This window comes from Massilia sp. Mn16-1_5, assembly GCF_004798585.1.
Classification (GTDB): Bacteria; Pseudomonadota; Gammaproteobacteria; order Burkholderiales; family Burkholderiaceae_D; genus Telluria.
Genome location: NZ_PPXQ01000001.1, coordinates 341,268 through 397,220, shown reverse-complemented (window position 1 = coordinate 397,220; position 55,953 = coordinate 341,268). Strand labels below are relative to the sequence as shown.

General features: G+C 66.6%; 52 protein-coding genes (2 of these 52 running past the window's edge). 29 read left to right on the top strand and 23 right to left on the bottom strand.

The window, feature by feature from the left end; translation table 11 throughout:
- On the bottom strand, positions 1 to 954 hold the 5' portion of the coding sequence (locus tag C2862_RS01750) for an HPP family protein (RefSeq protein ID WP_136218374.1). It extends 168 nt beyond the left edge of the window; only the first 954 of its 1,122 coding nucleotides appear in the window; it begins with the start codon at positions 952 to 954; its stop codon lies beyond the left edge, outside the window.
- A gap of 229 nt (positions 955 to 1,183) precedes the next feature.
- Here C2862_RS01750 and C2862_RS01745 point away from each other — a divergent pair, with 229 nt between their 5' ends.
- Both C2862_RS01745 and C2862_RS01740 read left to right on the top strand, forming a co-directional pair.
- Complete coding sequence (locus tag C2862_RS01745) at positions 1,184 to 2,224, top strand: alpha/beta hydrolase (RefSeq protein WP_210735837.1); 1,041 nt, start codon at positions 1,184 to 1,186, stop codon at positions 2,222 to 2,224.
- A 172-nt stretch (positions 2,225 to 2,396) separates the two neighbouring features.
- On the top strand, positions 2,397 to 3,335 hold the full coding sequence (locus C2862_RS01740; protein WP_136218373.1) for an MBL fold metallo-hydrolase: 939 nt from the start codon (positions 2,397 to 2,399) through the stop codon (positions 3,333 to 3,335).
- A 142-nt stretch (positions 3,336 to 3,477) separates the two neighbouring features.
- Here C2862_RS01740 and C2862_RS01735 read toward each other — a convergent pair whose 3' ends face one another.
- Both C2862_RS01735 and orn read right to left on the bottom strand, forming a co-directional pair.
- On the bottom strand, positions 3,478 to 5,952 hold the full coding sequence (locus C2862_RS01735) for an ATP-binding protein (RefSeq protein ID WP_210735835.1): 2,475 nt from the start codon (positions 5,950 to 5,952) through the stop codon (positions 3,478 to 3,480).
- A gap of 72 nt (positions 5,953 to 6,024) precedes the next feature.
- Positions 6,025 to 6,609 carry an oligoribonuclease gene (gene orn, locus C2862_RS01730; RefSeq protein WP_229467244.1) on the bottom strand — a complete coding sequence of 195 codons (585 nt, stop codon included), beginning with the start codon at positions 6,607 to 6,609 and terminating at the stop codon, positions 6,025 to 6,027.
- A 47-nt stretch (positions 6,610 to 6,656) separates the two neighbouring features.
- On the opposite strand from orn, the gene C2862_RS01725 reads away from it, so the two are divergent.
- The 6 genes from C2862_RS01725 to C2862_RS01700 all read left to right on the top strand — a co-directional run bounded on the left by C2862_RS01725 (position 6,657) and on the right by C2862_RS01700 (position 11,875).
- Positions 6,657 to 7,919 carry a M48 family metallopeptidase gene (locus C2862_RS01725; RefSeq protein ID WP_136218372.1) on the top strand — a complete coding sequence of 421 codons (1,263 nt, stop codon included), beginning with the start codon at positions 6,657 to 6,659 and terminating at the stop codon, positions 7,917 to 7,919.
- Positions 7,916 to 8,248: a 4a-hydroxytetrahydrobiopterin dehydratase gene (locus tag C2862_RS01720; protein ID WP_136218371.1), complete on the top strand. Its 333-nt coding sequence runs from the start codon at positions 7,916 to 7,918 to the stop codon at positions 8,246 to 8,248. The genes C2862_RS01725 and C2862_RS01720 overlap by 4 nt, the downstream gene beginning before the upstream one ends.
- Complete coding sequence (rsgA, locus tag C2862_RS01715; protein WP_136218370.1) at positions 8,245 to 9,144, top strand: ribosome small subunit-dependent GTPase A; 900 nt, start codon at positions 8,245 to 8,247, stop codon at positions 9,142 to 9,144. The genes C2862_RS01720 and rsgA overlap by 4 nt, the downstream gene beginning before the upstream one ends.
- A gap of 63 nt (positions 9,145 to 9,207) precedes the next feature.
- Positions 9,208 to 10,134 (top strand): ornithine carbamoyltransferase, encoded by a 927-nt coding sequence (argF, locus tag C2862_RS01710; protein WP_136218369.1) that lies wholly within the window; start codon positions 9,208 to 9,210, stop codon positions 10,132 to 10,134.
- 83 nt (positions 10,135 to 10,217) lie between these two features.
- The gene (locus C2862_RS01705; protein ID WP_136218368.1) at positions 10,218 to 11,450 is read left to right on the top strand and encodes an argininosuccinate synthase; all 1,233 of its coding nucleotides are present in this window, start codon (positions 10,218 to 10,220) and stop codon (positions 11,448 to 11,450) included.
- Between the two features lie 113 nt (positions 11,451 to 11,563).
- A complete protein-coding gene (locus tag C2862_RS01700) occupies positions 11,564 to 11,875 on the top strand; it encodes a YkgJ family cysteine cluster protein (RefSeq protein WP_136218367.1) in 312 nt (103 codons plus the stop codon).
- Here the strand turns inward: C2862_RS01700 and C2862_RS01695 are convergent.
- From C2862_RS01695 to C2862_RS01670, 5 genes are all read right to left on the bottom strand, one after another.
- Complete coding sequence (locus tag C2862_RS01695; RefSeq protein ID WP_136218366.1) at positions 11,872 to 12,330, bottom strand: hypothetical protein; 459 nt, start codon at positions 12,328 to 12,330, stop codon at positions 11,872 to 11,874. The genes C2862_RS01700 and C2862_RS01695 overlap by 4 nt on opposite strands.
- Positions 12,331 to 12,362: 32 nt before the next feature.
- Positions 12,363 to 14,249 (bottom strand): multicopper oxidase family protein, encoded by a 1,887-nt coding sequence (locus C2862_RS01690; protein ID WP_229467243.1) that lies wholly within the window; start codon positions 14,247 to 14,249, stop codon positions 12,363 to 12,365.
- An 84-nt stretch (positions 14,250 to 14,333) separates the two neighbouring features.
- On the bottom strand, positions 14,334 to 16,526 hold the full coding sequence (locus C2862_RS01680; RefSeq protein ID WP_136218363.1) for an Ig-like domain-containing protein: 2,193 nt from the start codon (positions 16,524 to 16,526) through the stop codon (positions 14,334 to 14,336).
- A gap of 11 nt (positions 16,527 to 16,537) precedes the next feature.
- Positions 16,538 to 17,131 carry an SCO family protein gene (locus C2862_RS01675; protein ID WP_136218362.1) on the bottom strand — a complete coding sequence of 198 codons (594 nt, stop codon included), beginning with the start codon at positions 17,129 to 17,131 and terminating at the stop codon, positions 16,538 to 16,540.
- 34 nt (positions 17,132 to 17,165) lie between these two features.
- A complete protein-coding gene (locus tag C2862_RS01670; protein ID WP_136218361.1) occupies positions 17,166 to 18,704 on the bottom strand; it encodes a multicopper oxidase family protein in 1,539 nt (512 codons plus the stop codon).
- On the opposite strand from C2862_RS01670, the gene C2862_RS01665 reads away from it, so the two are divergent.
- From C2862_RS01665 to C2862_RS01655, 3 genes are all read left to right on the top strand, one after another.
- Positions 18,618 to 21,017: an ATP-binding protein gene (locus tag C2862_RS01665; RefSeq protein ID WP_136218360.1), complete on the top strand. Its 2,400-nt coding sequence runs from the start codon at positions 18,618 to 18,620 to the stop codon at positions 21,015 to 21,017. The genes C2862_RS01670 and C2862_RS01665 overlap by 87 nt on opposite strands.
- Positions 21,014 to 21,439, top strand: a complete 426-nt coding sequence (locus C2862_RS01660) for an NUDIX hydrolase (protein ID WP_136218359.1) — start codon at positions 21,014 to 21,016, stop codon at positions 21,437 to 21,439. Before C2862_RS01665 ends, C2862_RS01660 begins: the two co-directional genes overlap by 4 nt.
- Positions 21,440 to 21,669: 230 nt before the next feature.
- A complete protein-coding gene (locus C2862_RS01655) occupies positions 21,670 to 22,506 on the top strand; it encodes a phytanoyl-CoA dioxygenase family protein (protein WP_136218358.1) in 837 nt (278 codons plus the stop codon).
- A gap of 49 nt (positions 22,507 to 22,555) precedes the next feature.
- Here C2862_RS01655 and C2862_RS01650 read toward each other — a convergent pair whose 3' ends face one another.
- From C2862_RS01650 to C2862_RS01635, 4 genes are all read right to left on the bottom strand, one after another.
- Positions 22,556 to 22,807 carry a hypothetical protein gene (locus C2862_RS01650; protein ID WP_136218357.1) on the bottom strand — a complete coding sequence of 84 codons (252 nt, stop codon included), beginning with the start codon at positions 22,805 to 22,807 and terminating at the stop codon, positions 22,556 to 22,558.
- A gap of 67 nt (positions 22,808 to 22,874) precedes the next feature.
- Positions 22,875 to 23,153: a DUF5985 family protein gene (locus C2862_RS01645; RefSeq protein ID WP_136218356.1), complete on the bottom strand. Its 279-nt coding sequence runs from the start codon at positions 23,151 to 23,153 to the stop codon at positions 22,875 to 22,877.
- Between the two features lie 2 nt (positions 23,154 to 23,155).
- A complete protein-coding gene (locus C2862_RS01640) occupies positions 23,156 to 23,413 on the bottom strand; it encodes a DUF5985 family protein (RefSeq protein ID WP_136218355.1) in 258 nt (85 codons plus the stop codon).
- Positions 23,413 to 23,766 (bottom strand): hypothetical protein, encoded by a 354-nt coding sequence (locus tag C2862_RS01635; protein WP_229467242.1) that lies wholly within the window; start codon positions 23,764 to 23,766, stop codon positions 23,413 to 23,415. The genes C2862_RS01640 and C2862_RS01635 overlap by 1 nt, the downstream gene beginning before the upstream one ends.
- 219 nt (positions 23,767 to 23,985) lie before the next feature.
- On the opposite strand from C2862_RS01635, the gene C2862_RS01630 reads away from it, so the two are divergent.
- From C2862_RS01630 to C2862_RS25635, 4 genes are all read left to right on the top strand, one after another.
- Positions 23,986 to 24,804: a DNA/RNA non-specific endonuclease gene (locus C2862_RS01630; RefSeq protein ID WP_136218353.1), complete on the top strand. Its 819-nt coding sequence runs from the start codon at positions 23,986 to 23,988 to the stop codon at positions 24,802 to 24,804.
- Between the two features lie 26 nt (positions 24,805 to 24,830).
- Positions 24,831 to 25,091: a hypothetical protein gene (locus tag C2862_RS01625; RefSeq protein WP_136218352.1), complete on the top strand. Its 261-nt coding sequence runs from the start codon at positions 24,831 to 24,833 to the stop codon at positions 25,089 to 25,091.
- A 227-nt stretch (positions 25,092 to 25,318) separates the two neighbouring features.
- Positions 25,319 to 25,744, top strand: a complete 426-nt coding sequence (locus C2862_RS01620) for a DUF2382 domain-containing protein (protein WP_168709979.1) — start codon at positions 25,319 to 25,321, stop codon at positions 25,742 to 25,744.
- A gap of 24 nt (positions 25,745 to 25,768) precedes the next feature.
- On the top strand, positions 25,769 to 27,703 hold the full coding sequence (locus C2862_RS25635) for a YsnF/AvaK domain-containing protein (protein WP_229467241.1): 1,935 nt from the start codon (positions 25,769 to 25,771) through the stop codon (positions 27,701 to 27,703).
- Between the two features lie 105 nt (positions 27,704 to 27,808).
- Here the strand turns inward: C2862_RS25635 and C2862_RS01610 are convergent, their stop codons facing one another.
- The 3 genes from C2862_RS01610 to C2862_RS01600 all read right to left on the bottom strand — a co-directional run bounded on the left by C2862_RS01610 (position 27,809) and on the right by C2862_RS01600 (position 32,874).
- On the bottom strand, positions 27,809 to 30,661 hold the full coding sequence (locus C2862_RS01610; RefSeq protein ID WP_229467240.1) for a pitrilysin family protein: 2,853 nt from the start codon (positions 30,659 to 30,661) through the stop codon (positions 27,809 to 27,811).
- Positions 30,662 to 30,740: 79 nt separating this feature from the next.
- Positions 30,741 to 31,658, bottom strand: coding sequence for a diguanylate cyclase (locus C2862_RS01605; protein ID WP_136218448.1), 918 nt, complete (start codon positions 31,656 to 31,658; stop codon positions 30,741 to 30,743).
- A gap of 265 nt (positions 31,659 to 31,923) precedes the next feature.
- A complete protein-coding gene (locus tag C2862_RS01600) occupies positions 31,924 to 32,874 on the bottom strand; it encodes a sensor histidine kinase (RefSeq protein WP_136218351.1) in 951 nt (316 codons plus the stop codon).
- 191 nt (positions 32,875 to 33,065) lie between these two features.
- Here C2862_RS01600 and queE point away from each other — a divergent pair, with 191 nt between their 5' ends.
- The 8 genes from queE (at position 33,066) to nadC (ending at position 40,414) form a co-directional block, all read left to right on the top strand.
- Complete coding sequence (gene queE, locus C2862_RS01595; RefSeq protein ID WP_136218350.1) at positions 33,066 to 33,701, top strand: 7-carboxy-7-deazaguanine synthase; 636 nt, start codon at positions 33,066 to 33,068, stop codon at positions 33,699 to 33,701.
- A gap of 6 nt (positions 33,702 to 33,707) precedes the next feature.
- A complete protein-coding gene (gene queD / locus C2862_RS01590) occupies positions 33,708 to 34,154 on the top strand; it encodes a 6-carboxytetrahydropterin synthase QueD (RefSeq protein WP_136218349.1) in 447 nt (148 codons plus the stop codon).
- Positions 34,147 to 34,659 (top strand): tRNA adenosine(34) deaminase TadA, encoded by a 513-nt coding sequence (gene tadA / locus C2862_RS01585; protein ID WP_136218348.1) that lies wholly within the window; start codon positions 34,147 to 34,149, stop codon positions 34,657 to 34,659. Before queD ends, tadA begins: the two co-directional genes overlap by 8 nt.
- A gap of 117 nt (positions 34,660 to 34,776) precedes the next feature.
- Positions 34,777 to 35,703, top strand: a complete 927-nt coding sequence (locus C2862_RS01580) for an alpha/beta fold hydrolase (protein WP_136218347.1) — start codon at positions 34,777 to 34,779, stop codon at positions 35,701 to 35,703.
- A gap of 4 nt (positions 35,704 to 35,707) precedes the next feature.
- A complete protein-coding gene (ldcA, locus tag C2862_RS01575) occupies positions 35,708 to 36,625 on the top strand; it encodes a muramoyltetrapeptide carboxypeptidase (RefSeq protein WP_136218346.1) in 918 nt (305 codons plus the stop codon).
- A 95-nt stretch (positions 36,626 to 36,720) separates the two neighbouring features.
- On the top strand, positions 36,721 to 38,322 hold the full coding sequence (locus C2862_RS01570) for an ABC-F family ATPase (protein WP_136218345.1): 1,602 nt from the start codon (positions 36,721 to 36,723) through the stop codon (positions 38,320 to 38,322).
- A 95-nt stretch (positions 38,323 to 38,417) separates the two neighbouring features.
- Positions 38,418 to 39,551 carry a quinolinate synthase NadA gene (gene nadA / locus C2862_RS01565; RefSeq protein ID WP_136218344.1) on the top strand — a complete coding sequence of 378 codons (1,134 nt, stop codon included), beginning with the start codon at positions 38,418 to 38,420 and terminating at the stop codon, positions 39,549 to 39,551.
- Positions 39,548 to 40,414 (top strand): carboxylating nicotinate-nucleotide diphosphorylase, encoded by an 867-nt coding sequence (gene nadC / locus C2862_RS01560; protein ID WP_136218343.1) that lies wholly within the window; start codon positions 39,548 to 39,550, stop codon positions 40,412 to 40,414. The genes nadA and nadC overlap by 4 nt, the downstream gene beginning before the upstream one ends.
- A gap of 123 nt (positions 40,415 to 40,537) precedes the next feature.
- Here nadC and C2862_RS01555 read toward each other — a convergent pair whose 3' ends face one another.
- Both C2862_RS01555 and C2862_RS01550 read right to left on the bottom strand, forming a co-directional pair.
- Complete coding sequence (locus C2862_RS01555) at positions 40,538 to 41,599, bottom strand: alpha/beta fold hydrolase (RefSeq protein WP_229467239.1); 1,062 nt, start codon at positions 41,597 to 41,599, stop codon at positions 40,538 to 40,540.
- The gene (locus C2862_RS01550; RefSeq protein ID WP_136218342.1) at positions 41,596 to 42,489 is read right to left on the bottom strand and encodes an NAD-dependent protein deacetylase; all 894 of its coding nucleotides are present in this window, start codon (positions 42,487 to 42,489) and stop codon (positions 41,596 to 41,598) included. The genes C2862_RS01555 and C2862_RS01550 overlap by 4 nt, the downstream gene beginning before the upstream one ends.
- 144 nt (positions 42,490 to 42,633) lie before the next feature.
- Here C2862_RS01550 and C2862_RS01545 point away from each other — a divergent pair, with 144 nt between their 5' ends.
- Positions 42,634 to 43,161 carry a hypothetical protein gene (locus C2862_RS01545; RefSeq protein WP_136218341.1) on the top strand — a complete coding sequence of 176 codons (528 nt, stop codon included), beginning with the start codon at positions 42,634 to 42,636 and terminating at the stop codon, positions 43,159 to 43,161.
- 1 nt (position 43,162) lies between these two features.
- Here the strand turns inward: C2862_RS01545 and C2862_RS01540 are convergent, their stop codons facing one another.
- The 4 genes from C2862_RS01540 to C2862_RS01525 all read right to left on the bottom strand — a co-directional run bounded on the left by C2862_RS01540 (position 43,163) and on the right by C2862_RS01525 (position 47,401).
- Positions 43,163 to 44,059, bottom strand: a complete 897-nt coding sequence (locus tag C2862_RS01540) for a DMT family transporter (protein ID WP_136218340.1) — start codon at positions 44,057 to 44,059, stop codon at positions 43,163 to 43,165.
- Between the two features lie 15 nt (positions 44,060 to 44,074).
- Positions 44,075 to 45,703, bottom strand: coding sequence for an L-aspartate oxidase (gene nadB, locus C2862_RS01535; protein WP_136218339.1), 1,629 nt, complete (start codon positions 45,701 to 45,703; stop codon positions 44,075 to 44,077).
- Between the two features lie 94 nt (positions 45,704 to 45,797).
- Positions 45,798 to 46,562 carry a hypothetical protein gene (locus tag C2862_RS01530; RefSeq protein ID WP_136218338.1) on the bottom strand — a complete coding sequence of 255 codons (765 nt, stop codon included), beginning with the start codon at positions 46,560 to 46,562 and terminating at the stop codon, positions 45,798 to 45,800.
- Entirely contained in the window at positions 46,559 to 47,401 is an 843-nt protein-coding gene (locus C2862_RS01525) for a hydrolase 2, exosortase A system-associated (protein ID WP_136218337.1), read from the bottom strand. Before C2862_RS01525 ends, C2862_RS01530 begins: the two co-directional genes overlap by 4 nt.
- 236 nt (positions 47,402 to 47,637) lie before the next feature.
- Here C2862_RS01525 and C2862_RS01520 point away from each other — a divergent pair, with 236 nt between their 5' ends.
- Both C2862_RS01520 and C2862_RS01515 read left to right on the top strand, forming a co-directional pair.
- A complete protein-coding gene (locus C2862_RS01520; RefSeq protein WP_136218336.1) occupies positions 47,638 to 49,257 on the top strand; it encodes an AMP-binding protein in 1,620 nt (539 codons plus the stop codon).
- Complete coding sequence (locus C2862_RS01515; protein ID WP_136218335.1) at positions 49,254 to 51,104, top strand: asparagine synthase-related protein; 1,851 nt, start codon at positions 49,254 to 49,256, stop codon at positions 51,102 to 51,104. The genes C2862_RS01520 and C2862_RS01515 overlap by 4 nt, the downstream gene beginning before the upstream one ends.
- Before the next feature lies 1 nt (position 51,105).
- On the opposite strand, the gene C2862_RS01510 is transcribed toward C2862_RS01515, so the two are convergent.
- Positions 51,106 to 52,347 (bottom strand): glycosyltransferase, encoded by a 1,242-nt coding sequence (locus C2862_RS01510; RefSeq protein WP_210735833.1) that lies wholly within the window; start codon positions 52,345 to 52,347, stop codon positions 51,106 to 51,108.
- 477 nt (positions 52,348 to 52,824) lie between these two features.
- Between C2862_RS01510 and C2862_RS01505 the strand changes: the two genes are divergently transcribed.
- The 3 genes from C2862_RS01505 to C2862_RS01495 all read left to right on the top strand — a co-directional run bounded on the left by C2862_RS01505 (position 52,825) and on the right by C2862_RS01495 (position 55,859).
- Entirely contained in the window at positions 52,825 to 53,577 is a 753-nt protein-coding gene (locus tag C2862_RS01505) for a long-chain N-acyl amino acid synthase (RefSeq protein WP_136218334.1), read from the top strand.
- On the top strand, positions 53,574 to 55,244 hold the full coding sequence (locus C2862_RS01500) for an FAD-binding oxidoreductase (protein WP_136218333.1): 1,671 nt from the start codon (positions 53,574 to 53,576) through the stop codon (positions 55,242 to 55,244). The genes C2862_RS01505 and C2862_RS01500 overlap by 4 nt, the downstream gene beginning before the upstream one ends.
- 105 nt (positions 55,245 to 55,349) lie before the next feature.
- The gene (locus C2862_RS01495) at positions 55,350 to 55,859 is read left to right on the top strand and encodes a pyridoxamine 5'-phosphate oxidase family protein (RefSeq protein WP_229467238.1); all 510 of its coding nucleotides are present in this window, start codon (positions 55,350 to 55,352) and stop codon (positions 55,857 to 55,859) included.
- Positions 55,860 to 55,896: 37 nt separating this feature from the next.
- On the opposite strand, the gene C2862_RS01490 is transcribed toward C2862_RS01495, so the two are convergent.
- On the bottom strand, positions 55,897 to 55,953 hold the final stretch of the coding sequence (locus tag C2862_RS01490; protein ID WP_136218332.1) for a hypothetical protein. The gene runs 312 nt beyond the window's last position; the window shows 57 of its 369 coding nt (coding positions 313-369); its start codon lies beyond the right edge, outside the window; the stop codon is at positions 55,897 to 55,899.

Below are 55,953 nucleotides of genomic sequence, written 5' to 3'. Positions count from 1 at the left end.
CTGGCGCATCGCATCCTCCACGTACGGCCCTGCCCCTGGCACCAGCTGGCGCAGGCGCATCCCCCAGCCCACCATGCGCAGCAGGTCGTCCTGGGCGATCACGCCGCGCAGGTGGCGGCTTTCGTCCAGCACCGGCAGCGATTGCAGGCGGTAGCGCAGCAGCAGTTCGCGCGCGTGTTCGAGGGTGTCGCGCGGCGAGACGAAGACGATGTGGGTCGACATCAGCTCGGCGCAGGTGCGCTCGTTGAAGTGGCGGTGCAGCGCCAGCTGGCGGGCGTCGTCGACGATGGCCAGCAAGTCGTCGCGGCTGACGTCCAGCACTTCGCCGTAACGCGCCAGCGCCGCTTCCAGGTCGCTTTCGGTAATACCCAGGCGCGCCCCCGGTGTCGGGTCGCCGGTGGCGTGGACATTCTTGTCCGCCGCGTGCTGGGCGTGCGGGTAGCGGCGGCCGGTCAGGTTGTTGTAGAGGATGGCCGCGATCACGATCAGGGCCGAGTTCAGGGCCACCGGACTGAGGGCGAACAGGAAGCCGGCGTCGTGCACCGCCTGCCCTCCCAGCACCGTGGTCAGGGCGACGGCGCCGCCCGGCGGGTGCAGGCAACGCAGCGCGAACATGATGCCGATCGCCAGTGCGCCGGCCAGCGGCGCGGCCAGCAGCGGATCGGGCACCAGGTGCAGGCAGGCGACGCCGACCAGGGCCGAGATCGTATTCCCGCCCACGACCGACCAGGGTTGTGCGAGCGGACTGGCCGGTACGCAGAACAGCAGCACGGCCGAGGCGCCCATCGGCGCGATCAGCCAGGACGCAAGGCTTGGCTCCAGCACGTGGGTGAGCAGCGCGGTGAGGAAAAGGCCGATGCAGGCGCCGATGCCGGCACGAAGTCGCTCGGTGTTGCCGGCGGGGAGAGGCTGGGGCAGGAAGCCGTGCAGCCATTGGATGAAGGTGGCGCGCATGAAGTCGGACTGCGTGAATCAGGCAAAGACTGCAATTACACCACAAGGATTGCTGCGCTGCAGGAGGCGCACCATTTTCGTGCAAGGTACTTAGCCATCTTTATCATCAATTTCGTCAATGCGCGTGAACGCACGGACGAATTCATTTTCCCCTGCGACCCTGAGCCTCGGTAATCACAGGCGGCGCGCCGTGCTGCGTGATACAAAAATTGACGAAAAGGATACTCCCATGAAAAAAGCATTGCCACTGACGCTGCTCGCCAGCGCCGCCCTGCTCGCCACCAGCGCCTGGGCTGCCGACGCCGCCAAGCCGCCCAAAGCGGAATCGCACATGCAGAAGGTGCTCGACGCCCACGCATCGCTGAACCCGAAACCGATCGAGACCCTGACGCCCGAGGAAGCGCGCAAGCAGCCGACGCCGGCCGACGCCGTCAAGAAAGTCCTGACCGACATGAAGAAATCGACGGCGCCTGAACCCGGCGTGACGATGAAGACCATGACGGTGGGCAGCGGCGACGCCAGCTTCCCGGTCCACATCTACACGCCTGAAGGCAAGGGCCCGTTCCCGATCATGATGTATTACCACGGTGGCGGCTTCGTCATTGCCGACACCAAGGTCTATGACGCCAGCCCGCGCGCCCTCGCGAAAATGGCGAACGCGATCATGGTCGCGGTCGACTACCGCCAGGCGCCGGAGCATCCCTTCCCGGCCGCGCCGAACGACGCGTTCACTGCTTACCAGTGGACCCTGGAGCATGCGAAGGAATTCAACGGCGACCCGACGCGCGTGGCGGTCGGCGGCGAGAGCGCGGGCGGCAACCTGGCGACCGTGGTCTCGATGATGGCGCGCGACAAGAAGGTCGCCCTGCCCGTGCACCAGCTGCTGGTGTATCCGGTCGTGAACGACGACATGAACACGCCTTCGTACCAGAAGAACGCCAACGCCAAGCCGCTCAACAAGGCGATGATGGGCTGGTTCTTCAAGCACTACAAGGGCGACCCGAAGAATCCGTATGCGCTGCCGATGAAGGCCGACTCGCTCAAGGGCCTGCCGCCGGCGACCATCATCGCGGCCGAGATCGATCCGCTGCTGTCCGAGGGTAAAGCCTATGCGGACAAGCTGAAGAAGGATGGCGTGGCGGTGGACTACAAGGAATACAGCGGCGTGACGCACGAGTTCTTCGGCATGGGCGCGGTGGTGCCGAAGGCGAAGGATGCGGAGCAGTATGCGGCGGATGCCTTGAAGAAGGCGTTTGCGGCGAAGAAGTAAGCACCTAAGGTTCTGATGCTGTAACGCGTGGAGTCGAGAGCGGTTCGTCGCCCGCTCCACCCTTCGTAGGGTGGAGTCCCGACTCCACGCGTTTACGGCGCTTGCCTACTACCACCTCCATTGATGTACGATACGCAACGCTGCCATATCGACCACATCCAATGGAGACCCCATGAAACGCACCTCCCTGTGCCTGCTCGCCGCCCTCTTCGCCGCTCCCGCCTTCGCCGCCGCCCCGATGGCCAAAACCCAGGCCCCCGGCTATTACCGCATGATGCTGGGCGACTTCGAAGTCACGCCCCTGTCCGACGGCACCGTCGACCTGCCGGTTGACAAGCTGCTGACCCAGAAGGCCGACAAGACCAATGCGGCGCTGGCCAAGGCCCACCTGAAGGTCCCGCTCGAAACCTCGGACAATGCCTTCCTGATCAATACCGGCAGCAAGCTGATCCTGATCGACACCGGCGCCGGCGTGTTCTTCGGCCCGACCCTGGGCAAGATCCAGGCGAACCTGAAGGCCGCCGGCTACACGCCGGAGCAGGTCGACGAGATCTACCTGACCCACATGCACAGCGACCACCTGGGCGGCCTGAGCGCACAATCGAAAGCCGCCTTCCCGAACGCGGTCGTGCGCGCCGCCAAGCGCGAAGCCGACCATTGGCTGAGCCAGGCGAACATGGACAAGGCGCCCGAAGACGGCAAGGGCAGCTTCAAGAACGCGATGGCCGCGCTCGATCCCTACGTCAAGGCCGGCAAGTTCAAGACCTTCGATGGCGATATCGAGGTCTCGCCCGGCATTCGCGCCCAGGGCGGACATGGCCACACGCCGGGCCACACCACCTTCGTGGTGGAGAGCCGTGGCCAGAAGATGGTCGTGATCGGCGACCTGATCCACGTGGGCGCGGTGCAGTTCGAGGATCCGGCGGTAACGATCGGCTTCGACGGCGACCAGAAGGCGGCGGCTGCCGCGCGCAAGAAGCTGTTCGATGCGGCGGCCAAGGACGGCGCGCTGATCGGCGCGGCCCACCTGCAGTTCCCGGGCATGGGTTACCTGCGCAAGGAGGGCAAGGGTTACCGTTACGTCCCGGTCAACTACACCCGCATGCCGTAAATGTAGGGTGGGCACTCTGTGCCCACGCGGTACGGCGCATGCACGTCGAAACCATTTTTACAAGCGTTTCGACATGCATGCCATGTACCGCGTGGGCGGAGCCCGGTGAACCCGGCATTGCGGCCATTGGCCGCAATGCCCCCTACGCAGCATTCCGAGTGTCTGGCCGCACCGTTGCAAGCACCGCCATCAGATTCTCCAGATCCACCGGCTTGACCAGGTGATGCGCAAAGCCCGCATCCAGCGCCAGCCGGCGGTCCGCTTCCTGCCCATAGCCCGACACGGCGATCAGCACGCTATGTGCCGTCTCCGGCTGCGCGCGCAGGCGCCGTGCCAGTTCGTTGCCGTCGATGTCGGGCAGGCCGATGTCGAGCAGGCAGGCATCGGGCCGGGCACTGCGCGCCAGTTCCAGCGCGCGCAGGGATTCGTGTTCGATGAAGACTTCGTGGCCGCTCGCTTCCAGCAGCATGGCCAGCGTCGTCGCGGCGTCGACGTTGTCGTCCACCACCAGCAGGCGCAGGCCGCCGGCGCGCCTTGACGCGGCCTCCGGCAGCGCCTGGGCTGAAGCCGCGCCCGCCGCCAGCGGCAGGGTCACCGTAAAGGTGCTGCCCTGCCCCAGGCCCGGGCTGGCGCAGGTGACGGTTCCGCCGTGCAGCTCGACCAGGTTGCGCACCAGGGCCAGGCCGAGCCCGAGGCCGCCCTGCGAGCGGTCCGAGCTGCGCTTGGCCTGGGCAAACAGGTCGAAGGCGCGTGCGGTCAGCTCCGGCTCCATGCCGATGCCGTTGTCGCTGACGGCCAGCACCAGCTTGCCGTCGCGGATCTCGGCGCCGATCTCGATCGCGCCGTCTTCAGGCGTGTATTTCACGGCGTTGCCGAGCAGGTTGGCCAGCACCTGCACCAGGCGCGCCCGGTCGCCCTCGACTGTCAAAGGCACGCTGGGCAGGTGCAGCGACAGGCGCTGGCGCCGCGCGCCCAGCTGCGGGCGCACCTGTTCGACGGCTTCGTCGACGATGGCGCGCACGTCGAGCAGGCTGCGATCGAGTTCGATCAGGCCGCGCGTGACGCGCGAGACGTCCAGCAAGTCGTCGACCAGGCGCGTCATGTGGCGCACCTGGCGCCCGATGATGGCGCTGCTGTGGCGCACCCGGGTTTCATTGAGCGAGCCCATGTCGAGCAGCATGGCCGCCGCGCTGATCGGCGCCAGCGGGTTGCGCAGTTCGTGGGCCAGCATGGCGAGGAATTCGTCCTTGCGCTGGTCGGCCACCTTCAATTGTTCCTCGGCCTGCTTGCGGTCGGTGATCTCGCGGAAGAACACGGCGATGCCGCCGTCCTGGGTCGGGAAGGCGCGGATCTCGTTCCAGCCGCCGCGCCCGTCGAGCGGCGGCAGGCGGTACTCGACGGCGCCGGCGACCCGCTGCTCCATCGCCCGGTGCAGCATGTGGCCCGCTTCGCTGCCCTCCACTTCGGGAAACAGCTTCCAATGGTTGCGCCCGACGACCTCCTCGGCCGTCTTGTGGCAGATGCGCAGGCCCTCGGCGTTCATGCGGGTGATGGTCCAGTCGGGGTCCATCAGCGCGAAGCCTTCGACCATGGTGTCGAAGATGTAGCGGCTACGGTCGCGCTCGGCGCGCAGCGCGGCCTGGGCGCGCGCCGTCTCCAGCGCACCCCAGGTACGCTCGGCGGTTCCGCGCGTAAAGCGCACATCGGCATCGGTCCAGCGATAAGGCTGGGCGCGGTTCAGGCTGAGGAAGCCGACCAGGCGGCCAGCGCGCATCAGCGGCACGGTCAGCACGGCGGCCGCTCCTTCCGCGTGGAAGATGGCGCGCGCCTCGGCGCAGCGCGGGTCGGTGTCGACATCGTCGACGACCAGGGTTTCCCCAGCACGCGTGAGCGCGGCCAGCGTCGGACCGAATCCGTCGAGCGGGTAGCTCGCACGCGACAATTCCCGGGCACCGCCGGCATTCCACTGGTGGCGCACGGTGAATGCGCGGCCGGCGTCGTCCACCTCGGCGTAGGTGGCGCGGCTCAGCCCCAGCTCTTCACCCAGCAGCGCGCTGGCCGTGGACAGCACCTCGTCGGGCGTGCCCAACGGGTGCAGCAGGTCGGACAGTTTCAGTTCCAGCGCGGCGCGGCGTTCCGCCTGGACCCGGGCCGTGGTCTCAATCGCGGTGCAGTACATGCCGGCGACCTTGCCGTTGCCATCGTGCAGGGGCGAGTAGGAGAAAGTGAAATAGCCCTGCTCGGGAAAGCCATGGCGCACGACCGTCAGCGGCAGGTCTTCGTAGAACGCGGACTTGTCCGACAGCGCGCGGTCGATGATCGGCACGATGTCCGACCAGATCTCGGCCCAGATCTGCTGGAAGGGCTGGGCCAGCGCGGCCGGGTGCTTGGAGCCGAGGATGATGGCGTAGGCGTCGTTGTAGAGGAAGCGCAGGTCCGGGCCCCAGGCGACGAACATCGGGAAGGCGGAGTCGAGCGACATGCCGACGGCGGTCGTCAGTTCCGGCGGCCAGGTGTCGGGATGGCCGAGCGGACAGGTGCTCCAATCATGCGCGGCGATCAGCGCACGTACGCCGGCCAGGGGGCGGGAAGGATCGGTGGTGAAAAGTCGGCGCATCTTCCGATTGTCCCACAGGCAGGCTATTGCCGGAGCATAAGTTGCTCCGGCTGGCGGCTGCGCGTGCTCCGATTACAACTTGATGAAGTGCTCGCGGTAATACTTGAGTTCTTCGACCGACTCGATGATGTCGGCCAGGGCCGTGTGCTTCTGGTGCTTCTTGAAACCGGAGGCCAGGTCCGGCTTCCAGCGGCGGCACAGTTCCTTCAGCGTCGATACGTCCAGGTTGCGGTAGTGGAAGAAGGCTTCCAGCTTCGGCATGCCGCGCGCCATGAAACGGCGGTCCTGGCAGATGGTGTTGCCGCACATTGGCGACTTGCCGGCCGGAACAAAATTCCTCAGGAAGGCGATCAGGGCCGTTTCGGCGTCCGCTTCGGTCACGGTCGAGGCGCGCACGCGGTCGATCAGGCCGGAACGGCCGTGGGTGCCCTTGTTCCAGTTGTCCATCTTGTCCAGGGTTTCGTCGGACTGGTGGATCGCGAACACGGGGCCTTCGGCCAGCACGTTCAGGTGCATGTCGGTGACGACGACAGCGACTTCGATGATGCGGTCGGTATCCGGGTCGAGGCCCGTCATTTCCATGTCGACCCACACCAGGTTCATGTCGTTGGGACGCTGGACGGTGGTGGAGACTGCGGAATCGGTTGGGTGTGACATAATTCTCTCTTTGCCTAATCAATCCTGCATTTTCTCACAGGCACGGAATGTCTTCACTTGCGTTTTCGGTATTGTTCGTCGTTTTCTTCGTGCTCACGCTGGGCCTGCGCTTCTGGCTGGCCAATCGCCAGATCCGGCATGTGCTGCGCCACCGCGGCAGCGTGCCCCTTGAATTCGCGCACAAGATCCCGCTCGAGACGCACCAGAAAGCGGCCGACTACACGGTCGCCAAGACCCGCTTCGGTATTGCCGCCCTGCTCTGGGGCGGCCTGACCCTGGTCGGCTTCACCCTGCTCGGCGGCCTGCAGGCTTTGTCCACTGCGCTGCTCCATGCGGCCGGTCCCGGCATGCTATACCAGATCGGCCTGATCGCCGCGTTCGCCATCATCTCCGGCCTGCTCGACCTGCCCTTCGACTGGTACCGCCAGTTCGTGCTGGAACAGCGCTTCGGCTTCAACAAGATGAGCGTCAAGCTCTGGCTCACCGACATGGTCAAGGGCGCGCTGGTCGGCGCCGTCATCGGCCTGCCGCTGCTGTGGGTGGTCCTGAAGCTGATGGAATCGACCGGTTCGCTCTGGTGGTTCTGGACCTGGCTGGTCTGGAGCGGTTTCCAGCTGCTGATGATGGTCTTGTATCCGAGCGTGATCGCGCCGATGTTCAACAAATTCACGCCGCTGAGCGACGAAAGCCTGAAAAGCCGTATCGAAGGCCTGATGGCGCGCGTCGGATTTGCCTCGAAGGGCCTGTTCGTGATGGACGGCAGCCGCCGCAGCGCCCACGGCAACGCCTATTTCTCGGGCTTCGGCGCGGCCAAGCGCATCGTCTTCTTCGACACCCTGATCGAGCGCCTGGCCCCGCACGAGATCGAAGCCGTGCTGGCCCACGAACTCGGCCACTTCAAGCTGCGCCACATCGTCAAGCGCATCGTCGTGATGTTCGCACTGTCGCTGGCCTTCCTGGCCCTGCTCGGCTACCTGAAGGAACAAGCCTGGTTCTACACGGGCCTGGGCGTGATGCCGCTGCTGGCCGGCCCGAACGACGCCATGGCCCTGCTGCTGTTCATGCTGGTGCTGCCGATTTTCACCTTCGTCTTCGGGCCTTTGAACGCGATCACCTCGCGCAAGCACGAATTCGAGGCCGATGCTTTCGCGGCGAAACACAGCGACGCGAACCACCTGGTCTCGGCACTGGTGAAAATGTACGAGGACAATGCCTCGACCCTGACGCCAGATCCGCTGCACTCGGCCTTTTATGATTCGCATCCGCCGGCCTCGGTGCGCATCGCCCACCTGAACGCGGCGGCGGTATGAGCCTGGTCCGACAGCACTGCACGCACGGGGCGCCGGCGCTCGATGCGGGCGCCCTCGCCGCGCTCATGGGCGAGGTGCCGCAGTGGCAACTGGAAGGCAGTCGCATCGTGCGTTCCTACGAGTTCAAGGATTACCACGAGACGATCGCCTTCGTGAACGCCCTCGCCTGGATGATCCACGCCCAGGACCACCATCCCGAACTGACGGTGCGCTATCGCCACTGCATCGTCGCCTACACCACCCACTCGGCGGGCAATGCCGTCTCGCTGAACGACCTGATTTGCGCTGCGAAAGCCGACGCACTCTACGAAGAACGGACCCGCGCGTGAATAAAGAAACCAAGCTGACCGGCACCATCATCGCGGCGCACGGCCGCCACTACCTCGCCGATGTGAATGGCGACAAATTCCAGTGCGTCACGCGCGGCAAGAAGACCAACGTGGCCGTGGGCGACGTCGTCCATTTAAAACAGACCTCGAACGACCAGGCCGTGATCGAGGAGATTGCCGAGCGCCAGACCCTGCTCTACCGCTCGGACCAGTACAAATCGAAACTGCTGGCGGCGAACATCTCACGCCTGTTCATCGTCATCGCCACCGAACCGGGTTTCGCCGACGATCTGGTCTCGCGCTCGCTCGTCGCCGCCGAAGCGGCCGGCATCGAGGCCCATATCATCCTCAACAAGACCGACGTCACGGAGCTCTTGCCGCGCGCCCGCGAACGCGCCGCCGTCTATGCAGCGCTCGGCTATCCGGTACACGAAGTTTCGGCCAAGGCCGATCCGGAGCATGCACTGAGCGTGCTGCAGCCGCTGCTGGCGGGCCAGTCCTCGATCTTCATCGGCCAGTCGGGCATGGGCAAGTCCTCGCTCATCAACCTGCTGGTCCCGGACGCCGACATCGCCGTGCGCGAAATCTCGGCCGCGCTCGACACCGGCAAGCACACCACCACGTTTACGCGGCTGTACTGGCTGCCCGACGGCGGCTCCATCATCGATTCGCCGGGCTTCCAGGAATTCGGCCTGTATCACCTCAGCGAAGGCATGCTCGAGCGCGCCTTCGTCGAGTTCAAGCCTTATCTCGGCGGCTGCAAGTACTACAACTGCCGGCACCTCGCCGAGCCGCAGTGCGCGGTGCTGACCGCGCTGGCCGAAGGGAAGATTGCGAAACACCGGCACGAACTCTATGGCCAGCTGCTGCACGAGTCGGCCCAGACGCTTTATTAGCCATACAACCCGAGCGGGCAAAAACCCTTATAATCAAGAGGATATTCTTCCTCCCCAGTTACTATGCCAGGCACCAAAGCGATCAAGCACTTCCTGCAGTTCTCCGATTTTTCGCTCGACGAATTCGAATACGTGATCGAACGCGCGAAGGTCATCAAGCGCAAGTTCAAGGCCTACGAGGTGTACCACCCGCTGGTCGACCGCACGCTGGTGATGGTGTTCGAGAAGAGCTCGACGCGCACGCGCCTCTCCTTCGAGGCCGGCATGCACCAGCTGGGCGGCGCCGCGATCTACCTGAACACCCGCGACAGCCAGCTGGGCCGCGGCGAGCCGGTCGAGGACGCGGGCCAGGTCATGTCGCGCATGTGCGACATCATCATGGTGCGCACCTTTGGCCAGGACATCATCGAGCGCTTCGCCGCCAACTCGCGCGTGCCGGTGATTAACGGCCTGACCAACGAACACCATCCCTGCCAGGTACTGGCCGACGTCTTCACCTTCTACGAGCACCGCGGCCCGATCGCGGGCAAGACGGTGGCCTGGATCGGCGACGCCAACAACATGCTGTATTCCTGGCTGCAGGCGGCCGAAGTCTTCGGCTTCCACCTGAACATCGCGACCCCGAAGGGCTACGAGCTCGACCCGAGCCTGGTATCGACGCAGCGCTACACCCTGTTCGACAATCCATCGGACGCCTGCGAAGGCGCGCACCTGGTCAGCACCGACGTCTGGACCAGCATGGGTTTTGAAAAGGAAAACGCGCAGCGCCTGCAGGACTTCGACGGCTTTATCGTCGACGGCGCCAAGATGGCGCGCGCCAATCCCGACGCCGTCTTCATGCACTGCCTGCCCGCCCACCGCGGCGAGGAAGTCGCGGCCGAGGTCATCGACGGTCCGCAGTCGGTCGTCTGGGACGAAGCGGAGAATCGCCTGCACGTTCAAAAAGCGCTGATCGAGTACCTGCTGCTCGGTAAAATCGAAGATAACTAATTTTTCACCCACCTTTGTTTGATCGTCGGTCCGCAAGGACCGGCTGACCTTCAATCCCTCCTCCTCTCCACACTGGAACCTCCATGAGCGACATCAAAAAAGTAGTTCTCGCCTACTCCGGCGGCCTCGACACCTCCGTCATCCTGAAATGGCTGCAAGACCATTACAACTGCGAGATCGTCACCTTCACGGCCGACCTCGGCCAGGGCGAAGAACTCGAGCCGGCCCGCGCCAAGGCCATCAAGTTCGGCATCAAGCCTGAAAACATCTACATCGACGACGTGCGCGAAGAATTCGTGCGCGACTTCGTGTTCCCGATGTTCCGCGCGAACACCGTCTACGAAGGCGAATACCTGCTGGGCACCTCGATCGCGCGTCCGCTGATCGCCAAGCGCCTGATCGAAATCGCCAACGAGACCGGCGCCGACGCCATCTCGCACGGTGCGACCGGCAAGGGCAACGACCAGGTCCGCTTCGAGCTGGGCGCCTATGCGCTGAAACCCGACGTCAAGATCATCGCTCCATGGCGCGAGTGGGACCTGCTGTCGCGCGAAAAACTGCTGAAGTACGCGGAAGACGCTGGCATCGAGATCGACATGAAGCACAAAAACGGCGGCGCGCCCTACTCGATGGACGCCAACCTGCTGCACATCTCCTTCGAAGGCCGCCACCTGGAAAACCCGAGCGCGGAAGCCGAGGAATCGATGTGGCGCTGGACGGTCAGCCCTGAACAGGCGCCGAACGAAGCCGAGTACCTCGACATCGAATACGAAAAGGGCGACATCGTGGCCCTGAACGGCAAGCGCATGTCGCCGGCCGAAGTGCTGACGGAACTGAACCGCCTGGGCGGCAAGCACGGTATCGGCCGCCTGGATCTGGTCGAGAACCGCTACGTCGGCATGAAGTCGCGCGGCTGCTACGAGACGCCGGGCGGCACCATCATGCTGCGCGCCCACCGCGCGATCGAGTCGATCACCCTGGACCGCGAAGTGGCGCACCTGAAGGACGACCTGATGCCGCGCTACGCTTCGCTGATCTATAACGGCTACTGGTGGGCTCCGGAACGCGTCGCCCTGCAGACCCTGATCGACCACACCCAGGCTACCGTGAACGGCTGGGTGCGCGTCAAGCTGTACAAGGGCAACGTGATCGTCGTCTCGCGCGACTCGAAGACCGATTCGCTGTTCGACATGAACATCGCGACCTTCGACGAAGACGGCGGCGCCTACAACCAGGCCGACGCCGGCGGCTTCATCAAGCTGAACGCGCTGCGCATGCGCATCGCGGCCAAGGCACGGGCAAAACGGGGCCAATAAGGCGGCCAGTAAGCACGCCGCTCGGTCATCGGAAGCCGCCTTCGGGCGGCTTTTTTCATGCGCGGATTCGTGGTAAAAATATTGTTTTTACGACCACGAGCATGAGCGGCCGCATGAGCACCCCCTCATCGAATCCCTGCCTCGACTGCGGCGCCTGCTGCATGAGCTTTCGCGTGTCCTTCTACTGGACCGAGGGCCTGGATCTGCCCGACGGCCTGAGCGAACAGGTCACTCCGCACCTGGCCTGCATGGCCGGCACCAACGCCTCCAGCCCGCGCTGCGCCGCCCTCGGCCGCGGATCGGAAGGACCGATGGCCTGCGGCGTCTATGAAAGCCGGCCCAGCCCCTGCCGCGAAGTCCAGATCGGCGACGACAAGTGCACACGGGCGCGGGCGCGGCACGGCCTGGCGCCGCTGCCGGCCTAGGCGCACGACGCCGGTCGCGGCGTCCCGTCGAGCAGCACCAGCCGTGAGCGCAGCACGTCGACCTCGCCCGCGCCATCCAGCGCGAACGCGCCCACGCGCTCCCGCGCATAGCTGCGCATGGTGCGGCGCAAGTCCGACTGCAGGGACGGGGCAGGCTGCTCGGTCAGCGCGTACAGGAACAGGTCCGGGTCGGCCTTGCCTGGCTGCGCCGCGGCGCCGTGCGAGGCCAGGATGCCGGCGCGCTGCGCGTACAGCATGTCCACCACGACCAGGCGCCCCGGCACCAGGTCGGGATAAAAAACCAGGTCGCGCCCCGCCAGCGCCTGGATCGCCGTATGCGGCAGGAATTCGGCAAGCGCCCGGCACGGCTGTCCCGTGCGCGCCGCCGCCCGTGCCAGCGGGCGGGCCAGCGGCGCCAGGGCGGCCATCGCGAGGAAAGACCGGAGTGTCTGCATGATGCTCCTTGCTCTGGTAAGGGATGCCCGGTTCAGGGCACGATGTCGAAGCGCACCATCATGTGGTGGTCCTCGTGGATCGTGTTATGGCAATGCATGATGTACTTGCCGACGTAGTCCTCGAAGCAGATCAGGATCCGTACCGTTTCGCCGGGACGCAGCTCGAAGACGTCCTTGCGTCCGCGCTCGTGCAGGGGCGGCGCGGCGCCGTTGCGGGTCAGGATGCGCGCCTCCTCGAAGTGGATGTGGATCGGGTGGCTCCAGCTGCCCTTGCCCTGCAGCTCCCATACTTCCTCGACGCCCTGCTTGATGACCGCAGCGGGCTTGGTGACGTCGAACAGCCTGCCGTTGACGGTCCACAAATCGTTCTCGCGGTCGAACTCCCACTTGCGTACCCGCGTATTGCGCGGCACGACCGGTGCGCGCAGGGGACGCAGCACGGCCGGTACCTGGCTCACATCCGGCTCGGCCGGTTCGCGGTCGACGTCGAAGCGCAGGATCTGGGTACCGGGCGTGAGCAGGCGCCCGGTCGGGCCGCGTCCATCGAGGTGCTCGAGCCGGTTCACGACATACACCTTGCTGCCGAGCGGGAATGTCGAGAAATCGACGACGATGTCGCCGCGCTCGGCCGGCGTCAGGCGCAGGCGGTCGGTCAGTACCGGCGCGCTCAGGAGGTTGCCGTCGTTGGCGATGTGGTGGAAGCGCTGGTCGACGCCCTCGTGCACGAGATAGAACTGGAAGAAGCGCAGCGAGGAGCCGTTCAGCGCGCGGAAGCGGTACTTGCGGCGCGCGACCGAAAAATAGGGCTGGATCTTGCCGTTGACGAGGAATTTTTCGCCGACGACGCCTTCCGGGTCGAACTGGTTGAAGTACAGGTAGCCGCCCGAATCGAAGGACTTGTCCTGGAACAGCAGCGGAATGTCGTACTCGCCGACGCCGCTCGGCAGCCGCAGCGCGCCGGGCCGCGTGTCCTTTTCGTCGCCGGTGTCGAGCTGGTCGAACACCAGGTAGAAGCCGGCCAGGCCACGGTAAACGTTGGGGCCGGTGAACTCCATGCGGTGGTCGTGGTACCACAGGGTGCCGAGCGCGCCTTCCGGGTCGCCGTCGGTGTCGGGGAAATCGGCGCTGTTGGACAGCTTGTTCGGATAATGGTGGTCCTTGAAGCGGCCGGCGCGCGTCAAGGTCGGGCCGTACTTCTCGCGGCTGTAGTAGTCGCCCGGGAAACCGTCGCTCTCCGAGGGTGTGTGGCCGTTGTGCAGGTGGGTCGAGATCTCGGGCGAGCCGAAGCCGACGTGGTCACGCGGCAGGTCGTTCTCGATGCGCACCAGGATCGGCTCGCCGTAGCGCGCCACGAAGGTCGGCCCCGGCAGCATGCCGTCGTAGCCCCAGATCTTCTGCTCAGGCAGGTGCGGATGGAAAGAGTGCTTCTCCTCCTTCACGCGCAGGCGGTAGAAGACGCGCGGCCGGTGCCGGTCCCAGGCCTGGTGCGGCAGGCGCCCCGCTTCGTCCTCGACCGGGTACTTGTCCGGCTCGGGACTGAGGCCGCTTTCCGGGCGCTTGATCTCCGGGATCGGCAGCGGCACCAGGAAGGGCGGCGTGGCCGGCGCCCGGCCCGGGGTGCTCTTCCTGAAATCGTCGCGCACGTCGCCGCCCTTGCCGTCGCTCTTGCCGCCATCGTCCGATGAAGACTTCGCGCTGGTCTTCCCCGCGCTGGACGGCGTTTTGGCCGTGCTGTCCGCCGGCGGCGTGGCCGGTGCAGGCGCCGCACCCGCCGCGGCTGCGGCAGCCTGCTCGACCTCGTAAGCGGCCTGCGCCGCCAGCGCCGCGGCGCCGGCCGCGCCCATGGCTGCGCCCAGCAGGCGGCGCTTCGGGTTCACGGCTGCGCCGCCCTCTTCTTCGCGTTCCTGAATCTGACTCATCGCCACCTCCATGCACTCAAGTCGGTTGGCCGTGGCAGCGGGTGCGGTGTGCGCAACCCGGCATGCCGCCGGCGAAACCGTTCCTTATTTGATCGGGAATCCCTCCCGCACCGCACCGGTACTGCTTTTTGCGCTGACGGTCCGCGTCGCGTCAGGTCCGCGCGGCGACTCGGTCACAAGGCGCCAGAAACCTGTCGCATCCACCGTGGCGGAGCCGAGCGGCGTTCCGGTCGCGGTCGGCCCGATGAAGACGGAAACGCTCACGCTCTGGGCACTTGATGGCGGCGAAGCCGTGCCTTCCACCACCCATTTCGTTGTCGTCACGCCTTTCGAGGTCGATGTGGAAGCAGTTGCCTTGGACAAGGCGATCGTGCCTGTCGGCCCAGGTCCGGCGCCGGTCCCGGCGGCTGCAACGGCGACGGACACGGTGGCCGGATCCGATTCCGTGTTGGTGCTGTCGGACACGGTGTACGAAAACACCGCCGTTCCCGCAGCCTGTGGCGTGAATGCGATTTTTCCCGTTGCGGGATCGGCGACAGCCGTTCCGGAAAGCGCTTGCTGCACGATTTTCACGGAGGCCGGGTCGAGCGTGCCATTGACCGCGGTGTCGTTGGCAAGCACGTCGATGACCAGCGTCGGGGCCGGCTCGGCCAGGGTGATGCTGGCGGTGTCGGCGACGGCCCGCGGCTTGATGGGGACCATCATCACCTCGATGTTGACCGTCGCGATATTGGAGTCGCTGGAACCGGCTGGTCCACTCAGGACATAGGTAAACGTGTCCATGCCAAAGTAATTTGGTGCGGGCACGTAGTTGACAAGTCCGGCGGAGTCGACCGTTGCGCTACCGTGGCCCGGGGCGCCCAGCAACTTGACGGTCAGCGCAGCGGCGTCGGTGTCGTTCTGGCGCACGTCGATCACGACGGGCTGGTTTTCCAGCGTCTTCGCCACGTCGTTCTGCGCATTGGCCGAGGCGACCACGTCCAGCCTGGTGGCGGACACCTGCAGCCGGCTGCGCCCGCCGGCTGCGGAGACGACACGCACAAACGGTGGAGGTGCTGCAAGGCCCTGAACCGTCAGGGTGCCGCCGACGAGCACGCCGAAGCCTTCGGCCACCAGCGCAGGATTCATCAGCGCATCGCTGGACGATGCCGAAATCGTCAGTACCTGCGTTTCCGCGTCGTAGTCGGCCTGGGTCACGCGGACCTCGTCGACCAGGTTCGCCTCGAATGTCGAGGGAGGCACATCGGCGTTGTTCGTGACCACGATCGAGGCCGGCAGCGAATCTGCCTGGGCCAACCGCGCCTGCCCGTAGAAATTCCTGCCGTTTGCACTCGCCTTCATCAGCGTCGGCGGCAGGTTGGCGCCTGCAAAGGACAGGTTCGGTTGCGCCGACCCGATACTCGGGAGAGTCTGCGCGAACAGGTCGATCTTCGCACCGCCGGCATCGCGCGAATAGGTGGCGCGATCGATCACGACCTTGCTGGGAATGGGCGCCGTATAGACGCGCCCCATCAGGTTGAACAGCGTGGTCTGGACAAGGTCGATACCGGGGCCGCCGACGTTTGGACCTTCGATCTTGAAAACGTTATTGTTGGGAAAAGGACTTCCCGTAATCGGCGTCGGGACAGCCGGATCGGCCAGATACGTGTTACCGCCAGGGAGAACCACAGGAGGCAAGGCGGCACCGCCGGGTGTGGCGGACGCGCGCAGGAACGGCCCGACGCGGCTGCTCAACGCACAAGTAAAGTCTCCCACGGGACAGTTAAGGCCGATATCTTCGGTAAAGGCGATTGCCCGCGGCCCCGGCGCGACATTGGGGAAGGTCTCCACCCCGTAAGGATGGGTGATGGTGTAGGTCCCGCCCGGCGGTGGAACATCGATGACGATCCTGACGCGGCCAAAGCTGATCTGGGTTCCTGCCAGGATGGGACCGGGAAAGGCGCCTTCCAGGCCGATGACCAGCTTGGCCTTTCCCGCGGCCGTCGGCACCGAGGTATTCAGGTTGTACCAGAAATGCTCGTCCAAAAAATTGTCCGGAAAGCGTACCGGTTGGGACGGATTGGGCAAGTCCGCAGCGAAGATCAAGCAGCTTCCCGAGGATAATTCCGCAGCGTTCGGGACGCACAGGTTCAGCGCGAGCCCGGTCGCATCCTGATACCAGCGCGGGTAGCCGTTGGCAGGATCGACGGGGCCGACCCGATACAGATCGGCCATGGCGAACGGGGCAAGAAGGAACAGCGCGATGAAACCTGCGCAGGCAACAATGCGACGCACCATACTGCATCTCCTCAGAGGTAGCCGGAAATCGAATTGACGATCTGGCGCGGCGTCGCCAGCGCGGGAATCATCGACCACCGGTCGCGCGCATCGTGGCCAATGCGCAGCATGCCCGTATGCTGCTTGAGATCGGCGTCGGCCACCGCGTCGAGCGTGTAGAAGCCGAGCCGGCGGCGCAGCAGCTCCACGTGGGCCGGGTCGCCGGTGAGGAAGGTCCAGCCGGGCTTGATGTCGAACTTGTCCATGTAGCGGCGCAGGTCGAGCGGCTTGTCGATCGCCGGCTGCAGCGTCAGCGAATACATGAAGACGTCCTTGCCCATGCGGTCGCGCAAGGCTTCCTGCACCTGCAGCAGATTCGCCGTGTTCGGCGGGCACAGGTTGCTGCAGTTCGCGTACATCATGTTGATGACGACCATGCGGTCCTTGACCAGGTCGTCGTAGAACCGGACCTGACGGCCGTCGTGGGTCTCGAGCAGTACGTTGGGCAGGCGGCGGCCGTCGTCGGCGGGCAGCGGGACCGGCTCGCGCGTCTGCGCATGCTTGATGACCGGGTAAAGCAGCGGTGTGGCGGCCGCGGCCGCCAGGAAAGCCCTGCGTGATTTCATGATGTTCCCCTCGTTTTTATTGGACCAGACTGTGTCAAGCCACGACGTCGAAGCGCGCCATCATGTGGTGGTCTTCGTGCACCGTGTTATGGCAATGCATGACGTACTTGCCGGTGAAGTCGCGGAAGCACACCAGGATGCGCACCTCTTCGCCGGGACTGAGCACGAACACGTCCTTGCGCCCCGCTTCGTGCGGTGGCGGCGGGCGGCCGTTGCGCGACAGGATGCGCATCTCCTCGAAGTGGATGTGCACCGGATGGCTCCAGCTGCCCTTCCCGCGCAGCGTCCAGATCTCCTCGACGCCGCGCTTGATCGACGCGATCGGCTTCGTCTCGTCGAACAGCTTGTCGTTCACGGTCCACATATTGTTCAGGCGCCCGAAGTCGAAGCGGCGCTCGGGCCGCGACTTGCGCAGGTCGATCGGCGGCAGCGGGCGCAGCACCGCCGGAATGCGGCTAAGGTCGGGCGACTCCGGCTCCCGGTCGACGTCGATGCGCATGATCTGGGTGCCGGGATTCAGGATGGTCCCGGTCGGCCCGCGTCCGTCCAGGTGTTCCAGCTTGTTGACGATGTAGAGTTTCGAACCGAGCGGGTACTGGGAGAAGTCGACAATCAAATCGCCGCGCTCGGCCACGCCCAGGCGCAATTTGGTCGTCGTGACCGGTGCCGGCAGCAGGTTGCCATCGTTGCCGATCTGGACGAAGCTCTGGTCCACACCCTGATACACCAGGTAGAACTCGTAGAAGCGCAGCGGCGAGCCGTTCAGCATGCGGAAGCGGTACTTGCGCCGCTCGACCGAGAAGAAGGGCTGGATCTTGCCGTTGACCAGGAACTTGTCGCCGACGATCCCTTCCGGATCGAGCTGGTCGAAGTACAGGTAGCCGCCCGAATCGAAGCGGCGGTCCTGGAACACCAGCGGGATATCGTACTTGCCGACGCCGGACGGCAAACGCAGCGCGCCCTCGTGATCGTCGTTCTCGTCGTCGCAATCGAGCTCGTCGAAGATCAGGTAGAAGCCTGCCAGCCCGCGGTAGACGTTGGGCGCCGTGAACTCCATGCGGTGGTCGTGGTACCACAGGGTGCCGAGCGCCAGGTTATGGTCGCCGCCGGTGTCCGGGTAGCCGGTGAAGTTGGAGCAGACGTTCGGGTAGTGGTGGTCCTTGAATTTGCCAGGCCGGCTCAGGGTCGAGCCGCACTTCCTTTCGCTGTAGTAGTCGCCCGGGAAGCCGTCGCTCTCGGAAGGCGTGTGGCCGTTGTGCAGGTGGGTCGAGATCTCGGGCGTGCCGTAGCCGACGTGGTCGAGCGGCAGCGCGTTCTCGATGCGCACCAGGACCGGTTCGCCGTATTTCACGACGAAGGTCGGTCCCGGCGTGATGCCGTCGTAGCCCCAGATCTTCTGCTTCGGCAGTTCGGGATGGAACTCGTGCTCCTTCTCCTCGACCTTCAGGTAATAGAACTTCTGCGGCGGAAAGCGGCTCCAGGCCTGATGCGGCAGACGGCCGGCTTCCTTCTCGTCGGGATATTCGCCCGGCTCGGGACTGAGGCCGCTGACCGGCTCCTTGATCGGCGGCATCGGCAGCGGCACGATAAAAGGCGTCGTGTAGGGCGCGCGCCCGACCTCGGCCGTCTTGAAGGTGGTGATGCCGGTATTCGTTCCGGCCGTGGCGACCGGGCTGCCGGCCGCTGCGCCCGCGGCCGCGGCCGTGGCAGCGCCGCCGGAGGCGGCGGCGGCGGCACCGCGGCCTGGCGCGGCGAGCCGGTCGACTGCCAGGACATCGCCGGCGATCCGCTGTGGGAGCGCTGCCGCGCGCAGGCGCTGGCGGCGGGCCTCTCCAGCTGCCGCGCCTTGCCCATCCTGTCGCCGGCCGGCGGCGTGCTGGGCGCCTTCACCTGGTATTACCGGCTTGGTTCGGCCCGCGCGGCGCGCGACGAATCGGCGCTGGCCCTGCTGGCAAATACCGCCTCGCTGGTGATCGGCCAGCGCGCCGAAGCCGCGGCGCGCCAGCTGGCGGAGGAACGCTCGCGCGCGATTTTGGAAAGCATGCTCGACGGCTTCATCGCAGTCGACGCCAGCTGGCGCATCGGCTATGCCAACGCGGCCGCCGAACGGATCACAGGCCTGGACCGCTCGCAGCTGCTCGGCGAAGTCTTCTGGGACCTGTTCCCCGACTGGCACGGCAGTGCGCACGAAAGCGCCTGCCGCCGCTGCGCCGCCGCGCGCGCGGCCACCCGGCTCGAGGCCGAACTTCCGGCCTGGGGCGGCTGGTACGAGATCAGCTGCTTCCCGACGCCGGACGGCGGCATCGCCCTCTATCTGCGCGACGAGAGCGAGCGGCGCCAGGCCGAGGCGGGGGTGCGCCGGCTGGCCGCGGTGGCGGAGCAATCCTCGGACTTCATCGGCATCTTCGCGCCCGATGGCACCGGCCTTTACCTGAACCGGGCGGGACGCGCGATGGCGGGAATCGGGCTCGAAGCCGACATCAGCGGCGCGCGCCTGCTCGACTTCTTCTCGAACGACTGCCGCGCTTTTGTCCGCACCGACGTGCTGCCGGCGCTGCGCGGCGCACCGCAAAAATGGGAGGGCGAGCTTGCCTTCGCGGCGCGTGGCGGAACCTCCGCCGCGGCCGCCCCGGTCCCGGTCTACTTCAAGGGCTTCGCCGTGCACGGCGCCGACGGCGCCCACCTCGGCCTGGCGACGATCACGCGCGACATCACCGAGCAAAAGCGCGCCGAGAACGAGCTGCGCCGGATCGCCGCCGACCTGTCCGAGGCCGATCACCGCAAGAGCGAGTTCCTGGCCACGCTGGCGCACGAACTGCGCAATCCACTGGCGCCGATCCGCACCGGCCTCGATCTGCTGCGCATGGCGCCCGGTAATGTCGCGACGGCGGGCCGCGTGCACGAGATGATGGACCGCCAGCTGGGCCAGCTGATCCACCTGGTCGACGACCTGCTCGACATCGCGCGCATCACGCGCGGGCGGATCGAACTGAAAAAGGAAGCGATCGACCTGCGCACGGCGGTGACGATGGCGGTCGAAAGCAGCAGCGCCCTCATCGACGCCGGCAAGCACCGGCTGCAGGTCAGCCTGCCCGAGGAGCCGCTGCCGCTCGACGCCGACCTGACGCGCCTGGTGCAGGTGCTGTCCAACCTCCTGAACAACGCCGCCAAGTACACGCCGGGCGGCGGACGCATCTCGCTGTCCGCCTGGCGCGAGGAGGGACAGGCGGTGGTCGCGGTGACCGACAGCGGCATCGGCATCGCGCCCGACGCGATCGGTTCGGTGTTCGAGATGTTTACCCAGGTGCGCAGCAGTCTCGACCGGGCCCAGGGCGGACTCGGGATCGGCCTGTCCCTGGTGCGGCGCCTGGTGGAGCTGCACGGCGGACGGGTGCATGCTTTCAGCGCCGGACGCGGGCACGGCAGCACCTTCACCGTGCGCCTGCCGCTGCGTCGCGCCGCCGGCGACGCCCGGGACCCGGCAGGTTCCAGCCAGGCGCCTGCGCCGCTGCGGCCGCTGCGCGTGCTGGTCGTGGACGACAATCTCGACGCAGCCGAAAGCCTGGCCGCCTTGCTGGCCGCCCTCGGGCACGAGACGCGCATGGCGCACGACGGCCCGGCCGGCCTGGCCGCGGCGCGCGCGCTGAGGCCGGATCTGGCCTTCCTCGACATCGGCCTGCCCGGCATGAACGGCCATGAACTGGCGCGCGCCATGCGCGCCAGCAGCGAGCTGAAGGACACCGTGCTGGTAGCCCTGACCGGCTGGGGCGCGGCCAGCGACATGACGCTCTCGCACGAGGCCGGGTTCGACCAGCACCTCACCAAACCGGTCAGCCGCGAAGCCTTGGAACAGGCGCTGGCCACCGCGATCGAAGCGCGCCGATGAGCAAGTTCGCCATATCCTGCGGCACCCTGGTGCTGAACGACGAAGGCCGGCTGCTGCTGTGCCATGTCACGAACACGGCGGCCTGGGACATTCCGAAGGGCTTGCGCGATCCGGGCGAAGCGACGCTGGAAGCGGCCGTGCGCGAACTGCGCGAGGAGGCCGGGGTCGCGTTCGATCCAGCGCGCTTTCGGGACCTGGGCGAATTCGACTACCGGCGCGACAAGCGCCTGCACCTGTACCGGGTCGATGCCGGCGCCGAGCTGGGCGACCTGGCTGCGCTCCACTGCAGCAGCTACTTCCCGCACCCGAAGACGGGCGCGCCGACGCCGGAGATGGACGGCTTTCGCTGGGCCTCGCGCAGCGAGATCAGCCGTCTGTGCTGGCCGCGCATGGGGGCGCTGCTGCTGACGCTGGAGTGGTGAAGGCGGCTGCGTTTGGTGGGCACGGGGCGCCCACCCTACACCATGACGCCCGTAGGGTGGGCGCCCCGTGCCCACCATCCGCCAAATAATTCCACGCAGGACGCCGTAGGGTGGGCGCCCCGTGCCCACCATCCGCCAAATAATGCCGCGCGGGTGATTCAAGCACGCCCGTGCGCGCCGGCGCCGCGCTTTCGCAGTACCATGACTGCGCTTGAGAACAGGAGACAGCCATGAGCAGCACAGCCACCGCCCCCGAATCCTACGACGTCGCCGCCATCATGGGCGGGATCTACGGCGACGGCATCATCGCCTGCAAGGGCGCTTTCGAACGCGCCTGGGTCGAACGGCTCGGACGCGACATCGCGACCCTGTTCGAAGAGGCCCAGCGCCAGCCGGGCGGGGCGCTCGCGCGCGGGCCGAACCGCTATTACGTGGAAGTGCATCCGGAGCGCCTGTCGGGCTTTGCCGACATCATCGGCCACCCGTGGGTGGTGGCGGTCTGCCGCGCCATCCTCGGACCCGACTACAAGGTGGTCGAAGCCGGATTCGACGTGCCGGGACCGGGCGCGCTGCACCAGCCCTGGCACCGCGACTTCCGCTCGCCCGAAGCGACACTGCAGGGGCGGCGCATCAATTCGCTCGCCTTCAACATCACGACCGTGGACGTGAGCGAGGACATGGGGCCGTTCGAGATCGCGCCCGGCACCCAGTGGGACGACCTGGGAAGCGGCGACCCGATGTTCCCGCCGCAGGAGCTGTGGCCGCGCTACGAGGAACGTGCACAGCGCAAGCTGCCGAAGATGGGCGACATCTCGGCGCGTTCGGCGCTGACCATCCACCGCGGCACGGCCAACCATTCGGACCGTTCGCGCCCGGTCTTCGTGCTCGGCGTCGACGCGCCCGACGCCCGCAACGCCGACAAGCACGACCTCCAGCTGACCCACGCCTATTACGAAAGCCTGGCGCCCGAGCTGCGCCGCCACATCACCTGCCGCGTGGTCGATCGGCTCGAGCCGATCGTGCAGGCGCATACGATCGAAGGCCTCAAAATGGGCATCACGATGTAAAAAAAGCCGCGGGCGACCGCGGCTTTGTCCTTGCCGTTCAGAGAAAAAGTCAGGGCGTGCCCTTGTTCTCGTCCTCGGGTTCGGTGCGGACCGTGTCCGGCATCGATTCGGTGACGCTGCCCGGCAGCTGGCCGACGCGGCGGGTATCGTCGCCCTGGATGTCGAGGCTCACTTCCTCGGCCACTTCGAAACGGCCGTCCTCGGCGCCTTCGTCGCCCGGCAGCAGGTTCTCGGAGCGATTGTGTTCGTCGGTGCCTGGCTGCGGCGCTTGGGACTGCTTGCGTGGATCGTTGGTCGCCATGTGCTTCTCCATATCAAAATGTTCACATGACTGCATTATGTCGGACCCACGGCGGCCCGGGCGCACGCTACTTGCGGTCGCGCTCGCGTCCGCGCTGGGGCAGGTTCTTTTCCAGGATCGCCCACAGGATCAGGCCATAGGCCAGCAGGCGGATCAGGTAGTGAAGGGGCGAATCCTCGCCGCCGGCGTCGTGCAGGGCCGAGTACAGGCGGTGCAGGCCTTCGATGAAGAAGGAGGCCGCAAAATACAGGAAGAAGCGGTCGCCGGAATCGCGCCAGAAGCGCAGGAAGAAGAGCGCGATCAGGAGCGAACCCATGCAGATGGCGCCGGTGAAGAGATCGGTCATGCTCACTCCTTTTCGTAGATCAGGCCGTACAGCAGCAGGCAGGTGGCGACGAAGGCGCTGATCAGGCGCGCCGGCAGGAAGTCGATCGTCGGGAACACGATCTTGTCGAGCAGGAGGAACAGGTTATTCAGGGTCATCACAGCGAAACAGGCGCCGCTCCAGAACAGCAGGCGATAACGCGTGCGGCGGTAGCTGCCGAACAGCAGCCAGGTACAGGCCAGCGAGGTCAGGATGCACAGGATATAGATCGTAACCGCCATTACGAGTCCTTTCGCAATTTGAAGGCGTCGGCGAATTGCTGCGCCTTGCGGTCGAGAGATGAATGGATGAGGTGGGTAACTTCGACCAGGTGCCGCGCGTAAAAGTCGGCCAGCGCGTCGATGCGTTCGCGCAGTGCGCCGGTGGCAGGCTGGTACTGGTAGCAATGTTCGTTCGGCGCAGCGCAGGGCGCGATCATTCCGGCGCGGCACAGGTCCTCGAGCAGCGTCTGCGCGGTGCGCTCGCGTACGTACAGGCGCTGGGCGAGGGTGTCGGCATGCCACTGCTGGGCCGGATTCGCACGCAGCAGCAGTAATGCTTCAAGGAAGGGAACCGACGGTATGCTGGTAAGCACGAAGCGTCGCAACTCCTCCGGGAACGGGACCTTTTCCATCGGCGGTGGTTGTTTCCGGTATGGAATGTTATCGAAAGAGCCGCAATTCTAGAGCATTCTTCTCAACAATGCACCTCTGCATCCCTATCGTGCGCCCGTATTGACGCGGAACTGCTGTCCTGATGGCGCATCATATGTGTCGGCTACAATGCGAATTCGTCACACTCTTTCGATTCATCCATGTTCCAGAAAATGATTGCCCGCACGGCCCTGGTGGCAGGCCTGCTGGCGCCGATGCTCGCTTTCGCAGCGAACTCGCTGTGCCCCGACCACTACGCCGGCGGCCGCGCACCCGAGATCCGCAATCCGAAGCTGGCGGTAGCCACGCGCGAGCTGTGCTACGGCGTGTTCGGCGTCATGCACTCGGGCGTCACCCGCACGCCGCTCTGGTCGGCCGAGCACCTGCGCGCCGAAAACGTCGCCGCGGCCCAGGGCCTGAAGCGCGACAATGCCTTCCACCCCGAACCGCGCCTGCCGCGCAGCCAGCGCGCCGAACTCGACGACTATGCGCGCAGCGGCTACGACCGCGGGCACATGACGCCGAACGGCGACATGCCCGACCGCGTGACCCAGCGCGAGAGCTTCACGCTGGCGAACATGGTGCCCCAGGACGGCGACCACAACCGCCACATCTGGGCGCCGATCGAAGGCGCGGTGCGCAAGATGGCGAAGAAGGAAGGGGAGCTGTACGTGATCACCGGTCCGGCCTACCTCGGCACCAACGTGCGCAAGATCGGCAACGTGCTGGTGCCGACCCATTTGTACAAGGTGGTCTACAGCCCGCGCCAAGGCCGCGCCGCGGCCTGGTTCACCGAGAACAAGGCGAACGCCGACATCCAGGTGATCCCGGTGGCGGAGCTGGAACGCATTCTCGGCATCGAATTCCTGCCTTCGCTCACGCAGCAGCAGAAGGAGCGCATGCTGGCGCTACCGAGGATTCGCGCCAAGCAGACGAACAAGGAGCCGAAAAAATACGTCTTCCCGAATCTCTTTTCCTGAACCCCAGATCGAAACCGGAGCCATCCATGACCGCGAAGAAGAAGACCTTTGTGCCCTATGCGAACGAAGCCGACGTGCTGCAGATCGATAACCTGATGATCGAGAACCGCCTGGACCGCATCACGATCTCGGGCGACGTCGACCTGACCGCCGACCAGCAGGGCCTGGCGCATGCGCGGCGCCTGCACGAGATCCTCGGCGCGGTCCTGGCGAAGCTGGAAGGGCAGACCCTGCCGGAACGCCTGCCGCCACCCGACGTGCAGGACGTCGCCAACCCGTTCAACTAGTTCCGCAGCACGCCTTTCCGCGGCCCCGTCCGGGGCCGCCCCCCTTTCCTTTCTCGGCCTTTTCAAGGCCCCTGCGCTTCGCATTTCGCCTTTATTTACGCGCTTCCCGCCGATTTCACGCGTGGTGAATACCTCAACATTTACAACAGTCAATGGTGCGCGGTGCCCCGGCTGTTTGGAGTAGTCTGGCCTCTGTCTCGCGCAAGCAACCACACGGAGTCGAAACAATGGCAGGCAATCCCGCAGAACCTTTGGAACAGGACCCGGTACGGGTCCCCGTGATCGCGGAAGAACTCGCTGTCGGCACCCGCGTGGTGGACACGGGACGCGGTGTTCGCATACACAAATCCGTGGTCGAACAGCCAGTCACCATCGACGAGCGTCTCGGGCGCGAAGAGGTGGAGGTCCGGCACGTCCCGGTCGACCGCATCGTGGCCCCGGACGAGGCGCCCGCCAACCGTTACGAGGGCGACACGCTGGTCGTGCCCGTCCTCGAGGAAGTCCTGGTTGTCGAGCGCCGCGTGCGCATCAAGGAAGAGCTTCACATCACCCGGATCCGTCGCGAGGAACACCACCAGGAATCGGTCGTCCTGAAGGCCGAGCAGGTCAGCGTCGAACGCTTCGACGAATCCGGCACCCCGCCAATGAAGTAATCAACACCATCTGGAGGACTCATCATGCAACATACTCTGATCGCCGTTTTCGACAATCACAATGACGCCATGAGCGCCAAGAACGAACTGCTGTCCTCGGGCTTCTCCAGCTCCGACGTGCGCCTGTCGCATGGCGACGAAACCCAGCCGGGCGGCACCATGTCCTCGACCGGCGGCGCCGCCCCCGGCTCCACCAGCATGAGCACCAGCAGCACCGACGACGAGCCGGGCATCGGCACCAGCATCAAGAACTTCTTCAGCGATATCTTCGGCACGGACGACAGCACCCACAGCACCAAATACTCGGCTGCCGTCGAGCGCGGCCACCACGTGCTGCGCGTGAACACCGACAGCGAGCCGGAAGTCGAACGCGCCGCCGACATCGTCGAGCGCTACGGCCCGATCGACATCGACGAGCAGTCGGAAAAATGGGGCCTTGGCAGCGGCGGCCTGACCGAAGGCTCGGGCGCCATGCTGGGCAGCGCCGGCAGCATGAGCGGCGGCCAGTCGATGTCGCTGCAGTCGGATAACGACCGCCTGCCGATGAACCAGCAGTCGCTGAACGATCCGAACCCGATGGGCACCACTTACCAGGAACCGCTCGGTTCGCGCGACGAACTGTCGACCGGCAGCTACGGTTCCGGCACCGGCAACCTGCAGAACCAGTCGCAGTCGCTGAGCGGCTCCTCGCTGGAAGGCTCGGCCGCTTCGACCTCGAATCTGCAAGGCTCGTCGCTGAGCGGCTCGTCGCTGACCGGCTCGAAGTCGGACTCGATGCAGCGCGACACCGCCATGGCACGCGATACGAATACCGCCGCCATCCCGGTCGTGCAGGAGCAGCTGAAGGTCGGCAAGCGTGAAGTCTCGCGCGGCGGCGTGCGCGTCTACTCGCGCATCGTCGAGACCCCGGTCAACGAGAACGTGCAGCTGCGCGAAGAGCACGTGAACGTGCAGCGCCGTCCGGTCAACGAGCCGATCAGCGGCGCGGATGCCACCGCTTTCAAGGAGCAGTCGATCGAGATGCGCGAGACGGCCGAGGAAGCCGTGGTCGAGAAATCGGCGCGCGTGGTCGAGGAAGTCATGATCAACAAGGAAGTGACGCAGCGCGAGCAGCAGATCCGCGACACGGTGCGCCATACCGAAGTCGAGGTCGAACAGCTCGGCGGCAGCTCGGCCCGCTCCAGCATGATGAGCGACGACGACTATTACCGTAACCACTTCACCAGCAACTACGGAACCACGGGCGCTTCGTACGACGATTATGCGCCGGCCTACAGCTACGGCTCGGAAATGGCGCGCAGCCAGAAGTACCAGGGCCGCCAGTGGAACGACGTCGAGACCGACCTCTCCAGCGATTGGGCGACCCGCGCCGGCAACAAGGCAGGTTCGACCTGGGAGCGCATGAAGGACGCGGTCAAGTCCGGCTGGGACCGCATGACGGGCGACGACGACAGCTACTACCGCAACCACTACAACAGCAACTACGCGAGCAGCGGCGCGTCGTACGACGATTACGCGCCGGCCTACAGCTACGGCTCGGAAATGGCGCGCAACCAGAAGTACAGCGGCCGCCAGTGGAACGACGTCGAAAGCGACCTCTCCAGCGACTGGTCGACCCGCGCCGGCAGCAAGGCCGGTTCGACCTGGGAAAACATGAAGGACGCCGTCAAGTCGGGCTGGGACCGCATGACCACCGACGACGACGACAGCTACTACCGTAATCACTACAACGCCACCTACAGCAGCACGGCAGGCGCGTCGGATTACGACAGCTACAAGCCGGCCTACAGCTATGGTTCCGAAATGCGCCAGAGCCAGATGTACCGCAACCGTCCATGGGACGAAGTCGAACCCGACCTGCGCAGCGGCTGGGAAGCCCGCAACACGGGTTCGACCGGCTCGACCTGGGAAAACATGAAGGCCGCCGTGCGTCACGGCTGGGACAAGATGACCAAGTAAGAACGGTCAAGTAGGAAAAGCAAGGGGCGTCCACGGGCGCCCCTTGTCTTATTTAGTACTCCAGCTCATGAATAGCCGGCACGATTCAGTGCCGGCGCTCATCAATTACTTCGCGAACGCCTGGGCCGCCGGCGTGATCCTCACGTTCTCCGGCTTGATGTCCAGCTTCATGGCGCCGATCACCTTGTCCTCGTCGAGCACCGCCTGCGGCTTGGCCGCGTCGTAGGTGATCGGCGAGAAGGCGTCGCTCACCAGCGCGTTCTTCAGGCCGGCCGCATCCTTCGTGATGAAGACGACCGACAGATTGCGCGCCGACAGGTGCTTCCTGATCGCCGCGTTCACGTCGTCCACCGTCAGCCTGGCCAGGCCGTCGCGCATCATCTTCGTGAATTCCGGCGTGCCGTACCACTGCGAGTCGAGCGCGTAGCCAAGGCGCTGGTCCTGGGTCGCGGTCATCACGAACACGTTTTTCATCAGGTAGTCGCGCGTGGTCTCGAAGTCTTCCTTCGTCAGGCCCTTGTCCACCAGCTTGCCCAGTTCCGACAGCGCCAGGCGCAGCGCGAAGTGGCCGTTCTGCGGCGCGACCGGGCGGATCCAGACTTCGAACAGCTGCGCCTTGCGGCCCAGGTTCGGATTCGGGAAGAACTGGAACATCCCGCGCGGGAAGGCTTCGATGTAGGCGTAGTCGCCGTAGTTCATGCCGCGCAGCTCGCGGATTTGCTGGTACAGGTGCGAGCTCGACGCACGGTGCTCGCCGAGCCAGGTCTTGGCCAGCCACAGGGCCGGGAAATCCGGGTGCGAACGGGTCACTTCCAGGGGCAGGCCGAAGGAAATCGCGGTGGCACGGGTGTTCTTCTCGATGATCTCGATTTCCAGCCCGTTCGGCTTGCGGCCCTGCGGCACGCTGGTGGCCGGCAGGCCCGCGCCGGCAGGAAGACGCGCCAATGCCGATTTCAGCGAAGCCGTCATCGCATCGCTGACGTCGCCCGAAATGCCGGCACGCACGGCGCCCGTCGTGTAAGCCTGGCGCCAGAAAGCCTTGACGTCGTCAAGCGTGATCGACTCGATGCCGGCGACCGTACCCAGTACCGGATGGCCGTAAGGCGTGCCAGCATACACATTGGTCTGCAGGCGCTCCTTGCCGAACTCCTCTTCGTTATTGTCCTTCAGGTCCAGCAGCAGGGCATTCTTCTGCGCGTCCTTCAGGCGGCGGAAGTCCTCTTCGCGGAAGCCCGGCTCGAGCAGCAGCGGCAGGGCGATAGCGAGATACTCGTCCCAGTTGTCCTTGTGGATCGAGCCGCTGAAGCTCGTCATCTCCTTGTCGACCTGCTCACTGAAGCTGCCGGCCAGCGGGAACAGGGCCTTGGTCACTTCGTCGATCTTGCGCTCGCGCGAGCCGCTGGAGGCGACCATCGCGGCGGTGAGCGCGGCGAGGCCTTCCTTGCCTTTCGGGTCATGCGCCGAACCGGCCGCGAACAGCAGCTTGAAGCGCACCTGCGGCAGTTCCGACTTCTGCACCAGCACATTGAAATCGGCATTGCCCGCTTTCGGCGCCATGGCGGCCAGTTTCGGCAGGGTCTCGATCCCCGCAGGGAGGGCGTCGTGGGCGAGGGTGGTGACCACCATGCTGTCGTCGACCAGGTATTTGCGCGCCGCGGCCTGCAGGTCGGCCGGGGTCAGGCTGTCGACCAGGCGGTAGTAACGGTTCAGGGTGCCGTAAGAGCGGTTGAAGTGGACGTAGGAGGCCAGCGTGGCCGCGATCTGCTCGGTGTTATCCAGGGTGCGGATCAGGCCATACTTCTGGGCCGATTTCGCGTCCGCCAGCTCCTTGGCGGTGACCGGGGTGTCGCGCAGGCGCGCGACCGTTTCCAGGATCGCGTCACGGACGTACAAGGCATCAAGCGGCTTTTTCACGCGCGCGCCGATCGTGGCCAGGTTCGGATCGACCCGGTTCGGGCTGTAGTCGAACAGCTGGTCGACCTTCTGCTCGTCCTGCACCAGGCGCTTGTACAGCGGCGAAGTACGGCCGAACGAAAGCGACAGCAGCATGGAGAGCGCGGCGCTGTCCTTTTCCTTGTCCGAGAACGCCGGCGCGCGGAAGGCGACCGTCACCAGCGGCAGGGTCGGCGTCTGCCAGGGAACGTGGCGATACTGGGCGCCACCTGGCGCCGGTTCGGCCGGCACCGGCACGCTGTAGCTGCCTTTCTTCCAGCCCGACCAGTATTTCTCGATCATCGCCACCGTCTTCTTCGGATCGACGTCGCCGGCGACGATGATGGTGGTCTTCTCCGGACGGTACCAGCGGTCGAAGAAGACCTTCGAGTATTCGTACTGGTTAGGCATGTCCTCGATGTCCTTCAGGAAGCCCATCGTGGTGTGCTTGTAGGTGTGCGTGTTGAAGGCGGCATCGCGCTGCACCTCGAACAGCTTCTGCATCGGGTTCGCGCTGTTCTTGTTGTACTCGCCGAGTACGGCGCGCGACTCGGTCTTGAAGGCTTCGATCGGGTAATCGAGGTGCTGGAAGCGGTCGGCCTCGACCTTCAGGACGGTTTCCAGGTCTTCCTTGGCGAAGGTCGTGTAGTAGTTCGTCAGGTCGTCGCTGGTGTAGGCGTTCTGGCGCGCGCCGGCGCGGGTGATGATTTCCTGGTACTTCTCGGGCGGGTAGGCCTTGGTACCGCGGAACATCATGTGCTCGAAGAAGTGGGCGAAGCCCGACTTCCCGGGCTCGACTTCGTTACGCGAGCCGGTCTGCACCGGAATCGTGACCGAGACCAGGTTCGGCAGGCCGGTCGGCACGACGATGATCTTCAGTCCGTTGGCGAGGGTTTTCTCGAGCGCCTTGAACGGCAGGACGTCGCCGCCGGTCTTGGCAGGCGTGTTCGGTGCGGCGAGCGCGACGGCCGACGCAAACAGCATCGGCGCGGACAGCGCGAGCGCCGTCGGTTTGAAAGTGGACACACTGTCTCCTTGGGAAGAAATCCAGCGCGCAGCATAAGATATTCCCTACAGAATTGACAGCATGATCAGATATGTATGTTCAGCCTTCGGCCGAGGGCAGGCTGATCCGGTTGCGCCCGAGGTGCTTGGCGCGGTACAGGGCGGCGTCGGCGATCGCCACCAGCTCGCTGGCGCTGTTGTCCGGTCCGGCGATCGCGGTGGCGGCGCCGATCGACACGGTGACCTGGCGCAGCGGCGCCAGGCCGTTGGGCAGGCGCAGGCGCTCGACGCGGCTGCGGATGCGCTCGGCGACGATGGCCGCGCCCTTCAGGGACTGGTTCGGCAGGATCACGGCGAACTCTTCGCCGCCGTAGCGCGCCACCAGGTCGTTGGCGCGCATCTCGCTGGCGACCGCCGTGGCGATCCGCTTCAGGCATTCGTCGCCGCCGAGATGGCCGTTGGCGTCGTTATAGGCTTTGAAATTGTCGACGTCGACCATCAGCAGCGAGATCGGCTGGCACTGGCGCTGGGCGCGCTGCCACTCGGCGGCCAGGGTATCGTCGAAGCAGCGCCGGTTGGCCAGTCCGGTGAGGCCGTCGCGGGTCGCCAGTTTTTCCAGGGCCAGGCGCGCCATCTTTTCCTCGGTCAGGTCGCGCAGGGTCTCGACCACGGCCTTCAATCGGCCGCTGTCGTCGAAGATCGGACTGGCGTCGGCGGCCAGGTAGCGGCGTTTGCCGGCGCGCGGCATGTCGCACCAGGTTTCCACCGACAGGGGCGTCGCGCTACCGGCTTGCGGCTTGCCGTGGCGCGGATAGATATGCCGGATTTCGTCGAGCCGGTTCTGGATCACCAGGTCGGCCAGGGTCGGGCGCGGTTCGTCGTAGAAGCTGCGCCAGTGGTGGTCGGTGCCGACGATTTCGCTGGCCGGCACCCCGGTCAGGCGTTCGCAGGCGCGGTTCCAGATCAACACCTGGGCGTGGCTGTCGAGGACAAAAGCAGGAACCGCCAGCATTTCCATCAGCTGATAGGCAAAGGCGAGCTCGGTGGCCGGGGCGATCGCATGGCTCAGGGTGCCCGGCAGGCCGGCATGCTGGCCGCTGCCGATTCCGTTGGCGGGAAGCGGGGGATCGTTCGCCGGGGTGCTTGCGCATTGCATGGCTGTACTGGTCATCGTCGGCCCTTGAGATTCCGTTAAGCAATTGTTGATTGCTGACAAGAACCGATTTTCCAACGTCGACCGCCGCGCGCTATTGATTTACAGCAATAGCCTCCGGATTGACAATTCAGCTCAGCGCGAGACCCTGGCTACAGGGCAGGACCAGCGACAGCGCCGTCCCGCCACCGGGCGCGGTTGCGATACGCAGGGCGCCGCCCGAGGCTTCGACCCGTTCGCGCATGCCGGCCAGGCCGCAGGCGCAGGGCAGGGCGCTGCGGCGGCCGGCGTCGCCGTTGGCGCCATTGTCGTCCACGCGCAACGTCAGTCCGTCGCGGCCGCGCTGCAGGGACACCACGACTTCGGTCGCGCTGGCCTGATAGGCGACGCCGGCCAGCGCTTCCTGCAAGACGCGGTAGAGCAGGGCTTCGGCTTCGTAGGGCGCGCTTTCCGGTTCGGACAGGGTGCCCGGCGCGATATCGAGCCGGTGCGCGATGCCGTTCAGGCGGGTGAATTCGTCGAGCTGGCGTTCGACCGCGGCGCGCAGGCCTTCGCCCAGGGCCAGGGGGCGCAGGCCGTTGACCACGCTGCGCAGCGAGTGCAGGGCCAGGTCGAGGGTGCCGACCATGGCGCCGGCCTTCTGGTGCACCGATGGGTGGATGCCGTTCGACGCGGCCTGCAGCAGGCAGAGCTCGACGCGCAGGGTCAGCAGGGTCTGGCCGAGCTCCTCGTGGATGTCGCGCGCAATGCGGCCACGCTCGCCGTCGCGCGCGCTTTCCTGCTGGCGTACCACTTTCGACAGCACCGTCTGGGTATCGGCCAAAATGGTTTCAGCCTTCGCGCGGGCGTCCTGTTCGCCTGCCAGGCGGGCCGCCAGTTCATGCACCCGGTCGTCGGCTTCGATCGCGCGGCGCAGCAGCAGGCAGATCGCGCCGCCGGCGCCGAGCAGCCAGAGCAGGGTCGTCAGCACCGAGAAGCTGGCCGTGGATACCGGCAGGGCGGCGCCGAAGACACAGGCGGCGCAGGCGAGGGCGGTCGCGATGGCGATGGCGCTGGCAGAAAGGCAGCCGACTGTTTTCATGACGCTCCTCCTTCCGACGGGTTATAAGAAATTTCCGCTAATCAAGTTACCGTCTGTAGCGATGTCGGATTTTGTCGCTAGTCAATACCCGTGACGTATAGCGTGTGCACGAGCGACAAGCGGTGTGAATGGCCCTCCCTCGGCAAGCCTGCGCAGGCGCGGTATAATGGAAGGTTGACGAGAGGCTTAACGTGACTTACAGCATCAAAGAGATTTTCTATACCCTGCAGGGCGAAGGGGCGCACGCCGGCCGGCCGGCCGTGTTCTGCCGCTTCTCCGGCTGCAACCTGTGGACCGGCCGCGAGCAGGACCGTGCCAGCGCCGTGTGCACCTTCTGCGACACCGATTTCGTCGGCACGGACGGCGAACGCGGCGGCAAGTTCCGCGATGCCGAAGCGCTGGCTCTTGAAATCGACAGCCTGTGGCCGGCGACCTACGCGCCCAGTAAATACGTCGTCTTCACCGGCGGCGAGCCGCTGCTGCAGCTGGACGCGCCGCTGATCGACGCCATGCATGCGCGCGGCTTCACCATCGCCATCGAGACCAACGGCACCCTGCCGGTGCCGGCCGGCGTCGACTGGATCTGCGTCAGTCCGAAGATGGGCTCGACGCTGGTGGTCGAGAAGGGCAACGAGATCAAGGTCGTGATCCCGCAGGCCGGCCAGGATCTGGCCGCCTACGAGCACCTCGACTTCGACAACTTCTTCGTGCAGCCGATGGACGGCATTCTCGCCGCGCAGAACACGCGCCTGGCGATCGAGACCTGCCGCAAGAACCCGAAATGGAAGCTCAGCCTCCAGACCCATAAACTCCTCCAGATCCCCTAAAAGCTGATGCTTACCATTACCCGCAAACTCGAATTCGATGCCGGCCACCGGATTCCCGACCACAAAAGCCAGTGCCGCAACCTGCACGGCCACCGCTACACGCTCGAGATCACGCTCCAGGGCGAGGTGATCCAGGCGGAAGGCAATTCCGACAACGGCATGATCATGGACTTCTCCGACATCAAGGCGCTCGCCAAGGAGTACCTGGTCGACGTCTGGGATCACGCCTTCATCGTCTACGACAAGGACGAAAAGGTGCGCGAATTCCTCGCCAGCCTGCCAGGCCACAAGACGGTCGTGATCGACCGCATCCCGACCGTGGAGAACCTGGCGCAAGTCGCCTTCGGCATCCTGAAGGCGGCCTATACCGACCGCTTCGGCACCGGCCTGCATCTTCATAAACTGGTGCTGCACGAAACCCCGAACTGCTGGGCCGAGATCACCGATGCCTGATAGCGTCAGCACGCCGGAGCTCGCCGGCCTCGCACTTGATGCCCGCTTCATGCGCCTGGCGCTCGAGCAGGCGGAGCTGGCGCGCGCCCAGGGCGAGGTGCCGGTCGGCGCCGTGGTCGTCAAGGATGGCGAAGTGGTGGCCGTCGGCTACAACCAGCCGATCGGACGCCATGATCCGACCGCGCACGCCGAAGTCATGGCCCTGCGTGCGGCCGGCGAAAAGCTGGGCAACTACCGGCTGCCCGGCTGCGAACTCTACGTTACGCTGGAACCCTGCGCGATGTGCTCGGGCGCGATGATGCACGCGCGCCTGGCGCGCGTCGTGTATGCGGCCAGCGACCCGAAGACCGGCGTCTGCGGCTCCGTGCTCGACCTGTTTGCGCACGAGGTGCTGAACCACCATACCGAGGTCGTTGGCGGCGTGCTGGCGGAGGAGGCGAGCGCAATGCTCAAGGGCTTCTTTGCCGAAAGGCGCGCTGCGGCACGCCGCATTCCGGCCGAGTAAGCAGGCCCGCGCACGCATGCGCGGCCATGGGCGCCGCCCATGCTGTGAAAATGTTATGCTGGATTTGTACTGCCTACCAAGGCAGTGCGACGCAGCGCCACGTTTTTACACGCCACCATGCCCACGCTCACCGCCAACGGAATCCGCATCGCCTTCGACACCGCCGGGGACGCCAAGTCCACGCCGCTGCTGCTGGTGCATGGGCTCGGCATGCAGCTGACCAGCTGGCCCGAGGAATTCGTCGACGGCCTGGTCGAGCTCGGCTTCTACGTCATCCGTTTCGACCACCGAGACAGCGGTCTGTCCACCAAGTTCGACCGCGCAGGCAAGCCGAATGCGCTGTGGAACTGGATCAGGGAACACCTGAAACTGCCTGGCAGTCCCTCCTACCACCTGGACGACATGGCAGAGGATGCCCTCGGCGTGCTGTCCAGCCTGGGCATCGCGCGCGCCCACCTGGTCGGCGTCTCGATGGGCGGGATGGTGGCGCAGATCCTGGCGGCGCGCCATCCGCAGCGTGTACTCAGCCTCACCTCGATCATGTCGAGCAGCGGCAAACGCGGATTGCCCGGCCCGACGCCGGCGGCGCGCGAAGCGCTGCTGCGCAAACCTGCCAATCCCGACGACGTCGAATCGATCATCGACACCGCCGTCAGCTTGCAGCAGGCGATCGGGAGTCCGGTCTATCCGACCCCGGAAAAGCAGCTACGGCGCCGCGCCGCCCGCGCATTGCGTCGCTGCTATTGCCCGGCCGGCACGGCGCGCCAGATGCTGGCCGTGAACGCAGCGCCCGAACGGGGCGAGCTGCTGCGCGCCATTACAGTGCCGACACTGGTGATCCATGGCGCGGCCGACCCGCTGGTGCCGCTCGCCTGCGGCGAGGACACCGCAAACCAGATTCCCGGCGCGCGCCTGGAAGTGATCCAGGGCATGGGCCACGACCTGCCCAGCCAGCTGAACGAGCGGATGCTTGCCTTGATCGACGCCAATGCGCGCGGTAAGATGGCGCCGGACTCAACACCGCGCCTCTTCGTCAGGCAATGACCCTGTGATCAAACCCCAACCCGGCGTCGCCATCGTGGCGCCTTCCGGCTGCGTGCCGGACCCGAAAGCGGTCGAGCGCGGCATCGCCCGTCTCGCAGCCCACGGCTGCCGCGTCTTCAATTACTACGACCACGGCGCCGCCTTCCAGCGCTTCGGCGGCACTGACGAAGCGCGCCTGGCCGCGCTGTACGCGGCAGCCGAGAATCCCGAGGTCGATCTGGTGCTGGCCGTGCGCGGCGGGTACGGGCTGACCCGCCTGATGCCGGCCATCGATTTCGAGCGACTCGCAAGCAGTGGCAAGCTCTTCGTCGGCTATTCCGACATCACCGCGCTGCAGTTCGGCCTCTATGCGAAAACGGGCGCGCTGAGCTACGCCGGCCCCTTCGCCGCCAGCGATTTTGGCGTCGAGGAACTCGACGACTTCACCTGGGACCAGTTCTGGTCCTGCCTGGCCGGCCCGACCCACACGATTCTCGAAACCGTCGCCGGCAACCCGCGCGTGGAAGCGGCGGGCACGATCTGGGGCGGCAACCTGGCGATGATCGCCTCGCTGATCGGCACCGAATGGTTTCCGCGCATCGAGAACGGCATCCTGTTCGTGGAAGACATTGCGGAACACCCTTACCGGGTCGAACGTATGATCCTGCAGCTGCAGCAGGCCGGCATCCTGGCACGCCAGCAGGCGCTGGTGCTGGGCGACTTTTCCGGCTACCGCCTGGGCGCCATGGACAATGGCTACGACTTCGGCGAAATGTTGGCCTACCTGCGCAAGACCTTGCCGATTCCCGTGATCGAGGGACTGAGCTTCGGCCATGGGCCGCACCGGGTCACGATTCCTTTCGGTGCCCAGGCCAGCCTGGTATCGAACGAGCAGGGCTTCCGCCTGACGATGGCCGGCTACCCGACCTTCCCGCGCGGCTGAGCCGACCTCTTCTGTGAGCGGCCTGACAACCCGGGCCGCGCTCACGATGGTAAAATGCACGGTTAATCGTACTTATCGCTTATAAGGTTTCCCCAGTGCTCTCCACAGCTAACATCACAATGCAATTCGGCGCCAAGCCGCTCTTCGAGAACATCTCCGTCAAGTTCGGCGAAGGCAACCGTTACGGCCTGATCGGCGCGAACGGCTGCGGCAAGTCGACCTTCATGAAGATCCTGGGCGGCGACCTGGAGCCGTCCGCCGGCAACGTCAGCCTCGATCCGGGCGAGCGCCTGGGCAAGCTGCGCCAGGACCAGTTCGCGTATGAGGACGTGCGCGTGCTCGACGTGGTCATGATGGGCCACACCGAACTGTGGGAAGCCATGTCCCAGCGCGACGCCATCTACGCCAACCCGGAAGCGACCGACGACGACTACATGAAAGCGGCCGAGCTCGAGGGCAAGGTCGCCGAGTACGACGGTTACTCGGCCGAAGCGCGCGCCGGCGAACTGCTGCTGGGCCTGGAGATCGGCAGCGAGCTGCACCAGGGCCCGATGAGCGCCGTGGCGCCGGGCTGGAAGCTGCGCGTGCTGCTGGCCCAGGCCCTGTTCTCGAATCCGGACATCTTGCTGCTCGACGAACCGACCAACAACCTGGACATCAACACGATCCGCTGGCTCGAGGACATCCTGAACCAGCGCAACTCGACGATGATCATCATCTCGCACGATCGCCACTTCCTGAACCAGGTCTGCACCCACATCGCCGACATGGACTACGGCACCCTGAAGGTGTATCCGGGCTCGTACGACGACTACATGCTGGCCTCGACCCAGGCGCGCAACCAGCAGCTGGCGAACAACGCGAAGGCCAAGGAGAAAGTCGCCGAACTGCAGGAATTCGTGCGCCGCTTCTCGGCCAACAAGTCCAAGGCACGCCAGGCCACCTCGCGCGCGAAACAGATCGACAAGATCAAGATCGAGGAATTCAAGCCGTCCTCGCGCGCCTACCCGTTCGTCCGCTTCGAAGGCGAGAAGAAGCTGCACCGCCTGGCGGTGGAGACCGAAGGCCTCACCAAGGCCTACGACCGCACCCTGTTCAAGAACTTCTCGATCATGGTCGAGGCGGGCGAGCGCATCGCGATCATCGGCGCCAACGGTGCGGGTAAGACCACGCTGCTGCGCTGTATCGGCGGCGAAGAGATCACCGGCCTGTCCGCCGACCAGGGCCGCGTGAAGTGGGCCGAGAACGCCAACGTCGGCTACATGCCGCAGGATCCGACCGAAGATTTTGCCACCGACGCCAATCTGACCGACTGGATGGGCCGCTGGACCAAAGAGGGCGACGACGACCTGGCCGTGCGCTCGATCCTGGGGCGCCTGCTGTTCGGCGGCGACGAGGTGAAGAAATCGGTGCGCGTGCTGTCCGGTGGCGAAAAGGGCCGCATGATGTACGGCAAGCTGATGCTGGGCCGCCACAACGTGCTGTTGCTCGACGAACCGACCAACCACATGGACATGGAATCGATCGAGTCGCTGAACGTTGCACTCGACAAGTACGAAGGCACGCTGATCTTCGTCTCGCACGACCGCGAATTCGTCTCCTCGCTCGCAACCCGCGTGCTGGAAGTAAAGGAAAACGAAGTCGTCGACTTCCGCGGCAACTACGAAGAGTACCTGAAGAGCCAGGGTATCGACTGATTCGGCTGTACCTGTAGGGTGGACGGCTTCGCCGTCCACGCGTTCAACCGGCGTGCGAATCCTCGCGCCGGTCTAATTGCCCGTCTATAAGAGCCATGAACATCCAGCCCATCCAAACCTACGAATACGACCACCCCCAGGGCGGCACCGCCTGCACCGCCCAGGCCTGGGCCCGCATCCCCGCCCAGCCTACGCCCGCGGAAAAAGCCGAACTGAAGGAACGCATCAAGCGCCTCCTGAAGGAAAAAGAAGCGGTCCTGGTCGCCCACTACTACGTCGATCCCGAGCTGCAGGACCTGGCCGAGGAAACCGGCGGCTGCGTCTCCGACTCCCTCGAAATGGCCCGCTTCGGCCGCGATCACCCGGCCAAGACCCTGGTCGTCGCCGGCGTGCGCTTCATGGGCGAAACCGCGAAGATCCTCAGCCCCGAGAAAACCATCCTGATGCCGGACCTGGAAGCGACCTGCTCGCTGGATCTCGGCTGCCCGGCCGACGAATTCGCCGCCTTCTGCGACCAGCATCCGGACCGCACGGTCGTCGTCTACGCGAACACCAGCGCGGCGGTAAAAGCACGCGCCGACTGGATGGTCACGTCCTCGATCGGCCTCGACATCGTCAAGCACCTGCACGAGCAGGGCAAGAAAATCCTGTGGGCGCCCGACCGCCACCTGGGTTCCTACATCCAGAAGCAGACCGGCGCCGACATGCTGCTGTGGCAGGGCTCCTGCATCGTCCACGACGAGTTCAAGGGCATCGAACTCGACCTCCTGAAGGCCGAGTACCCGGACGCCAAGGTGCTGGTGCACCCGGAGTCGCCGGCGAATGTCGTGGCGCAGGCCGACGTGGTCGGCTCGACCACGCAGCTGATCAACGCCGCGCAGACGCTCGACGCGACCCATTTCATCGTCGCCACCGACAACGGCATCCTGCACAAGATGCGCATGGCTGCGCCGGGCAAGCACTTCATCGAGGCGCCAACCGCCGGCAACAGCGCGACCTGCAAGAGCTGCGCGCACTGCCCATGGATGGCGATGAACGGCCTGAAAAACCTGGCCGAGGTGCTGGAATCCGGCGCCAACGAAGTCTTTGTCGACCCGGCGATCGGCAAGGAGGCCGTGCGCGCGATCGACCGCATGCTGGATTTTGCCGCCGCCAAGAAAGCGAAAGCGCTGCCGAGCGGCGCGCTGGAGCAGAACACCCAACTCTATTCGAATGTAGGTCCCGCATGACGACGCTGAAGAATCCCCACGATGCTTTCGACGAAAAACTGCAGGCTTCGTTCGAACAGAACATCCTGGCCGCGCTCCTGGAAGACGTCGGCACCGGCGACCTGACCGGCATGCTGGTGCCCGAAGGGCCGCGCGCCCAGGCCCGCGTGATCGTCCGGGAAGAGGCCGTGCTGTGCGGCGCGCCCTGGTTCGAAGGCGTGATGCTGGCCGTCGACCAGGACATCGAGATCGACTGGAAGTATGCCGAGGGCGATCTGATGGCCAAGGACAGCGTGGTCTGCACGATCTCCGGCTCGCCGCGCTCCCTGTTGACGGCCGAACGCGGCGCGCTGAACTTCATGCAGCTGCTCTCGGGCGTGGCGAGCGCCACCCGCAAGTATGTCGACGTCATCGCCGGTACCAACGCCGCGATCCTCGACACCCGCAAGACGCTCCCCGGCCTGCGCCAGGCGCAGAAGTACGCGGTGCGCGTCGGCGGCGGCAAGAACCAGCGCATGGCCTTGTACGACGGCATTCTGATCAAGGAGAACCACATTGCGGCGGCCGGCGGCGTGACACGCGCGCTGGAGAATGCCGCGGCCCTGAACGCGGGCGTGACAGTGCAGATCGAAGTCGAGACCATCGCCCAGCTGGAAGAAGCGCTGGCGGCGGGCGTGAAGTCGGTCCTGCTGGATAACTTCAATCTCGAGATGATGCGCGAGGCGGTGAAGGTGAATGCAGGGCGCGCGCTGCTGGAGGCATCGGGCGGAATTAATATGGAGACGGTGCGGGCGATCGCCGAGACGGGCGTGGATCGGATTTCGATCGGCAGCCTGACCAAGGATGTGCGGGCGACGGATTTCTCCTTGCGCATTGTGGGCTAACACGACTCGACGTTTACGCGTGGGCATGCCCACCCTACGGTTTGCCGCCTTTGTAGGGTGGGCATGCCGACGCGTCACGGAACCGGTGCGCTCCCGCACCGGTATCGAGGGACGCGAAGCCGATCAAACCCCGCTCTCGCTTGCCCGCGCCAATGCTTCCGCTTGCGGGCTGCGCATCCCGATTGGTTCCCCCACCTGCGCCGCGATCGCGTCGACCGCGCTCGCCACCCGTTCCGGCTCCGAATAATGCACCATGTGGCCGACCCCGGGCTGCAGGTGCAGCGTGCTCGATTTACCCCCGGCCTGGAGTTCCTCGTGCAGGCGCTCGGAATGGGGCGTGGGCTTGACGATCTTGTCCTGCGTTCCCGTGATGATCTCGACCGGCACGCGCAGCTGGTCGAGGCGCTTCGACAGAGACATGGCGGCCGGGATCATCAGCGCCGCTTCGGCGCCGCTGGCGCGCAGCTGTTTCGGGCGCAGCGCCATCCAGGGCGAGAGCTGCTTGAAGCGTTCCGACACCAGCATCGGCGCAAACACCCGCTTGCAGAGCAAGGGCCAGAGCAGGCGCGATACCAGTGGCGAGACCGTATGCCGCAGCAGGTCGCCGACGACCGGGATCGCCGGCTGGGCCACGAAAGGCACGTCCAGCCGCAGGGTAGGGTAGTAGTAACCCGACAGCAGCACCAGGCCGCGCACGAAGTCCGGCACTTGCAGGCCCATGGCCAGCGCCACCATCGTGCCCCAGGAGTGGCCCAGCACGATGGCCGAATCGACCCCGATCTCCTGCAGCGCGTGGTGCAACAGGCGGGCCTGGGCATCCGGGGTCCAGACCGTGCTGCGTGGACGATCGCTATAGCCGTAGCCGGGACGGTCGAAGGCGATGACGCGGTAGCGTCCACTGAGCTGGCTCATCAGCCCGCTGTACTCGAAGTCGTTGGCGACGACACCGTTCCCATGTAACAGGACCAGGGTCGGACCGCTGCCGCGCTCGAGATAATGCAGGCGCACGCCGTCGACGTCGACGAACTTGCCGCGCGGCGGGTTCTCGCTTTCGGCCTGGGCCGTCTTGCTGCGTACGACCAGCCAGGAGGCCAGCAGGCCGATGCCGGCCACGGCCAGCCCGGTGCGCAAGCCGCTGCCGGTGCTGCTGCCTGGTGAATCGATTGAACGACGCGATGTCCTCAAGATACTCCCCTTTCGTCGATGAGCCCGATCGGAACGGGCTGGTGATGGGCGCCGAGCCGCGCCGCGACCTGCGGCAGCAAGCGTTCGGCGGATGCTTCGATCTTCAGCGTGACCAGGTGGTCGGCGCGGGTGCGTCCGAGGTTCAGGGCGGCGATCGGCTTGCCGGCTTCGTCCGCCAGGCGGCAGAAGCGGAATCCCGAATACACCATCAGCGAGGAGCCGACCACCAGCAGGGCGTCGGCCGCTTCCATCTGGGCCAGCGCGCAGGCGGTGCGCGCGGCCGGGACGTTATCGCCGAAGAAAACCACGTCGGGCATCAGGGTGCCGCCGCAATGGCTGCACACCGGTAGCGTGAACTCGTCCAGGAATTCCGGTTCGACCTGAGCGTCGCCGTCGGGCAGCGGCTGGGCTGCCGCCTTCGCGACGTGCGGATTCAAGTCCTGCAGCTGGGTCTGTACAAACGCGCGAGGGACCCGGAAGCCGCACTGCAGGCAAAGCACGGAATGGATATTGCCGTGCAGTTCAAGCACGGCATGGCTGCCCGCACGCTGGTGCAGGCCGTCGACGTTTTGCGTGAGCAGTGAGCCGAGCCTGCCCGCCGCCTCGATCGCGGCCAGGGCTTCGTGGCCGGCGTTCGGACGCGCCTGGGCCAGTACCGGCCAGCCGATCATGCTTCGCGCCCAGTAGCGGCGCTGCACCGCCTGGGAGCGGCGAAATTCAGGTCCCTGGATCGGCTGCCGGCCGCGCCGCACGCCATCGCGGTCGCGGTAATCCGGTATGCCCGAGGCGGTCGACAGGCCGGCGCCGGTCAGCACCAGCGCGCGCGGGTGACGCTCCAGAAAACTTGCAAGCGCCGACACCTCGTCATGTACTTCGAATCCTTCGGCCATCGTGACGCATCCTCCCTTTCTGCTGGGATCCTAGCATCCTTGCGGGTTCATCCGACACACGATTCCGGGTGTTCATCACACGGCGCTGGCCGCAGCGCGCGCCCGTGGATACCGTAGGGACTCCACAAACTTGAAGAGGAAACCATGCGATTCTTGCTGACCGCGCTGCTGGCCCTGCTGTTCGCCACCGCCACTGTCGACGCCGCCGAGCCACCTGCCTACATCGGGCGCCACACCAGCACGCCTGAAGACCGGCGCGCGATCGAACAGGTCGTGGCCGACTTCCAGACTGCGCTCAAGACCAAGGATATCAAGCTGCTGTCGTCCCTGATGCTCAATTCCGATATCCCGTTCTCGTCGCCGGCCTCGCCTCAAAACATAAAGAAGATCCGCGAAGGCTTCGACACGACCGCGACCGGCATCCGCGCCGGCGGCTATTACGACTTCGCGCGCTTCATCCGCGAGAGCAAGGTCCCGGTCGAGGAACGCTTCTACAACGTCAAGATCACCCAGGACAAGAACGTCGCCTGGGTGATGTTCGATTACGAATTCGTCGAGGACGGCAAGGTCTACAACTACGGCATCGAGACCTGGCAGATGATGCAGGACCTCGAGGGCAAGTGGAAGATCGCCAGCGTCTGGTGGAGCACCAACCTGATGCCCCAGCAGTGATCTAGCGCGCCGACACGGCGATTCCGCCGACGATCAGGGCGAAGGCCAGCGCGTGATACAGGTGCGGCGCCTCGCCGAGGAAGCTTGAGGAGAGCAGCGCCGTGAACAGCGGCGTCAGGTTGATGAAGAAGGAGCCCAGCGTCGGCCCCGCCTTTTGCAGGCCGGCGCCCCAGCAGCGCATCGCCAGGATCGCCGGGCCGATCGCGACGTACAGCAGGGCGGCGGCCAGCGGCCAGCTCCAGGCGACATCGACCCCTTTCACTGCCCACTCGGCCCCCGACAGCGCTGCCGACCACAGCACGCCATACGCCACCTGGGCCAGCAGGAAGGCCGCCCAGTCGGCGCGCAGAGCGGGTACATCGCGCTGCTGCATCAGCATCCAGCTGTAGAAGGACCAGGCGATCGTCGCCAGGATCATATACAGGTCGCCCGCCACCAGGCGCAGCGCGGCCAGCTGCTGCAGGTCGCCGCGGCACAGCACCACCAGCACGCCCACGATCGACAGCAGTGCCCCGACAAGCTGCTTGGGCTTCACCGGCGCCTTGTAGAACAGCTTCCCGACCAGCAGCATCCAGACCGGCATGCCTGAGGCAACCAGGGTCACGTTGATCGGCGTGGAGCTCTGCAGGGCCAGGTATTGCAGCGAGTTGTAGAGCCCGACGCCGAGCAGGCCCAGCATGCTGTAGCGGCGCCAGTTGGACAGCACCGAGCTCCCCGGCCGCAGCGCCGCGCGTCCCAGCGGCAGCAGCACCACCAGGGCGATGCTCCAGCGCAGGAAGTTCAGGGTCATGGGCGGCACGGCGTCGCGCACCATGCGGCCGACAATGGCGTTTCCGGCCCAGAGCAGGGGCGGCACCGTCAACAGCAGCGCGGTGGAGAGGGGCAGCTTGCGATTCACGGGCTTTGCGCTGGCTCAGCGCCGGTCCGGCGTCAGCACGCTCGGCAGCGCTTTCGGCAGGGTGTCGGGATAGTCGCGCGAATAATGCAGGCCGCGGCTTTCGTGGCGCGACAGGGCGCTATTCACGATCAGGGAGGCCACGTCGACCAGGTTGCGCAGTTCCAGCAGGTCGTGCGTGATGCGGAAGTTGCGGTAGTACTCGTCGATCTCTTCCTTCAGCAGCTTGATCCGGTGCTGGGCGCGTTCCAGGCGCTTGGTCGTGCGCACGATGCCGACGTAGTTCCACATGAAGCGGCGCAGTTCGTCCCAGTTGTGGGCGATGACCACCTCTTCGTCGGCGTTGGTGACGCGGCTTTCGTCCCAGGGCGGCAGCACCGGGTTGTCGACGCGCGGCGCGGCTGCGATCTGGCTGGCGCAGGCGCGGCCCACGACCACGCATTCGAGCAGCGAATTGCTGGCCAGGCGGTTTGCGCCGTGCAGGCCGGTGCAGGCCGTCTCGCCGACCGCGTACAGGCCGGGGATGTCGGTGCGGCCGGCCAGGTCCGTGACCACGCCGCCGCAGGTGAAGTGCACCGCAGGCACTACGGGAATGGGTTCCCTGGTGATGTCGATCCCCAGTTCCAGGCAGCGCGCGTAGATGGTCGGAAAATGCTCCTTCAGGAACTCCGGGCTCTGGTGGCTGATGTCGAGGTGGACGTAGTCCAGGCCGCGCTTCTTCATCTCGAAGTCGATCGCGCGCGCCACCACGTCGCGCGGGGCCAGTTCGCCGCGCTCGTCGTGGGCCGGCATGAAGCGCGTGCCGGCGGCGATACCCGCTTCCGGCGGCAGCTTCAGCAGGCCGCCTTCGCCGCGGATCGCTTCGGTGATCAGGAAGGATTTGGCGTAGGGGTGGTACAGGCAGGTGGGGTGGAACTGGATGAACTCCATGTTCGAGACGCGGCAGCCGGCGCGCCAGGCCATCGCGATGCCGTCGCCGGTGGCGGTGTCGGGATTGGTCGTGTACAGGTAGACCTTGCCGGCGCCACCCGTGGCCAGCACGGTGTGCTCGGCTTCGAAGGTGAGCACCTTGCCGCTCTGCTCGTCCTGCACATACAGGCCGTGGCAGCGCGGCTGGCCGACCAGGCTTGGCGCGCCGCCATGGACGCCCTTGCCGGTGAGCTTGTCGGATGTGATGACGTCGATCGCGCAGTGGTGTTCGAACAGCGAGATGTTCGGATGCGCGCGCACCTTCTGTTCCAGCGTGACCTGCACCGCGTGGCCGGTGGCGTCGGCCGCGTGGATGATGCGGCGCTGGCTGTGGCCGCCTTCGCGGGTCAGGTGGAAGCCCAGTTCCGCCGAGGCGTCGCGGGTGAAGGGCACGCCTTGCTCGATCAGCCATTCGATGGCGGCGCGGCCGTGTTCGACGATGGTGCGGGTGGCGGCCTCGTCGCACAGGCCGGCGCCGGCCACCAGGGTATCGGCGATGTGCTGGTCGTGGGAGTCGCCGGAATCGAGGACGGCGGCAATGCCGCCCTGGGCCCAGTCGCTGGCGCCGTCGAGCAGCGCGCGTTTGGAGATGATGGCGACCTTGCGCGTTTGCGCGAGGTGCAGGGCCACCGACAGGCCGGCCAGGCCGCTGCCGACGATTGCTACGTCAAATTTCATGGCACAGATGATGTTTGTATAGAAGCATCATCATAGACGATTTGCCGTGGGTGCGTTCCCCCGTGCCCCGGGGCCGCCCCGGGGTGGCTACCCGTTACCAGGACCCGAGCCAGCCCGCGCAGGCAAAGGCGACGGCGTCGCGCCAGGCGCTGCGGCGCGCATCGAGGCTCGCATGGGCGATCTCGACGCGCCGGCTGCGCGGATGCTGGCCCTCGAGCGCGCGTGCGGCATCGAGGTTCGGGGAGCCGGCGCCGCCGCAGACCAGCAGCACGCGTCCGCCGAAGCCGCCCAGGGCCTGGGCCAGCGCCGGCGGCACGCTCGGGGTCGGGGTCTCCCGTCCGACCACGCGGCTGGCCGCGCGCCGGAAGGCGGCGGCGCGGCGCAGCAGGCGGTCGGCCGCCGAGCGTGGGCCGTAGTGCAAGGCCGGGCTTTGCACACCGGCGGCGACCTGGGGAAGCAGGGGATCGAGCAGGGCCAGGCCCGTCACGCGCGCGTCGCCCACCGCATACAGGGCCGCCCCGCTTGCCGCATCGCCCGGGGCGAGGATGACAGATTCTTTCATTTCGGGCACGTGGATGAAAAATTCTTTCATCGCGGCGCCGATGTCCTCGCCTCCCTGCAGGGCCGGGATGCCTTCGCTGTCGCCGGCGCCGAGGCGGTCGAAGCGCAGCACGGCCACGCCGCGCGCCGCCAGCAGGCGCGAGAGCAGGGTGAACTGGCGGTGGCTGCCGGAACGGTACTGGCTGCTGTCGGCCAGGATCAGCATGCCGCGCGCCAAAGGACGCTCGGGCACGTCGACGATGCCGATCAGGGCGTTGCCGGCGCAATGGAAGCGCAAGGCGCGCTGTTCGATTTTCATGCCGGTTCTCCCGAAAACAGGGCACAGGTGGCGGCGCGCAAGCCAGGACAATCGAGTTCGCCATCGCCGCTCCAGAGCGGGGAACCCTCGAGCGGATGGAAATGCAGGCTGGCGCCAAACGGGCGCCAGCGTTCGGCCAGGCGCGCCGCACTGGCAGCCACTTTCGCGGGCGCCGGTCCGCCGTAGGCAAACCAGTGCACCGGACAGGGCGGCAAGACCACATGGGCGGCGTCGCAGGCGTCGATCGCTTTCACCAAGGGTACCGCCACCTCGAAGCCGCCGACCTCGATCGCGCCATGCACTGCCAGCTGGGCACGCAGCGCCGCCGTGCTGCGCGGGGCGCCGGGCGCCGGATCCTGCAGCTGCTCGGACAGGCGCAGGAACTGGTTGATGCAGGCGCGCCCGCTCATGTAAGGCTGCCACAAGAGGACGCAGCGGGCATCGAGACGGGCAGCGGTGTCCAGCGCGAGCAGTCCCCCCAGGCGCAGGCCCCACAGCGTCAGCGGCCCGCTCTCGCGCTCGGCCAGCCAGTTGGCGGCCAGCACCAGATCCTCCTGCCAGATCTGCCAGCGCCCGGCGTTGAATTCGCCGCAGCTGTCGCCGCAGCCGAACAGGTCGATCTGCAGCACAGCGTAGCCGAGCGCGGCAAAGGCGCGCGACTGCAGGGCCGCCATGCGCCGCGTCCGGCTGAGTTCACCTGCAAAAGGGTGGACGTAGAGGATGGCGCCGCGCGGCGCAACATGAGGATTCGGCGCGTGGTACAGACTGAAGCGCGTGCCAGGCTCGGCATCGAAGAAAAACGGCTCCACGCGCGGCGTGGTCAGCAGCGGAGCATTCATGGCTGCGTTCTCCTGCACTCAAGGGCCTGGCGCGCGGGCTGGGCGTGTCGAGACCGGGTTATCGGCGATTTGTCAATTTAACGATCATGTATTTATGTCAATTAGACACGCGTGCCACGGGCCGGTCTTGCGCGTACACAGCTGTGACCAAGCAATTTCTATTGATCCTAGTCAATGACCGGCTTGCAGTTTTTCTCAATCATGCATTTTTACGTTGAGCATGATCGGAGGAAAAAATGGCCCAGCTGGCACATGAACTGGTGGAGGAAGCGGCCCTCTGGACGCCGCAGGCCACCGCCTTGCGCCACGGCGCCGAACGCATCAGCTATGCCGGCCTGGCCGGCGCGATCGCTGCCTTCGCCGGCGCATTGCGGGCCGCCGGCATCGGCGACGGCGAACGGGTGGCCGTCTGCCTGCCGGTCGGCACCCCTGCGGTGGTTGCACTGCTGGGCGCCGCGCAGGCGGGATGCGCCTTCGTCCCGATCGATCCGGACCTCGATGCCGGCGCGTGCGTCGCCATCCTGCGCGATTGCGGCGCCCGCCTGCTGGTGAGCGACGCCCAGCGCTACGATTTCCTCGGCGCAGCCCTGGGCGGCTGCCCCCCGCTGCGCAGCGTGGTCGTGCACAGTGCCGGAACGCCCAGGGCCGGCGCACTGCCGGTGCAGTCCTGGGATGCCTTCCTGGCATCAAGCGCCACCGGTCCGCAGTCCGCGACGACCGCCGCCACGCTGGCCGCGCTGGTCTACACGGTTGGCGGCAAGGGGCCGGCTGCCGGCGCGCGTGGGGTGGCCATGTCGCACCGTAACCTGGTTGCCGGGGCCGCATCGACGGCACGCTGCCTCGGCATCAAGCCAGGCGACCGCCTGCTGGCCGCGCTGCCGCTGCACGGCGACTATGGCCTGAACGCCTTGCTGGCCGGCCTCGCCGCCGGCGCCACCGTCGTGCTGGATGCGGCCGGCCGCGCCGATCCCGCGGCGCTGGCCAAACTGCTCGCCATTAGCGACATCACCGCCCTGGCGGCGCTGCCGGCGACCTGGGAAGGACTGGTGCAGCATGATCTGGAGCGCGCCGCCGAGTGCCTGCGTGTCGCAAGCTGCGCCGGCGGCGGCATCGGGCGCGAAGCCCTCGTACTGGTGCGCGCCAGGCTGCCGCATACCCGCATCCACCTGCTGTACGACATCGGCGAAGCCTGCCGCTCGACCAGCCTGATGCCGGTCCAGCTCGACGAGCGCCCGGGCTCGATCGGGCGCGCGACCCCGTATTCGGAATGGCTGGTGCTGCGCGCGGATGGGCGCGAGTGCGCACCGGGCGAGACGGGCGAACTGGTACGCCGCGGCGCGCTGGTGCCGCTCGGCTACTGGAACGATCCGCAAGCCGGCAGCGAGCAGTTCCGCTTCCTGCCGCCGGCGGCCGGACCTGCCGGCCGCAATCCCGGCAGCAGTATCCACTCCGAACCCGGCTACTGGCCCGGCGTCAGCGCGCGCAAGGACCTGGACGGCTACCTCTACCTGGCCGAGGGCCGTAATGAGATCATCGTCAGCGGCGGCTACCGAATCAGCGGGCGCGAAGTCGAGAAGATCGTGGTCGGCACCGGCCTGGTGGCCGAAGCGGCGGCGGTCGGGGTCGCGCATCCGGTACTGGGGCAGGTGATCGCCGTGCTGGCGACACCGCGTCCCGGGGCCCGGCTCGACTCCACCATCCTGTTCGGCGCCTGCCGCGCGCGCCTGCCGCAGCACATGCTGCCGGCCATGGTCGACGTGCGCCGGGCGCCGCTGCCGCGCGCCCGCGACGGCCAGATCGACCGCGCGCTACTGGCCGGCGAGCTGGCGCCGCTGTTTGCCGAGGTCGCGCCATGAGCGGCCTGTGCGGATGGGTGTCGACCGAACCGGCGGCACTCCCGGTCGAAGACATGGCAGCGAGCTTCGCCGGCGGACGCACGCCGCGCTGCGCCGGCCACGGCTTGGGCGCGGTGGCGCTCGCCGCCGGACCCGAGGAAGCCAGCCTGTATCACCAGGATGGGCTCCTGATCGTGCATTGGGGCGAGCGGGTCGAAGCACTGGCGCGCCTGTGGCGCACCCACGGGGCGCGCGCCTGCGCCGCCCTGTCCGGCCATTTTGCCTTCGCGCTGCTCGACGAGCGCCGTGGCGAAGCCCTGCTGGCAGTCGACCGCTGCGCCACGCGGCCACTGTATTGGCAGATGGCGGGACGCAGCCTGCTGTTCGCCAGCAGCAGCGAAGCCCTGGCGCGCCATCCGGGCGCCGGCCGCGAGCTCGATGCGCAGGCCGTGTTCGACTATCTTTATCTGCATGCCGTGCACGGCCCCGGCTCCATGTTCGCCGGCCAGCGCCGCCTCGCGCCCGGTGAATGCCTGCACCTGCATGGCGGCCGCGTCGAACGGATTCGCTACTGGCGCATGCGCTATACCGAGCATGCCGCCGAACAGGCGCCGCACACGGAACTGCTGGACGCGCTGTCCTGCGCGCTCGATGCGGGCGCCGAGCGGACGGGCGCCGCCCTGATGCTGGGCGGCGGCGCCGCCGGCACGCTGCTGGCGACGCTGCTGCAGCGCGGGGCGGCCGATCCGTTGCGCAGCTATGCGGTCGGATTCGGCAGCGGCGGCGCCGGCATGCTGGCGCGCGCGCGTGCCGCGGCGCGCAAGGCCGGCAGCCGCCATCGCGAACAGACCATCACTGCCGGCGACGCCGCCGACGCCATCGACGCGCTGATACAAGCCTGCGAGGCGCCCTGTGGCGATCCGGGCGCGGTGGCGATGCTGTTCGCGGCGCGCATGGCGCGCGAGGACGGCTGCACGCATCTGCATGGCGCCTTCGGTGCCGCCCAGCTGTTCGGGCGCGGGCGCTACGCCGGCCTGGCCAGGACCAACCGCTACGAACGCCTGCCCGCCGCGCTGCGCCAGCTGGCCATCGAGCCCTTGCTGTTCGGACTCGGTGCGCGCCTGCCAGGCACCTTCGAGCGGGTCCGCACCCGCATCGAGCTGTCGATGGCGCCGCCGCTGGCGCGCCTGCGGCGCCGCAATCCCTTGCTGGCCTACGGTTGGGCCGCCATGTTCGAACCTGATTTCCTCGAGCTGCTCGACCCCGAGCTGCCCGCCGCGCGCCAGGAAGAAGCCTGGTGGCTGGCCCAGGCGCGCAGCCCGGCCAACCGCGCGATCGACCTGTCCCTGCAGGGCGATCTGCCATGCCGCATCGTTCCCGCCTTCGCCGCCGCCTGCGCGGCCTCGAACCTGGAGCCGGTCCTGCCTTTCCTGGACGACGCGGTGGTCGCCATGGCGGCACGCCTGGCGCCGCGCCACAAGCTCGGGCGCGGGCCGCGCCGCCTGTTCGCGCAAGCCCTGCGCGAGGTGGGCGCGGCGCAGGCCGCGCACAGCGCGTGCGTTCTGCCCTTCGGACACTGGCTGCAGAGCGACGCCCGCCTGCGCGCGCTGGCCTACGACAGCCTGTCCGACCTGGCCGGCCGCCGCATCCTGCGCCGCGAATTCATCGACCTGCTGCTGGCGCGCCGCCTGCCGGAAGATCCGGCCAGCCACGGCCAGACCGTCTGGCGCCTGATGATGCTGGAAGGCTGGCTGGCGCGGGCGCGGCGCGATGGGTTCCGGCGACAGCCGGAACAGCGCCAGCCGGAACAGCGTGGAGCCGGGCGCTGCGGCGCCGAGCCCGACTCCGCCGCCCTGGTCGCCGGCTGAGTCAGGTTCCGGCCAGGCCGTCGTACACGGCCAGATAGCTGCGCGCCATGGCCGGCAGGCTGTGGTGCGCGATCACCTGGCCGCGCGCGCGGGCGCCGTGGCGCGCGCCCATCTCGGGAATGCGGCAATAGTCGGCGATCGCCGCCGCCATCACGTCGGGCGACATCGCCGGCACCAGGATGCCGGTTAGTCCGGGCTGCACCAGTTCCTTGTGCACGCCGACCGAGGTCGCCACCACCGGCAAGCCGGTCGCCATCGCTTCCAGCAGCACCTTGCCCTTGTCTTCGGCCAGCACCGGCAGCACCATCAGGTCCATCGCCCGCATCAATTGTGCGGTGTCGAGCCGTTCGCCCGGCAGCCAGGCGCGGTGCCCGGCGCCGGCACGCTCCAGCATGGCCTGGCACTCGGCGCGCATCGGGCCGTCGCCGACCATCAGCAGGCGCAGCCTCCCGTGCGCGGCGTGAGGCGAGGAAATCAGGCGCAGGAAGGCTTCGACCAGGGTGACGTCGTTCTTGGCCTCGTCCATGCGCCCGACGCTGCCGATCACGAAGGCGTCGTCGCGCATGAAGCCCTCGGGTCCGACGGCCGCGTGCGGCCCCAGGCGAGGATGAAACTGCAGGCTGTCGACACCATTGGAGATGTGCGACACGCGCGAGGGCGCGGCGCCGACCTGTTCGATCAGCCAGCGTTCCTGCTCGGCGCTGGCGGCGATGTAGTGGCCTACCAGGGGGCGCAGCAGCCGGCGCAGCAGGCCGGGCTGGCGGCCGCGCCGGGGTTCGGCCGCCATCGATCCGTATTCGTCCCCGTAGCCGGACCCGGACCCGGAATCGCGCCGGACGTCCCGGCCATACTCGCCATGTACCCGAAGCCGCACGCCCGCCAGCGCCGCCGCCAGCTGGCCTTCGAGTCCGCCCAGGTCGCGCGTGTGGACCACGTCGGGACGCAGCGCGCGCAGGGTGCGCACCATGCGCAGGACCAGGCTCGGGTTGAAGCCGCCGGGGCCGGAGGCGCCGCGCTTGTGCAGGTCGATGACTTCGACGCCATGTTCGCGCAGGTCCGCGTGGAACATGCCGTCCTCGCCCAGGCACAGCACGGCATGCCGGTAACGTTCACCCGGCATGTGCGCAATCAGGTCGAGCAGGCCGTTGCCGGCGCCGCCGCCATCGAGCCGGTTGACGACGTGGGCGACCAGGCGCGGCGGTGCAAAGGCCGCGCTCATCGCGGCGAGGGGGCGATTACCCATGGCAGACGGCGCCCGGGCGCGGGCGCAGGGACGGGCTGTGGGAACTCATGGGCAGATGGCAGGAGACGAGAAACAGGGCGAAATCCGTTGCAGCCGGGCCGGCCGGGGACGGTGGGCGAAGCACATGGGCGTTCTCCGATGAAATCCTGCTCACGGCGCTGGAAATGTCGACGCAGTAAAGGCTGACGCGGTAAAAGCTGACGCCGTAAAAGCAGATTATATGACTGCGCGCGGCGTGCACTGCGCAACCCTTTTTCCGATTGATACCCGTCAAAAGACTCTTATGCCTGAGCGAAACGCACAGCTCGGGCGAGCAATCTGCGCCGTGCTTGCGACATATTTCTTGGGAGCTTGATCTATGTTCAGATAGCAAAGAACAGGCCAAAACCCCGGGAACCCGCTTACTGCTGACTCTGTCTGAATGGATTCATGACGTTTTCGCCACCGACGGCGGGACGCTTTTATCAGGGAGACAGTATGTTGGTAGACGAAATGCCCATCGCATCCTTCCAGGCGCCGCCGGCGCAAGCCGTGGGAGCCGCACGCCGGGCCGGCGGCCAGGCCGCCCCGCGCAGCGAACCGCAGCTCTTCAACATCCGCGTCGCGCTCTCGGCGGGCCGCCACGCCGATACCGGGGCCCTGGTCCGGCGCATGTACGCCTGGCGCGGCTACGCCTTCGAGGCGGGCGAGCGCGGCGCAGCGGACAAGGTGACCCTGTACGCCGAAACCGGGGGCGAGCTGGTCGGGACCATGAGCCTGTGGCTGGACAAGGGTAATGCCTTGCCCGCCGACGAGCACTTCCGCGACCGGCTCGACATCCTGCGGCGCCAGGGCCGGCGCCTGGCCGAGCCTTCGCGCCTGGCGATCGACGCCGGCATGTCGAAGCGGGTGTTCGCGGCCCTGATCCACATCTCCTACCTGTATGCGCGCGCGCTGCGCGGCTACACCGACTACGTCATCGAGGTCAATCCGCGCCATGTGGCCTTTTACGAGCGCATGCTCGGTTTCGTTTCGTACGGCGGCGAGCGCACCTGCAGCCGGGTCGGCGCGCCGGCCGTGCTCTTGCGCCTGCCGCTCGACGAGATGGGCGCCCAGATCCGCAAATGGGGCGGCAGCGACGCGCAGCACGGCGGCGAGCGCTCCTTTTACCCGCATTTCTTTGCCGCCGGCGAGGAGCCGGCCATCAGCGCGCGCCTGGCCGCGCTGTGCCGTGGAGGAGAATGGGCATGAGCCAATTGAATGATCTGCCGCCGGATGCGCACCTGGATGCCCAGCCCTGCGCAGCGCTCGTCGAACTGGCGCAGGCGGTCGGCACCGCCAACCTCCTCTGCGACGACGCCACGCGCGAGCGCCATGCGCGCAGCACGGCGGCGCGGCCGGTGCTGCCGCTGGCCCTGGTCCGCCCCGCGGACGCGCTTGAAGTCGCCGCGGTCACGAAGATCGCCGCACGCCGGCGCCTGCCGGTCTACCCGATCAGTACCGGCAAGAACTGGGGCTACGGCGACGGCTGCGCCGTTGGCGCAGGCCAGCTCATCCTCGACCTGTCGCGCATGAACCGCATCATCCACGTCGACCCCGAGCTGGCCTATGCCGTCATCGAACCTGGCGTGACCCAGCGCCAGCTCTCCGATTACCTGCTCGATCGCGGCATTCCCCTGTGGGCCGACTGCACCGGGGCCGGTCCGGACACGAGCTACATCGGCAACATCATGGAGCGCGGCTTCGGCCATTCGCCCTACGGCAACCGGCTGCAGCACGTGGCCGGCATGCAGGTGGTGCTGGCCAGCGGCGAGCTGCTCGAGACCGGCTTCGGCCACTACGCCCAGTCGCGCACGACCCACCTGTTCCCGTATGGCGTCGGGCCTTTCCTGGACGGCCTGTTCACCCAGTCGAACATGGGTATCGTGACCCGCCTCGGCATCTGGCTGATGCCCCAGGCCGAATGCGTCAACCACTTCATCTGCAGCGTGCCGCGCCACGCCGACATCGCACCGGTCGTCGACGCCCTGCGTCCGCTGCGCCTGGACGGCACGCTGCGCAGCATCCTGCACATCGGGAACGATATGAGGGTGCTGTCCGGCGGCCGCGTCTTCCCGCGCGACAAAGTGGGGACCGGATCGCGCCTGCCGGAGGACATGCGAACGGCGATGCGCGCGGAGGCCGGCGTCGGCGCCTGGAGCGTCTCGGGCGCCCTGTACGGCACCGCGGCCCAGGTCGCAGCCGCCCGCGCGGCCTTGCGCAAGGCCTTGCGCGGGACCGCCGCCCGTCCTCGCTTCATTACCGAGCGCAGCCTGCGTGCCGGCGCCTTCGCGGCGCGCCTGCTGGGAACCAGCGGCGCGGGCCGGCGCCTGCGCGCCAAGGTGGCGCTGGGCGCATCGCTGTTCGCCATGAACCGCGGCGTGCCGAACGGGCGCTTCCTGGCCGGGGCCTACTGGCGCCGCCGCGCCGGCCTGCCGAAGGGCTTTCCGGAGCGCGCCGACCCGGCCCGCGACGGCTGCGGCCTGCTGTGGGTCTCGCCCATGCTGCCGCTACGCGGAGAAGACATGCTGGCCGTGCACGCGCTCGCCCAGGCCAGCTTCGACAAATACGGCTTCGACCTGTTCGCCACCTTCAGCATGGTCAACGAGCGCACCCTGGGAGGCGTGCTGACGGTCGCCTACGACCAGGACGATCCCGAGGAGACGGCGCGCGCCCGTGCCTGCCATGACGAAGTCTTCGCCAGCATGTTCGACGCCGGCTACATTCCCTACCGGGTCGGCAATCACGCCATGGCCCGGCTCGACCCGCAGGGCGACAGCTACTGGCGCACCGTCGGCGCGCTCAAGGCTGCGCTCGATCCGGCCGGCATCCTGGCGCCGGGGCGCTACCAGCCGGAGGTGGCGAGGGAGCTTGGCTGAGGCGGGCCTTCGCGGCGCCTGCGTTCGGCGCCGCACGGAGCGTTGCGCCCGCAGCGCCTAGGATGAGAACTCATTTAATCCTCTCTCAATCTTCAAGGAAACACCATGTCCATGACGAATGCCTCGGCCCAGGCGGCCGCGCTGGCGGACAAGATCCGTTCGATGCGTTTCGCGATGTTCACGACCGTGGACGAACACGGCCACCTGATCAGCCATCCGATGACCAACCAGGAAACCGACGAGCAGGGCGGCCTCTGGTTCTACACCTCGATCCACACCCCGCTGTGGCAGAACATCGCCGTCCAGCCCGAAGTCAACGTCAGCTTCGCCCAGCCGGACGACAGCCTGTACGTCTCGATCAGCGGCACCGCCGAGCGCGTGGTGGACCGCGCCCGTATCCACGCCCTCTGGAACCCGATGGTACAGGCCTGGTTCCCGCACGGCCCGGACGACGAGCACGTGGTGCTGGTGCGTGTCGCGCCGCACAGCGCCGAGTACTGGGATTCGAACGACAGCAAGATGGTGCGCCTGTTCCAGATGGCCAAGGCGGCCGTCACCGGCAGCACGCCGGATGTCGATCCGGGCGAGCACGGCACGATCAAGCTGAATCCGTAAATTGCCGTTGCCGGGCGCATATGCCCGGCTTCCCGGCTCAAGGTGAGGGCGGCAAGTCCTCCTCGGACTGGTTGGCGCCCGTTTCCGGCGTGCC

What these genes read in the sequence shown, in the direction of transcription:
- argF (WP_136218369.1), top strand. Translation starts at nt 9,208, where the DNA reads ATGCCAGGCACCAAAGCGATCAAGCACTTCCTGCAGTTCTCCGATTTT.
- C2862_RS01515 (WP_136218335.1), top strand. Translation starts at nt 49,254, where the DNA reads ATGAGCGGCCTGTGCGGATGGGTGTCGACCGAACCGGCGGCACTCCCG.
- C2862_RS01690 (WP_229467243.1), bottom strand. Translation starts at nt 14,249, where the DNA reads ATGAGTCAGATTCAGGAACGCGAAGAAGAGGGCGGCGCAGCCGTGAAC.
- C2862_RS01705 (WP_136218368.1), top strand. Translation starts at nt 10,218, where the DNA reads ATGAGCGACATCAAAAAAGTAGTTCTCGCCTACTCCGGCGGCCTCGAC.
- C2862_RS01500 (WP_136218333.1), top strand. Translation starts at nt 53,574, where the DNA reads ATGAGCCAATTGAATGATCTGCCGCCGGATGCGCACCTGGATGCCCAG.
- C2862_RS01625 (WP_136218352.1), top strand. Translation starts at nt 24,831, where the DNA reads ATGACCGCGAAGAAGAAGACCTTTGTGCCCTATGCGAACGAAGCCGAC.
- C2862_RS01675 (WP_136218362.1), bottom strand. Translation starts at nt 17,131, where the DNA reads ATGAAATCACGCAGGGCTTTCCTGGCGGCCGCGGCCGCCACACCGCTG.
- C2862_RS01680 (WP_136218363.1), bottom strand. Translation starts at nt 16,526, where the DNA reads ATGGTGCGTCGCATTGTTGCCTGCGCAGGTTTCATCGCGCTGTTCCTT.
- C2862_RS25635 (WP_229467241.1), top strand. Translation starts at nt 25,769, where the DNA reads ATGCAACATACTCTGATCGCCGTTTTCGACAATCACAATGACGCCATG.
- nadC (WP_136218343.1), top strand. Translation starts at nt 39,548, where the DNA reads ATGACGACGCTGAAGAATCCCCACGATGCTTTCGACGAAAAACTGCAG.
- C2862_RS01660 (WP_136218359.1), top strand. Translation starts at nt 21,014, where the DNA reads ATGAGCAAGTTCGCCATATCCTGCGGCACCCTGGTGCTGAACGACGAA.
- C2862_RS01510 (WP_210735833.1), bottom strand. Translation starts at nt 52,347, where the DNA reads ATGGGTAATCGCCCCCTCGCCGCGATGAGCGCGGCCTTTGCACCGCCG.
- C2862_RS01740 (WP_136218373.1), top strand. Translation starts at nt 2,397, where the DNA reads ATGAAACGCACCTCCCTGTGCCTGCTCGCCGCCCTCTTCGCCGCTCCC.
- C2862_RS01525 (WP_136218337.1), bottom strand. Translation starts at nt 47,401, where the DNA reads ATGAATGCTCCGCTGCTGACCACGCCGCGCGTGGAGCCGTTTTTCTTC.
- C2862_RS01620 (WP_168709979.1), top strand. Translation starts at nt 25,319, where the DNA reads ATGGCAGGCAATCCCGCAGAACCTTTGGAACAGGACCCGGTACGGGTC.
- C2862_RS01650 (WP_136218357.1), bottom strand. Translation starts at nt 22,807, where the DNA reads ATGGCGACCAACGATCCACGCAAGCAGTCCCAAGCGCCGCAGCCAGGC.
- C2862_RS01630 (WP_136218353.1), top strand. Translation starts at nt 23,986, where the DNA reads ATGTTCCAGAAAATGATTGCCCGCACGGCCCTGGTGGCAGGCCTGCTG.
- C2862_RS01735 (WP_210735835.1), bottom strand. Translation starts at nt 5,952, where the DNA reads ATGCGCCGACTTTTCACCACCGATCCTTCCCGCCCCCTGGCCGGCGTA.
- C2862_RS01695 (WP_136218366.1), bottom strand. Translation starts at nt 12,330, where the DNA reads ATGCAGACACTCCGGTCTTTCCTCGCGATGGCCGCCCTGGCGCCGCTG.
- nadB (WP_136218339.1), bottom strand. Translation starts at nt 45,703, where the DNA reads ATGAAATTTGACGTAGCAATCGTCGGCAGCGGCCTGGCCGGCCTGTCG.
- C2862_RS01725 (WP_136218372.1), top strand. Translation starts at nt 6,657, where the DNA reads ATGTCTTCACTTGCGTTTTCGGTATTGTTCGTCGTTTTCTTCGTGCTC.
- C2862_RS01640 (WP_136218355.1), bottom strand. Translation starts at nt 23,413, where the DNA reads ATGGCGGTTACGATCTATATCCTGTGCATCCTGACCTCGCTGGCCTGT.
- C2862_RS01530 (WP_136218338.1), bottom strand. Translation starts at nt 46,562, where the DNA reads ATGAAAATCGAACAGCGCGCCTTGCGCTTCCATTGCGCCGGCAACGCC.
- tadA (WP_136218348.1), top strand. Translation starts at nt 34,147, where the DNA reads ATGCCTGATAGCGTCAGCACGCCGGAGCTCGCCGGCCTCGCACTTGAT.
- nadA (WP_136218344.1), top strand. Translation starts at nt 38,418, where the DNA reads ATGAACATCCAGCCCATCCAAACCTACGAATACGACCACCCCCAGGGC.
- C2862_RS01745 (WP_210735837.1), top strand. Translation starts at nt 1,184, where the DNA reads ATGAAAAAAGCATTGCCACTGACGCTGCTCGCCAGCGCCGCCCTGCTC.
- C2862_RS01665 (WP_136218360.1), top strand. Translation starts at nt 18,618, where the DNA reads ATGCGGCAGACGGCCGGCTTCCTTCTCGTCGGGATATTCGCCCGGCTC.
- C2862_RS01645 (WP_136218356.1), bottom strand. Translation starts at nt 23,153, where the DNA reads ATGACCGATCTCTTCACCGGCGCCATCTGCATGGGTTCGCTCCTGATC.
- C2862_RS01655 (WP_136218358.1), top strand. Translation starts at nt 21,670, where the DNA reads ATGAGCAGCACAGCCACCGCCCCCGAATCCTACGACGTCGCCGCCATC.
- C2862_RS01720 (WP_136218371.1), top strand. Translation starts at nt 7,916, where the DNA reads ATGAGCCTGGTCCGACAGCACTGCACGCACGGGGCGCCGGCGCTCGAT.
- queD (WP_136218349.1), top strand. Translation starts at nt 33,708, where the DNA reads ATGCTTACCATTACCCGCAAACTCGAATTCGATGCCGGCCACCGGATT.
- C2862_RS01600 (WP_136218351.1), bottom strand. Translation starts at nt 32,874, where the DNA reads ATGAAAACAGTCGGCTGCCTTTCTGCCAGCGCCATCGCCATCGCGACC.
- C2862_RS01670 (WP_136218361.1), bottom strand. Translation starts at nt 18,704, where the DNA reads ATGCCGCCGATCAAGGAGCCGGTCAGCGGCCTCAGTCCCGAGCCGGGC.
- C2862_RS01505 (WP_136218334.1), top strand. Translation starts at nt 52,825, where the DNA reads ATGTTGGTAGACGAAATGCCCATCGCATCCTTCCAGGCGCCGCCGGCG.
- C2862_RS01580 (WP_136218347.1), top strand. Translation starts at nt 34,777, where the DNA reads ATGCCCACGCTCACCGCCAACGGAATCCGCATCGCCTTCGACACCGCC.
- C2862_RS01550 (WP_136218342.1), bottom strand. Translation starts at nt 42,489, where the DNA reads ATGGCCGAAGGATTCGAAGTACATGACGAGGTGTCGGCGCTTGCAAGT.
- C2862_RS01495 (WP_229467238.1), top strand. Translation starts at nt 55,350, where the DNA reads ATGTCCATGACGAATGCCTCGGCCCAGGCGGCCGCGCTGGCGGACAAG.
- C2862_RS01520 (WP_136218336.1), top strand. Translation starts at nt 47,638, where the DNA reads ATGGCCCAGCTGGCACATGAACTGGTGGAGGAAGCGGCCCTCTGGACG.
- orn (WP_229467244.1), bottom strand. Translation starts at nt 6,609, where the DNA reads ATGTCACACCCAACCGATTCCGCAGTCTCCACCACCGTCCAGCGTCCC.
- C2862_RS01605 (WP_136218448.1), bottom strand. Translation starts at nt 31,658, where the DNA reads ATGGAAATGCTGGCGGTTCCTGCTTTTGTCCTCGACAGCCACGCCCAG.
- C2862_RS01545 (WP_136218341.1), top strand. Translation starts at nt 42,634, where the DNA reads ATGCGATTCTTGCTGACCGCGCTGCTGGCCCTGCTGTTCGCCACCGCC.
- C2862_RS01700 (WP_136218367.1), top strand. Translation starts at nt 11,564, where the DNA reads ATGAGCACCCCCTCATCGAATCCCTGCCTCGACTGCGGCGCCTGCTGC.